Annotated in this window: 49 protein-coding genes, 6 tRNA genes, 4 pseudogenes and 1 CRISPR repeat array (1 of these 60 only partly in view); of the genes and pseudogenes, 26 read left to right on the top strand and 33 right to left on the bottom strand. The window is 63.9% G+C overall.

The window, feature by feature from the left end; genetic code table 11:
• Positions 1–588 precede the first annotated feature (588 nt).
• Both ERC79_RS23560 and ERC79_RS23555 read left to right on the top strand, forming a co-directional pair.
• Entirely contained in the window at positions 589–819 is a 231-nt protein-coding gene (locus tag ERC79_RS23560; RefSeq protein ID WP_242676599.1) for a hypothetical protein, read from the top strand.
• 31 nt (positions 820–850) lie between these two features.
• A pseudogene (locus ERC79_RS23555) lies at positions 851–1656 on the top strand (transposase); the annotation flags it as partial.
• A gap of 270 nt (positions 1657–1926) precedes the next feature.
• Here ERC79_RS23555 and ERC79_RS16315 read toward each other — a convergent pair.
• The 12 genes and pseudogenes from ERC79_RS16315 to ERC79_RS16255 form a co-directional block, all read right to left on the bottom strand.
• On the bottom strand, positions 1927–3444 hold the full coding sequence (locus ERC79_RS16315; protein WP_242676898.1) for an AMP-binding protein: 1518 nt from the start codon (positions 3442–3444) through the stop codon (positions 1927–1929).
• 54 nt (positions 3445–3498) lie between these two features.
• Positions 3499–4752, bottom strand: coding sequence for an FAD-dependent oxidoreductase (locus ERC79_RS16310; RefSeq protein WP_131579486.1), 1254 nt, complete (start codon positions 4750–4752; stop codon positions 3499–3501).
• Positions 4749–5072 (bottom strand): 2Fe-2S iron-sulfur cluster-binding protein, encoded by a 324-nt coding sequence (locus ERC79_RS16305; RefSeq protein ID WP_131579485.1) that lies wholly within the window; start codon positions 5070–5072, stop codon positions 4749–4751. Before ERC79_RS16305 ends, ERC79_RS16310 begins: the two co-directional genes overlap by 4 nt.
• A 4-nt stretch (positions 5073–5076) precedes the next feature.
• Positions 5077–5511 (bottom strand): hotdog fold thioesterase, encoded by a 435-nt coding sequence (locus tag ERC79_RS16300; RefSeq protein WP_131579484.1) that lies wholly within the window; start codon positions 5509–5511, stop codon positions 5077–5079.
• Positions 5508–6698: a cytochrome P450 gene (locus ERC79_RS16295; RefSeq protein WP_165497149.1), complete on the bottom strand. Its 1191-nt coding sequence runs from the start codon at positions 6696–6698 to the stop codon at positions 5508–5510. The genes ERC79_RS16300 and ERC79_RS16295 overlap by 4 nt, the downstream gene beginning before the upstream one ends.
• Positions 6699–6782: 84 nt before the next feature.
• Entirely contained in the window at positions 6783–8066 is a 1284-nt protein-coding gene (locus tag ERC79_RS16290; RefSeq protein ID WP_131579482.1) for a thiolase family protein, read from the bottom strand.
• Positions 8067–8689: 623 nt separating this feature from the next.
• The gene (locus ERC79_RS16285; protein ID WP_131579481.1) at positions 8690–8971 is read right to left on the bottom strand and encodes a hypothetical protein; all 282 of its coding nucleotides are present in this window, start codon (positions 8969–8971) and stop codon (positions 8690–8692) included.
• A gap of 582 nt (positions 8972–9553) precedes the next feature.
• Positions 9554–10058 (bottom strand): annotated as a pseudogene (locus ERC79_RS23550) (ISL3 family transposase); the annotation flags it as partial.
• A 438-nt stretch (positions 10059–10496) separates the two neighbouring features.
• Positions 10497–11327, bottom strand: coding sequence for an SDR family oxidoreductase (locus ERC79_RS16280; RefSeq protein WP_131579480.1), 831 nt, complete (start codon positions 11325–11327; stop codon positions 10497–10499).
• Positions 11328–11515: 188 nt separating this feature from the next.
• Positions 11516–11731, bottom strand: coding sequence for a MaoC/PaaZ C-terminal domain-containing protein (locus ERC79_RS23850; RefSeq protein WP_347563572.1), 216 nt, complete (start codon positions 11729–11731; stop codon positions 11516–11518).
• Positions 11732–12592: 861 nt separating this feature from the next.
• Positions 12593–14161: a long-chain-fatty-acid--CoA ligase gene (locus ERC79_RS16265; RefSeq protein ID WP_131579478.1), complete on the bottom strand. Its 1569-nt coding sequence runs from the start codon at positions 14159–14161 to the stop codon at positions 12593–12595.
• 771 nt (positions 14162–14932) lie between these two features.
• On the bottom strand, positions 14933–15364 hold the full coding sequence (locus ERC79_RS16255; RefSeq protein WP_131579476.1) for a DDE-type integrase/transposase/recombinase: 432 nt from the start codon (positions 15362–15364) through the stop codon (positions 14933–14935).
• A gap of 5 nt (positions 15365–15369) precedes the next feature.
• Here ERC79_RS16255 and ERC79_RS23845 point away from each other — a divergent pair.
• Positions 15370–15756: pseudogene (locus tag ERC79_RS23845) on the top strand (leucine zipper domain-containing protein); the annotation flags it as partial.
• A gap of 448 nt (positions 15757–16204) precedes the next feature.
• A complete protein-coding gene (locus tag ERC79_RS16245; protein WP_131579475.1) occupies positions 16205–16492 on the top strand; it encodes an integrase core domain-containing protein in 288 nt (95 codons plus the stop codon).
• A gap of 62 nt (positions 16493–16554) precedes the next feature.
• Here ERC79_RS16245 and ERC79_RS23155 read toward each other — a convergent pair whose 3' ends face one another.
• Together ERC79_RS23155 and ERC79_RS16240 are read right to left on the bottom strand one after the other, a co-directional pair.
• Positions 16555–16698: a hypothetical protein gene (locus tag ERC79_RS23155; RefSeq protein WP_165497012.1), complete on the bottom strand. Its 144-nt coding sequence runs from the start codon at positions 16696–16698 to the stop codon at positions 16555–16557.
• 111 nt (positions 16699–16809) lie between these two features.
• On the bottom strand, positions 16810–17985 hold the full coding sequence (locus ERC79_RS16240; RefSeq protein ID WP_131579474.1) for an acetyl-CoA C-acyltransferase: 1176 nt from the start codon (positions 17983–17985) through the stop codon (positions 16810–16812).
• Positions 17986–18991: 1006 nt separating this feature from the next.
• Between ERC79_RS16240 and ERC79_RS16235 the strand changes: the two genes are divergently transcribed.
• The 3 genes from ERC79_RS16235 (at position 18992) to ERC79_RS23835 (ending at position 21083) form a co-directional block, all read left to right on the top strand.
• A complete protein-coding gene (locus ERC79_RS16235) occupies positions 18992–20185 on the top strand; it encodes an MFS transporter (RefSeq protein ID WP_242676598.1) in 1194 nt (397 codons plus the stop codon).
• A gap of 85 nt (positions 20186–20270) precedes the next feature.
• Positions 20271–20579: a hypothetical protein gene (locus tag ERC79_RS23840; RefSeq protein ID WP_347563571.1), complete on the top strand. Its 309-nt coding sequence runs from the start codon at positions 20271–20273 to the stop codon at positions 20577–20579.
• 321 nt (positions 20580–20900) lie between these two features.
• Positions 20901–21083, top strand: a complete 183-nt coding sequence (locus tag ERC79_RS23835) for a hypothetical protein (protein ID WP_347563570.1) — start codon at positions 20901–20903, stop codon at positions 21081–21083.
• A 142-nt stretch (positions 21084–21225) separates the two neighbouring features.
• Here the strand turns inward: ERC79_RS23835 and ERC79_RS16225 are convergent.
• A pseudogene (locus ERC79_RS16225) lies at positions 21226–21981 on the bottom strand (transposase).
• Positions 21982–22480: 499 nt separating this feature from the next.
• On the bottom strand, positions 22481–23086 hold the full coding sequence (locus ERC79_RS16220) for an ISAs1 family transposase (protein WP_131579472.1): 606 nt from the start codon (positions 23084–23086) through the stop codon (positions 22481–22483).
• Positions 23087–23322: 236 nt separating this feature from the next.
• Between ERC79_RS16220 and ERC79_RS16215 the strand changes: the two genes are divergently transcribed.
• Both ERC79_RS16215 and ERC79_RS16210 read left to right on the top strand, forming a co-directional pair.
• Positions 23323–24153: a PaaX family transcriptional regulator C-terminal domain-containing protein gene (locus tag ERC79_RS16215; protein WP_131579471.1), complete on the top strand. Its 831-nt coding sequence runs from the start codon at positions 23323–23325 to the stop codon at positions 24151–24153.
• 236 nt (positions 24154–24389) lie between these two features.
• Positions 24390–24971 (top strand): TetR/AcrR family transcriptional regulator, encoded by a 582-nt coding sequence (locus ERC79_RS16210; protein ID WP_131579470.1) that lies wholly within the window; start codon positions 24390–24392, stop codon positions 24969–24971.
• Positions 24972–25046: 75 nt separating this feature from the next.
• Here the strand turns inward: ERC79_RS16210 and ERC79_RS16205 are convergent, their stop codons facing one another.
• Both ERC79_RS16205 and ERC79_RS16200 read right to left on the bottom strand, forming a co-directional pair.
• A complete protein-coding gene (locus ERC79_RS16205; RefSeq protein WP_131579469.1) occupies positions 25047–27479 on the bottom strand; it encodes an ATP-dependent Clp protease ATP-binding subunit in 2433 nt (810 codons plus the stop codon).
• A 245-nt stretch (positions 27480–27724) separates the two neighbouring features.
• Complete coding sequence (locus ERC79_RS16200) at positions 27725–28672, bottom strand: NAD(P)-dependent alcohol dehydrogenase (protein WP_131579468.1); 948 nt, start codon at positions 28670–28672, stop codon at positions 27725–27727.
• Positions 28673–28754: 82 nt separating this feature from the next.
• Here ERC79_RS16200 and ERC79_RS16195 point away from each other — a divergent pair, with 82 nt between their 5' ends.
• Positions 28755–29444 carry a TetR/AcrR family transcriptional regulator gene (locus tag ERC79_RS16195; protein WP_131579467.1) on the top strand — a complete coding sequence of 230 codons (690 nt, stop codon included), beginning with the start codon at positions 28755–28757 and terminating at the stop codon, positions 29442–29444.
• 58 nt (positions 29445–29502) lie between these two features.
• Here ERC79_RS16195 and ERC79_RS16190 read toward each other — a convergent pair whose 3' ends face one another.
• The gene (locus ERC79_RS16190; RefSeq protein WP_131579466.1) at positions 29503–30381 is read right to left on the bottom strand and encodes an oxidoreductase; all 879 of its coding nucleotides are present in this window, start codon (positions 30379–30381) and stop codon (positions 29503–29505) included.
• A gap of 84 nt (positions 30382–30465) precedes the next feature.
• Between ERC79_RS16190 and ERC79_RS16185 the strand changes: the two genes are divergently transcribed.
• Together ERC79_RS16185 and ERC79_RS16180 are read left to right on the top strand one after the other, a co-directional pair.
• Positions 30466–31359, top strand: a complete 894-nt coding sequence (locus tag ERC79_RS16185; protein ID WP_131579465.1) for a pseudouridine synthase — start codon at positions 30466–30468, stop codon at positions 31357–31359.
• A 106-nt stretch (positions 31360–31465) separates the two neighbouring features.
• Complete coding sequence (locus ERC79_RS16180; protein WP_131579464.1) at positions 31466–32245, top strand: SDR family oxidoreductase; 780 nt, start codon at positions 31466–31468, stop codon at positions 32243–32245.
• 8 nt (positions 32246–32253) lie between these two features.
• Here ERC79_RS16180 and ERC79_RS16175 read toward each other — a convergent pair whose 3' ends face one another.
• The 14 genes from ERC79_RS16175 to ERC79_RS16115 form a co-directional block, all read right to left on the bottom strand.
• Positions 32254–32820: a TetR/AcrR family transcriptional regulator gene (locus ERC79_RS16175; protein ID WP_131579463.1), complete on the bottom strand. Its 567-nt coding sequence runs from the start codon at positions 32818–32820 to the stop codon at positions 32254–32256.
• An 11-nt stretch (positions 32821–32831) separates the two neighbouring features.
• On the bottom strand, positions 32832–34451 hold the full coding sequence (locus ERC79_RS16170) for an FAD-binding protein (RefSeq protein WP_131579462.1): 1620 nt from the start codon (positions 34449–34451) through the stop codon (positions 32832–32834).
• A 35-nt stretch (positions 34452–34486) separates the two neighbouring features.
• Positions 34487–35662, bottom strand: a complete 1176-nt coding sequence (gene hsaA / locus ERC79_RS16165) for a 3-hydroxy-9,10-secoandrosta-1,3,5(10)-triene-9,17-dione monooxygenase oxygenase subunit (protein ID WP_207390345.1) — start codon at positions 35660–35662, stop codon at positions 34487–34489.
• A 447-nt stretch (positions 35663–36109) separates the two neighbouring features.
• A tRNA-Phe gene (locus ERC79_RS16160) sits at positions 36110–36186 on the bottom strand.
• 54 nt (positions 36187–36240) lie between these two features.
• A tRNA-Asp gene (locus ERC79_RS16155) sits at positions 36241–36314 on the bottom strand.
• A 114-nt stretch (positions 36315–36428) separates the two neighbouring features.
• Positions 36429–36502: transfer RNA gene (locus tag ERC79_RS16150), tRNA-Phe, on the bottom strand.
• Positions 36503–36556: 54 nt separating this feature from the next.
• Positions 36557–36630 (bottom strand) — tRNA-Asp (locus tag ERC79_RS16145).
• A gap of 51 nt (positions 36631–36681) precedes the next feature.
• Positions 36682–36754, bottom strand: a tRNA-Glu gene (locus tag ERC79_RS16140).
• 112 nt (positions 36755–36866) lie between these two features.
• Positions 36867–37523 (bottom strand): TetR/AcrR family transcriptional regulator, encoded by a 657-nt coding sequence (locus ERC79_RS16135; RefSeq protein ID WP_131579461.1) that lies wholly within the window; start codon positions 37521–37523, stop codon positions 36867–36869.
• 165 nt (positions 37524–37688) lie between these two features.
• Positions 37689–37841 carry a hypothetical protein gene (locus tag ERC79_RS23150; RefSeq protein WP_165497148.1) on the bottom strand — a complete coding sequence of 51 codons (153 nt, stop codon included), beginning with the start codon at positions 37839–37841 and terminating at the stop codon, positions 37689–37691.
• Between the two features lie 334 nt (positions 37842–38175).
• A tRNA-Lys gene (locus tag ERC79_RS16130) sits at positions 38176–38251 on the bottom strand.
• Between the two features lie 173 nt (positions 38252–38424).
• On the bottom strand, positions 38425–39009 hold the full coding sequence (locus ERC79_RS16125) for a hypothetical protein (RefSeq protein WP_242676897.1): 585 nt from the start codon (positions 39007–39009) through the stop codon (positions 38425–38427).
• The gene (locus ERC79_RS16120; RefSeq protein ID WP_131579459.1) at positions 39003–39395 is read right to left on the bottom strand and encodes an MmcQ/YjbR family DNA-binding protein; all 393 of its coding nucleotides are present in this window, start codon (positions 39393–39395) and stop codon (positions 39003–39005) included. Before ERC79_RS16120 ends, ERC79_RS16125 begins: the two co-directional genes overlap by 7 nt.
• A gap of 45 nt (positions 39396–39440) precedes the next feature.
• On the bottom strand, positions 39441–40676 hold the full coding sequence (locus ERC79_RS16115) for an MFS transporter (protein ID WP_131579458.1): 1236 nt from the start codon (positions 40674–40676) through the stop codon (positions 39441–39443).
• An 89-nt stretch (positions 40677–40765) separates the two neighbouring features.
• Between ERC79_RS16115 and ERC79_RS16110 the strand changes: the two genes are divergently transcribed.
• The 14 genes from ERC79_RS16110 (at position 40766) to cas2e (ending at position 57114) form a co-directional block, all read left to right on the top strand.
• Entirely contained in the window at positions 40766–41683 is a 918-nt protein-coding gene (locus ERC79_RS16110; protein ID WP_131579457.1) for a LysR family transcriptional regulator, read from the top strand.
• Between the two features lie 189 nt (positions 41684–41872).
• On the top strand, positions 41873–42826 hold the full coding sequence (locus ERC79_RS16105; protein ID WP_131579456.1) for an acyl-ACP desaturase: 954 nt from the start codon (positions 41873–41875) through the stop codon (positions 42824–42826).
• A 112-nt stretch (positions 42827–42938) separates the two neighbouring features.
• Positions 42939–44081 (top strand): tRNA dihydrouridine synthase DusB, encoded by a 1143-nt coding sequence (gene dusB / locus ERC79_RS16100; protein ID WP_131579455.1) that lies wholly within the window; start codon positions 42939–42941, stop codon positions 44079–44081.
• A 158-nt stretch (positions 44082–44239) separates the two neighbouring features.
• Positions 44240–45100 carry a DUF5996 family protein gene (locus ERC79_RS16095; protein WP_242676597.1) on the top strand — a complete coding sequence of 287 codons (861 nt, stop codon included), beginning with the start codon at positions 44240–44242 and terminating at the stop codon, positions 45098–45100.
• Positions 45101–45235: 135 nt separating this feature from the next.
• Positions 45236–47149, top strand: a complete 1914-nt coding sequence (locus ERC79_RS16090; RefSeq protein ID WP_131579454.1) for an LCP family protein — start codon at positions 45236–45238, stop codon at positions 47147–47149.
• A gap of 83 nt (positions 47150–47232) precedes the next feature.
• Positions 47233–47922 (top strand): phosphate signaling complex protein PhoU, encoded by a 690-nt coding sequence (gene phoU / locus ERC79_RS16085; RefSeq protein WP_131579453.1) that lies wholly within the window; start codon positions 47233–47235, stop codon positions 47920–47922.
• Positions 47923–48085: 163 nt separating this feature from the next.
• Complete coding sequence (cas3, locus tag ERC79_RS16080) at positions 48086–50986, top strand: CRISPR-associated helicase Cas3' (RefSeq protein ID WP_131579452.1); 2901 nt, start codon at positions 48086–48088, stop codon at positions 50984–50986.
• Positions 50983–52626 carry a type I-E CRISPR-associated protein Cse1/CasA gene (casA, locus tag ERC79_RS16075; RefSeq protein ID WP_131579451.1) on the top strand — a complete coding sequence of 548 codons (1644 nt, stop codon included), beginning with the start codon at positions 50983–50985 and terminating at the stop codon, positions 52624–52626. Before cas3 ends, casA begins: the two co-directional genes overlap by 4 nt.
• A gap of 10 nt (positions 52627–52636) precedes the next feature.
• Entirely contained in the window at positions 52637–53302 is a 666-nt protein-coding gene (gene casB, locus ERC79_RS16070; protein ID WP_165497147.1) for a type I-E CRISPR-associated protein Cse2/CasB, read from the top strand.
• A gap of 27 nt (positions 53303–53329) precedes the next feature.
• The gene (gene cas7e / locus ERC79_RS16065; protein ID WP_131579449.1) at positions 53330–54457 is read left to right on the top strand and encodes a type I-E CRISPR-associated protein Cas7/Cse4/CasC; all 1128 of its coding nucleotides are present in this window, start codon (positions 53330–53332) and stop codon (positions 54455–54457) included.
• Positions 54454–55149, top strand: a complete 696-nt coding sequence (cas5e, locus tag ERC79_RS16060; protein ID WP_131579448.1) for a type I-E CRISPR-associated protein Cas5/CasD — start codon at positions 54454–54456, stop codon at positions 55147–55149. Before cas7e ends, cas5e begins: the two co-directional genes overlap by 4 nt.
• Positions 55149–55814, top strand: coding sequence for a type I-E CRISPR-associated protein Cas6/Cse3/CasE (cas6e, locus tag ERC79_RS16055; protein ID WP_131579447.1), 666 nt, complete (start codon positions 55149–55151; stop codon positions 55812–55814). Before cas5e ends, cas6e begins: the two co-directional genes overlap by 1 nt.
• Entirely contained in the window at positions 55811–56755 is a 945-nt protein-coding gene (gene cas1e / locus ERC79_RS16050; protein WP_131579446.1) for a type I-E CRISPR-associated endonuclease Cas1e, read from the top strand. The genes cas6e and cas1e overlap by 4 nt, the downstream gene beginning before the upstream one ends.
• On the top strand, positions 56749–57114 hold the full coding sequence (gene cas2e / locus ERC79_RS16045) for a type I-E CRISPR-associated endoribonuclease Cas2e (protein WP_131579445.1): 366 nt from the start codon (positions 56749–56751) through the stop codon (positions 57112–57114). Before cas1e ends, cas2e begins: the two co-directional genes overlap by 7 nt.
• Positions 57115–57154: 40 nt before the next feature.
• Positions 57155–57671: a CRISPR direct-repeat array (repeat unit 28 nt; unit sequence GTGCTCCCCGCGCGAGCGGGGATGGTCC) (it continues 1164 nt past the right edge of the window).

Genomic DNA, 57671 nt, shown 5'->3' with positions numbered 1-57671 from the left:
GACGCGGGTGGGACCACGCGGCGAAGGAACCGACTCCTGCCTCGCCAAGCCGGCCCGGAACCCGTGTGGTGGGTTTCGCGACTTGTAATTGCCCTCGTCATCGGCGTTCTCATCTCGGCCAGTGGAATCGCGGTCCAACGACATCTCGACCAAGAGCGCGACACGGTCGAGAACCCTAGCTACCGCACAGCATCTCCAATCGGTGCGCCTTGCGAACCTCAACTTCGTACGAGAGCGATCTTCGGATGACAAGACAACGAGCCGACCGTCCAACGGTATGGATCTCACCGACCAGACTCTGTCCGTACTGCATCTGGATGGCACCCATCTTGGTGACGCCACCCTCGAAGGTGCAGCCCTGATGGCAGCGCATCCGACCGGAGCACATCTACGACGCGCACACCTGAGAACAACCAATCTTGCTGGCGCACCCATGGATGGGGTCGATCTGGTCGAGTCGCATTTGGAGGTCTCACGGTCACGGCTCTGCCGGTGACACTCGATCACGCACACCTCGACTCCGCGCACAAGGATGTTCAAGGCAACTGTGATCGACACACAGGTGCCCGATGACGAAGAGGATGACGCTTGGATCCGCGGTCATCGGGGCATCGAGAACCAGCTGCGCTGGGTTCGGGATACACCGTCGACAAAGACCGCTCCAGCATCCGCGTCCGCAGCGCGTCACGGGCCATGGCCACGATCAGAAACACCGCCGTCAGCATCCTGCGCCTGGCCGGCCACACCAGCATCACCATCGCGTTACGGCACCACAGCCGTGACGCACATCGGCCGATCGAGCTACTTCACACGATCTGACATAGAGTTACGCGACTCTCCGAAGCCCTGCGAGAACGCAGCACCGAACCACAAGCGGGACTTAGGGTTCCACCCGATGTGGGCGCACGTCGACCCCGGCGAGGACGGTACAGGGAAGCCCGTAGCGATACTGCTGCGTCCCGGGAACGTGGGCTCGAACACCTCCGCCGATAACACAACAGTGGTCGCGCGACTACCTCACCAAACGCCAGCCGGCGTACTCGATCGGGTTCGACTCACAGACACCACCGCCGCGGCGGTCGAACTGATCCCCGCTGACGCGTGGACCCCCGCCTACGACGCCTGCGGAGACGTCCACGAGGGGGCTTGGGTCGCCGAGCTCACTGGGCTGATCGACCTCGCTACCTGGCCTGGTGGGACGCGGAATATTGCCGGTATGGAACGACCTCACCCCGGCGCGCAACTCTGGTTCACCGACTCAAATGGACTGCGGTTGAGAGCGTTCGCCACGAACCCCCGCCGCAGCCAGCTTCCCGACCTGGAGTTGCGGCATCGTCGATGGGCTCGCCTGGAGGACCGGATCCGCGCCGCCAGAGTCCCCTAAGCACTTCGTGCAGGGTGGCGCCCGCAACCGGCCTGGAGAGCCTGCCGCTGCACGGGTTCGACCAGGACCCGGTCTGGCTTCAGATCGTGCAACTGACCGACGAGTTGCTCGCCTGGGCGCAGTTCCCCGCGTTCGATACCGAGGACACCCGACGATGAGAACCGAAACGACTTCGACTCCGACTGTTCTCCATCGCCGACCGCATCACCCGTCACGCCCGCCGCACCTTGGTCGGGTGTGTACTGGTCAGGCTGGCTTCAGTGGCGAGCTGAGACGGGTCAGTCCTGTGACCAGCACTCCACGTGTGGGGCCCGTGCGGCGAGCGTGGGAGTGTGGGCTAGACAGAAAGAGCACGACAACTTCGGAGCCGTGGATCCCGCCACCACCGACCTCGTCGGCCACCCCGACACCTATACAAGCGAAGCCGCAACCTGGACAACCAATCCGAACCCAACCAGGCCGGCAGGCGGAACTCGCAAAAGAAGAGGCTAGGTTAAGTTATAACCCTGCTGCCGCACCAACCCCCCAGCGTGCCGCGGAATCTACACCAGAACCCGTCGATCACGTTGTGGCCAGTAGGGTTCGCGCAACTTTTTCCGTTGCAACTTGCCCACAGGACTCTTCGGAAGTGTTTCCGATGTGAAGACCACTGCAGTCGGTTTCTTGTAGGAACCGAGCCGCGTGACGCACAACTCAATGATCTCCTTCTCGTCGACCTTTGCTTCGGGGTCGACCACACAGATCGCCAAGGGTGTTTCCCCCCACTTCTCGTGTGGGACCCCTACGACGGCGACTTCCTGCACCGCCGGATGCGAGGCGATAGCATTTTCGAGCTCTGCGGGCCAAATGTTGTAGCCACCCGAGATGATCATGTCGTCTTTGCGATCCAGAACGTATAGGAATCCATTCTGATCCAAGGTTCCGATATCGCCAGTGAGAACCCAGCCGTCTACCACTTTCTGATGTGTCAGTTCATCGTCATCCCAGTATCCGTCCATTTGCCCGTCGCAGCGGATTGCAATTTCGCCCTCTTCGCCGGTAGGCAGAGGTGTCCCTTGAGGATCTCGGATTTCCAGTTCTGCAAATGGCAGGGGCCGACCAGCCGATCGCAGTGGGTTGGACCCGGGTATGGTACCGAACCAGTCATTAGGTCCCATGAAGGTGGCTGGGAGCGCTTCGGTTTGGCCGTACAGTTGATGCAGCACCGGCCCGAACGCCTGGCAACCGTCGATGGCGGTACGATCCGTGATTGGGGCGCCAGCAATCAGAATAGCCTTCAGCTTCGGGAAATTCTCGGGGTGCACTCCCCGCCGGGACGCCAGCATGGAAAGCAAAGTAGGCACCGCGAACATATAGTTGACCTCGAGTTTTCGCATGATCTCGAGAACTGCGTCCGGGTTCACTTCCTCCACGAGAATGTTGCAGGCACCTTGAAGCCACATGGGAGTGTATAGATAGCCAGAACCGTGCGAGATGGGCCCCACATGTAGGCAAGAGTCGCCGGCGGCAATAGGCGGAAGAGCGTAGGTCCAATCGCGACATGCAGCGAGCCACGTGCGGTGCGTATTCGCGACGCCTTTGGCACGTCCGGTTGTTCCACCGGTATGCCGAATAATATAGAGGTCCTCAGAGCCGAGGGGAACATCTGGATCGATTGCAGTCTGGCTAGCCAGCCAATCCTCGTATTTTTCGTCCCGTAGCAGAATGTGATCGAGATCGTCGATCGCGTCTTCGAGGCCTTTGACCAGTTCGTAGTACTTCGGAGAGACCACCAGGGCGCGGCACTGAGTATGACGCAGATTGTGCATGTGTGCTTCACGGCTGTCCCGAGCGTAAAGCGGTACTCGGACAAGTCCAGCAATCGTAGTTCCGGCAAAGAAATCTTGTGCCTCGAGTGTGTTGTCCTCCAAGACAGCTACTCGATCGCCTGGACGAAGCCCTAGATCGAGTAGGCCGTTGGCCATCCGTAGGCCGCGGTCCCATGCCTCTGTGTAGCTAAGTTGCCGATCTCCACTGATGACCGCAACTTGATCGGAATAGTTCAACGCAGCTCGCCGCATCAGAGTTCGTACGTCCACGAAGGTTCCTTTCAACAGGCAGATTATGGAAGGGATTCAGAGAATGAGCGCAGGCTCCGCCAGGAGATCCTTGAGACGACGGCTCGGATCGGAGGCCTGATCGGCCGGAATATTCTTTCCGCTTTCGAGAGCTTTTCGGGCAGCAATGAAGTCGGCCGAACAATTGATCGAGGTGAGTCCGGTCAGCCGCTGATCGCGGTAATGTAATATTGAGAATTTCTCATCAGCGGGATCACCGCGCAGTACGTGGCTGTCAGCGCAATCGAAAGTCCCAACCATCTGCAGTTTTATGGCCCCCTGGTCGGACCAGAACCAAGGTACCGATCCGTAATGGTCGACCATCCCGAGGAGCGATGCTGCCGCGACGCGTCCCTGGCAGACGGCATTGTTGACCGATTCCAATCGGACCAGTTGATGAGGCGCCATCGGGTGCGGTGCTCGCGTGCAGTCGCCGGCGGCGACGATACGAGGGTTACTGGTACGGCAGCGACTGTCGACCAAGACACCCTGGTCACACCGAATCAGCAACCTCTCGGCAAGCCCAGTTCGCGGTACGGCGCCGACACCCACCAGGACAAGGTCGGCTGCCAAGATTCGTCCATCGGCGAGAGCGACCCCTGTGACACGGTCTTCGCCGAGGAAGTGGCTGACTGCGGCGCCCAGCAGAACTCTGGTGCCGCGTCGCTGGTGGGCAGTGCGGTAAAAGTCGCCGACTACAGACGGAACTGCCCGGGCAACAAGCCTGTCAGTCGCCTCGACAATAGTCACTTGCTTGCCAGCTGATTGCGCAAACGCAGCTCCCTCGAGCCCGATGAAGCCTCCACCAATGACAACGACGCGTTGGGCGGCGGGCAATAGGGCCTTGAGCCGGACGGCATCGTCTAGCCCACGCAGGTAGCAAATCCCGGGCAGGGAGCATCCTGGGACTTCCAGCTGGCGCGCGGATGCTCCAGTAGCAATTGCCAAGTGCTCGAAGGGAAGCGCAACGCCCGAACTGGTAACCGCAGTTCCACTCCCGCTGCAAACGTCGGCGAGCGTGACGTCGGCGAGGTGATCGTCCGTCAAGACGGTAATGGACCGCTCACGGTAGTATCGCTCAGCACGCAGCGCCAGAGTGTCCGCAGCTGCGAAGCCGGTGAGGAATGTCTTGGACAGCGGTGGTCGCTGATAGGGAAGGTAACGCTCGTCGCTGACTAACGTTATTGGTTTGTCGTAGCCGAGGTCACGGAGTGAACTAGCGACTTGGACGCCGGCGTGGCCGGCTCCGACTATCAGCGCCCCGACAGTCACCGTTGCTCCGTGGGAGTGCGCACGATCAGTCCGTCGAGCAGATCGCTTACCCGGATCTGGCAGGCCAACCGACTGGACGGGCTTCGCTCGGCGGCGACGCCGTCAAGCATCTCATCCTCGAGATCCGATACAGGGGGGAGGTTCCGTCCGGAAACGTAATCGATATAGACGTGGCAGGTCGAGCATGCCGCCGCGCCACCACACTCGCCGACGATACCGGAGACCCCGTTCTGTACTGCGGCCTCCATGATGGAGCTACCTGCAGCCCCGTCGACAGTCTCCTGTGAACCGGTCGGTGCAATGAAGATAATACGAGGCATTTCTCTACTCCTTTTCAGAGAGATCGGTGGCAGTCTTGAATCTTGCCGTGGCCCGAAACTCGGCAACGAGCCGATTGTCGCCGCCCCGAATGGACACGTCATAGATTCCGTTTCTCCCGTGCCGGTGTTTCAGACAGGCCTGTGCCGATAGCGTCTCGCCCAAGGTTGCACCGGATATGAAGTTCATTTGGGCATATGCCGATACAGCAACGAGCCCGTGGGAGTTGGCTGCGCAGCCGAACGTCGCGTCGGCCAGAAAAAGTAGCCAGCCTCCGTGACACCGGCCGTATCCGTTGAGCATGCGTTCGGACACCGTCATCGTCACGGTCGCAGTCCCAACCTCACAGTTACGCAAGCTCAGTCCAGCGTCCGCAAAGGCACGGTCACGGGTGAGCATGTCGCGCGTCGAGACGGGGATCACGGTGTCAGTCGTGTTCATGATGCGCCGGGGTTCACGACCGGCAGCGACTTCACGGCACGTACCAGAATCTGCTTCTCCCAGACGAGTGGCTCGTCGCACGCGCGCAGGTGCGGAAGCCTGCGCAGCACGGCAGGCAGCGCAATCCGCGACTCAAGCCGTGCCAGCGAGCTACCGAGGCAATGGTGCGGCCCCTGCCCGAAGCTGATGTGAGGGGTCCCGGTGCGCGTCAGATCGAGCAGGTGCGGATCGGCGAATACTCCAGGATCTCGGTTGGCGGCTGCGACGGCGAGAAACACGGTTTGGCCGGCCTGTAAGTCTTGTCCGCAGCGCTCATGGGTGCGCGCGACGCTACGAACCATGACCTTGACCGGCCCGTCGTACCGGAGTAGTTCGTCGACAGCCGTACCCACCATGTCGGGTGTTGTCCGCAGCGCATCGGCCTGATCGGAGTGACGCAACAAGCTGAGCATTGCATTAGTGAGGAAGTTGGTAGTGGTCTCGTGCCCGGCGAAGAGCATCAGTGTGCTTGCGCCGAGGACCTCGAGGTTGGTCAACCCGACCGCTGGATCCTCGGACTGAGCGAGGACCAGCGCGCTGAGCAAATCGTCGCCTGGTTCCGCCTTACGTTTGGCGACCAGCCAGCTAAAGTAGTCAACAAAGTTCGCAGCACCCTGTGCGGCCAATCGGTCCTGGTCGGGATTTCGAGATTCTCCGAACACGATGGTGGCGAGGCCTGCAGACCAATCGCGGAAGCGTTCGCGGTCAGCAGACGGAATATCGAGGAGCGCAGAGATCACGATCGCGGGCAGAGGGAAGGCGAACATCTCTTTGAAGTCGAACTCCCGCAGCGGAGTCAAGTCATCGAGAAGTGCTTCTACGATGCCTTCGATCTTCGGTTGCAGCCCTTGGATCATTCTCGGCGTAAACGCTCGTCGGACGGGTTCTCGGAGCAACATGTGGCGCGGTGCGTCATGAAAGACCATCCAGCCCCGCAAAATGTCAAAGGCTTCCGCGAGGACTTCACTTCGGTCGAGGGGAAGGCGATCGTAGAGAGGGGTAAGCCGGTCGGAAGACAAGGTCTCGGTGTCGCGGAACGCCTCGACCACGTCGTGGTACCTGGTGATCAACCAGGCCCTGTGCGCCTGACTCCAGACGACTCCGCCTCGCTCAGCCACATCTGCGAAGTAGGTGTGCGGGTCGCTCACCGCGCCATTGGCGAGTAGATCGACATCATCGGTAGCAGTACTCGATGTCGTACGGTAATCGGTCATCGTGTTCGACTCCTTGGATTAGTAGCTGGGGCGCTCGAGGACAGTGACTGCACAGACCGCTTCTTCAAGCCCCAGAACACCGCCCCCGTTCTCTGCCACAGCGATTCGCGCCCCTTCGACCTGTCTCTCGGCTGCTTCACCCCGAAGCTGGACGACGAGTTCATTGATCATCGACAGTCCGGTGACACCGACCGGGTGGCCTTTGGAGACCAGCCCACCCGAAGTATTCGTAGGAACGATCCCACCCGGTCCGGTGGCGCCGTCCGCGACAAACGGGCCTCCCTGACCCTGTTCGCACAGTCCGAGCATCTCGACTTGCAGAATCTCTCCAAACGACGTTGCATCGTGCACCTCGGCGACATCGATATCTCCAGGTGTAATGTCAGCGACTGCGTAGGCCTTACGCGCGGCCTCGTAGGATAGTGTTGGCTCGCCACTTCCGCGGCGGTACGTTCCTCCTGACGCGGCGAACCCCTTGATTCGAACCGCGCGTTCCCGAATCGCGGCATCCTGGCCGGCGAGCCAGTCACCAGATACGACAAGCGCCGCAGCAGCACCGTCGCTGATCGGTGCGCACATCGCTCGGGTCAACGGAGCGCTGACGAGCCGATCATCGAGAACCTGCTGCGGGGTCATTGGGAAGCGGTACTGTGCAAAGGGATTCTCTGAACCATAGGTGTGATTCTTGGCGGCTCCCGCTGCAATCTGCGCCACCGTAGTTCCGTATCTGTGCATGTGCGCAAGCGCCTGCAGCGCATAGGTATCCATGAACAGGCTTCGGTCGGGGGCAGGCGCGAACTCCTGCCCGATCTCAGCGGCCGCTCTAGTGTAAGAACCGAGGAAGCGCTCATAGGTCAGTTGATCCGTAGCACCGTCGAATTGCGCGAACATACGTTGGCGAGCGGTGTCGTCAACACCAGCATTCGGTAGCACAACCTTCTCGACCGCCAAGGCCAGCGACACATCGACATGGCCACACATGACCTCACGTGCAGCACCGTGAACGGTGAATGATCCTGTTGCACAGGCCGCTTCGACATTCGTAACCGGCATGCGCTGTGGCAACACGCCTGCATCCATCAGTTCCACGAGCACCATCTGCCCGCGAACATTGTTCTGACCATGGGTCCCGAGGAAGCAGTTGCCGAACCAGGCTGACTCCACCTCCCCCATCACCTGCACGCCCAACCCCGAGTCCTCCACAAGGGAGTCGACCGCTCGCCCCGCTAGTTCACGGAATGACACGTCGAGGTAACGGCCGAAGGGAAGTGTGGAGATTCCCACTAGAAATGCGTCACGCACGAAAGCCCTCCAGTCATCGTCGGCATGCAGCGATAATACGACAGGATGCTTGCGTTCGCAATGCAGGTGTCCCTCATCGTGTTCCGCGCTTCCAAATTTCAGCGGTTGACGAAGCCGCAGGGGGCGATCCGAAGCGCCGCGAACCGAGAGGATTAGGCCAGCGAATCTGACGTCGAACAGCGCAAATACGCGCGATTCGGGCTTCGTCCATTCACCCCTAGTCCTGCCCGTTGTCGAGCGTCAGCAACTGGTTCGACCGAAGCACTGGAACCATCCGAGAAGGTTTGTCGTACCAGTTGCGATCGCCACAACAGGTGTCCCCCTTCATGCATGCGTCGGCCCCGATCTCGCATCAGATCCTCGACGGGAGGGACGCGCAACACGACTTCAGCCCTAGTCAGGGCGCAGGTACTTCGGTCGGCGGATCGTTCGCGGAGCACCCAGCCTCGGTCTCTCGTGAGTTCCGCGGGCCGCCCTGAGCGGCATCGGATCAGGCGCTTCTGTTTCAGGTCGAGAAGATGCCGGACGCGAACGGCCAGCGTCGAGGTCCACGGCCCCGAACAACGGTAGTCCTTCTATCTTGGCTGAGGTCTTGTCTGATCGGGACTTGGAGGGCGGATTCATCAGGCGTTGATCGCAGCGACGAGCAAGTCGATGTGGGGTACGTTCGAGGAGCACCGTAGATGAACACGGTGGGCGTGCCGTGCCGGGTGGTTCGTGGCGAACGCCTTCCACTGCACGTCATTTGAGTCGGTGAACCGCAGTTGCACGCCGGGAGACGGCGGATCTTTGCGGCCGACTATCCGCGTCCCATCCGACCAGCCCGAGAAGTAGACCAGCCCGGTGAGTGCGGCGATCCACACCCCATCGCGAGCTTTCCCTTCGGCGCCATCGTTGCGGATCAACACCTTTCGCCCGAATTGACAGCCCGGACCGAAGGGCAGTTGAGCAAACGCCGTCGTGACCACACCGATCGGGTCCTCGGCGATGTTCGAGTCGACCTTGCCAGGCCCCCAACATCGCCACCGGTCCCGCCGCCCGGGCTGTGGGCTACGGACGCGCACTACCGATGCGGCGCGAAGACCCTTGAATCGTGGGGCGGCAGATTCTGTCTCCAGGTGCGCAGTCTCCAGGGTCGCGTCGTGATCGACGCTCGTCGATCCGGTGACCGGGCGTCCAGGCTCGGCCTATACACTGCGTCGAGACTCAGCGCAGCGCTCGCGGTCGCCGTGCGGACGGCGTCGGGGTGTGCAGCAGGCGTGTTGACCAGCCTCGACATCATCCATCGGAGGCGACCGGACCGAACACCTCCGGATACGGCCGGAACTGCGAGACGTCGGCCAGGCAACCACCGCCGAACATGAGCATGACCGCGAGATCCAACACGATCTTGCCCTGTTGGGAGTCGTGTTCGTGGGAGTTCGTTCAGGGCGCCTTTCCCATGAAAGACATGACCTCGCAGGCGAACTACCGTGAAGATCGGGAGTTCAGCAGAGGCACAGCTGCCTGACCCGGGATGACGCCCATCGCGCCTGGCGTGCACAGGCCCAACCTACCCGGCGGCGTTGGTCGTCAAGACCACCGAATCCGAACGTGATCCGGCCGACGGGCTTGACGATCCGGTTGTGGCGCGCTCTGAGGAGGTTCGACAATCCTGTGGTGGCGAGGATCATCGGGGTCTGCCAGTCGGAGATCGTCGGCGCGATCTTGCCGATCTCAAAGACCAAGCAATCCGCACAGAACCAATGCAGCCCACGACGGAGCCCGCGGCCAAGTCCTCCAGCGTCTTTGCAGGCCAAAATATCCCACAGGAGTCCTTCATGCCTCAGGCCGCGGCGATGTCGCCGTTCGGGTCCACGGTCAACTTCCCGAACAGCGTCGCCTGCTGCTTGCCGGTCAACCGCTCGGCCGCCCGCAGAATCCGACATCGATTGATCTACTCGACCTCGCTCTCACGGCAGGGCGACCCCACTCGGCCTGGGTTACCCGACGAGACCGTGTCCCAGCTCCTGAATCGGTGCCCGGTATCAACGTCAGGAACGCGGCGCATATCCTGCTCGAGGTCGGTGGCGGGCCGAAGTTTGCTTCTGGCAGCCACCTCGCAGCCGATGCCAGCACCGCTCCTATCACGCGCCGGTCCGAATCCTCCATCCCCGGCAATCACCCTGCGCGGACGGGGACCGCAAACTCCAAAGGGGCACGTCTCTGTGCATGTTCGCGGCCTTGTACGACCTCACCAGCTGCGCCCACAACGACCCGAAGAAGTGCCGAGGGGAGGTAGCACAACTCCACCCTCAAACTCCGCCGTCATCTGCCTCGTCCGACGCCGACGCGATGTCCTCTGCACCATGCGAAGCAACATGGCGCTCTGCCACTCACCGACCGCCGCGGCCGCTGACAGCGAACATGGGGGCTATCCCGCGGGGCACCTCACATGTTGAATCCGCCGCCGCAGACCACAGTCTGCGCACTGACGTAGTCGGACTCAGGGGTACAGAAGAGGTACACGGCGCCAGCTCCCTCGACGGGGGTACCGGGCCGGCCCAGCGGAATCATCTGCTCCATCGCGCCAAGAAGGTCCGGGTTCACGCCGACCTTGATCTCGCGACCCTGCACCTCGATGGTGCCGGTGCCGTCTACCGGTGGCTGGGTGAGCCGGGTCTTGATGAACCCGAATGCGACCGTGTTGACGGTGACGTTGTAACGGCCCCATTCTTTCGCCAGTGTCTTGGTGAGACCGGTGATCCCGGCCTTCGCGGCGGAATAGTTCACCTGCCCGGCATTTCCGCCGGTACCTGCGACTGAGGAGATGTTCACGACCTTGCGACACGGGACGGGCTCGCCCACCGCCTTTGCCTTCTTGACGGCGGCGGCAATGACCGGCTGCGCGGCGCGAAGAATCCGGAACGGAGCTTTGAGGTGGACGTCCACAATCGCATCCCACTGCTCGTCGGTCATCTTCTGAATTACCGAGTCCCAGGTGTAGCCAGCATTGTTCACGATGATGTCGAGTCCCCCGAAGGAACCCACAGCAGTCTGCACGAACCGGTCGCCGAAATCAGGATCGGTGACGCTACCGATACAGGACACCGCGGTGCCGCCGAGTGCTTCGATCGCCGCGACGGTCTCCTTCGCCGGCTCTTCATCGAGGTCATTGACCACAACCTTTGCGCCCTCGCGCGCGACTTTCAGTGCAATCTCACGACCGATTCCACGGCCGGATCCCGAGATGATCGCTACCTTGTTGTCCAGGGTTCCCATGCTCCGCAGGTCCTTTCAGTCTATTGCGACAATTGCGTCGCTGGTCAGGGTGACTGTGCCGTCCGAGATGGCGGCGGTCAGTTCGATGGTGGCGCGGCGCTCGCATCGCCTCCGACGGTGGGCTTCGCCAGTACTTGTCCGACGGAAGCGAGACGCACTCGATACGATCGAATATTCTGCTGCGGAACCTAATTCGTCAGCAATCGACTCCAGTAGGCCATCGGCAGCATACCGTGAGCAATGGCATCATCGGGTTCAGCCGACTTCGCCGAATCCTGCTTGATGTGCGTCGCGTTGTGGTCACCTGAGGTGCTGGCGAACAGTCCCAGCGTCATTCGGGTGACCTCTCCGATTGCCAGGGCTGGAAGCTCGGCACCGACCTCGAGCTGCGTGATGGCTGTCATCTTCTTGCCTCTGAAGTACGAACACAAGAACGGATTTCAGGTCAGCGACCGCGGCGCCATCGACGCGGATGATTGTCGTGTCCTCGACGATGAACTGGAGCGCCACCCCCTTCTTGCTGTAGACGATCGGTGATCGCGGACTTCGCGGTCAACGCGTCGCCGGGATACGCGATCGTGCCCAGGCAATGGGGTCAGGGCTGTCGAGCTCGATGGAACAGGAAGTCGGTGGCACCGGCAGATCGCTGAACCCAGCAGCCCTCGCAATGACGTCGATGTAGACCGGGTTCGTATCACTGGAAGAAGCGCAACCTTCCAGCATCGATCATGAATCAATCGCGTGGAGCTGTGTACCCACCACCGCGGGATCTACTGCCATGGTTCAGTCCACCTTCTCGTAGAGCGTCACGACGGCGGCACCGCCGTCTGATCCTGTGCTGCAACGCCACCTGACGATCACCGTCGATCTGTGGGCCTCAGCCCGTCCCTACAGCTCCGCACACTGCGCAAGACCGGTCGGCCCCAGCAGGCACCCCATCGGCAGCAGGCCGGACAGATCTGTGACTACCCGACCTCCGGAAGTTTGTCGCCGTCGTCGACGACCTCCCCTGCTGCGCAGGCGATCATCGTCAGCTTCGTATGGATGATGACCAGGAACCGAGGTCACTTTTCTGCGCGATAATCTGCCCTGCGGCAGGAGGGAAACATCGACTTAACCTGCACCCTCCCAGTCCTGATGCTTCGGAGTGATCTCACGGGAAACAAAACAGATTACGATATTTCGGAATTCCTAATATTCGTGAACAAACAGAGTTCTATTCATATTTTCACAACTCCTCGTCGGATCTACCTGGAGAATATATATCAATTGACCTGACGATCACGGAGAGGCCAAAAGTCCGCGCGGAGTTTCCTTTTAAGCATCTTCCCTGCCGCATTGAACGGGAGTTCTTTCAGAAATTCGACACTAGTGGGACATTTAAATTTGGCAAGCCTATCCGCACAATAGTTGATAATCGAGACTTCATCGGCGAACGCTTCGGGGGAAAGCACAACGAATGCCTTTACGGTTTCACCCCATTTCACATCCGGCACTCCAATAACCGCGCAATTTGCAATATCGGGATGAGACATGAGCACGTTCTCAACCTCCGTGGAATAAACATTCTCTCCACCACTGATGATCATATCTTTTATCCGATCATGAATATGCAGGTACCCACGATCGACATAACCAGCGTCCCCGGTCCTAAACCATCCTTCGTCAGAAAGGACATCCCGTGTCGACGCTTCATCAGCCCAGTACCCCAGCATATTCTGGTCGCTTCGGATCAACACTTCGCCAACACCGCCTTCGGGTAGGTCATGCCCTTCCTCGTCGACGACCTTAATTTCGACACCCTCAAGCGGTACCCCCGCCGCTCGCAACCTCCCTGTGGGGGCATCAGGCAGGTGGTCAGCGGGCGGCAGTTCAACTACACCTCCTGTCGTTTCAGTCATCCCATAGGACTGCACAAATTCGCAACCAAAAAGACCGATTGCGCGCCGTAGAACATCCTCGCTAATTGGCGATGCGCCATAGGCGATTCTCTCCAATGACGACAGATCAGTATTTCGCGAGTCGGGATGATTCAGCATCATCAAAATCATGGCCGGCACCATCAAACTTGAGGTTACGCATCGCTCCTCGATAGCGCGGAGCAAATTTTCCGGTGTTGCATCTTTGACAATGACAAGCGTTCCTCCATTCCAGATTCCCGCTAGCGCATATGCAATTCCAGCAATATGAAATAGAGGGCTGGAAACCATTGGAACCGAGCCGTTCTTGATACCCCATGACCTTGCTGTAACCGGAACAGCTGCGGCGAGATTTCGGTTCGTTATCATCGCGCCTTTAGGAAGTCCAGTAGTACCCGAAGTGTACATTTGGAAGCAAACTGCACTGGGCTCAATCCTATCTCCGATCGGGAGATCGGACTGCGGGCTTGCCCACCTTTCCAACGACTCGGGACCAGTACCTATACTAACAACCTGGCCCAGCTCCGGAAGCGATTCTTGAAGTTTGCGCAACCGTTCTGCGAATTCCTCTCCGACGAACGCCATTCGACTTTTGGAGTGCGCGAGAATATGCATGATCTCGCCGTCGGCTAACCGCCAGTTGACGGGAACCAGCGCGATTCCGATCTCGACACAAGCCAGGGAGAGCGGAATAAACTCCCACTCGTTCTTCGCGAGATAGCACACGCGGTCTCCTTTGCCGATCCCTGCGACCCGGAGGGTTCGAGCGATCCTGTGCCCCAACGCGGACAACTCGGCCACTGCGATTTGCCTGTCGCCGCAGATGACCGCGACCTGAGCTGGGCATTGGCGAGCTTGCGCCTCGACGACGTCGAGCAGAGTGGTGAGTTCGCCGATGTGCTTCATCTTGAGCATCCGTTCGCTCCTTCTGAGACGTGATGGTGACGGTCTATCATCGGATATCCCTTATTTGAGTCATCGATGTTCAGCCTCTTAGCAGGCATAACTACCGCCGGTACGGGAGCCACACCCAGAATATTGGACAGAACATGTGCCACTCGTTTCGATATGGTCACACGTTAGATCAGAGGTGGTGGGTGAGGCAAGGGCCAATCGCCTTCGAATGCAAGCACGAAAGGCGACGCCCAAACTTCACAATGCCGGGATCCACCGAAGTACCGGAGACGTGACGGGGTGCCGACCTGAACGAAAGTGCCCTTTGAGCTGGGGTGATTCGATCTTCTGCACGAGAATCTGACCGGTTCGAGAAGGGCATATCGCCGCAGTCATCCCACAGGTTGGTCGACGGCTCAACTGTGTTCGACGGGGACAACATCGTCTCGCGCGCCGGGCTGGTCCCGGTGTTGGCGTTGGCGTTGGCGTTGGCGTTGGCGTTGGCGTTGGCCGAGTAGACCCCAAAGTCGCGTCCGGGGCGGCCAATCCGGAACCGAAGTTGGCCACGCTGGTCCCGGGAATGTTTTAGGGGCAACGACTTTGGGAGTACCAATGATCTTGGACGCCGAATCTCGGGACGAGAGTGGACCTGAACATGTCCGAGAAGCGTCGTCAATTCAGCCCGCAGTTCAAGGCTGAGGCGATGCATAGCGTTGTCGGCCTGGGCGCTCACTTACCGCCGTCGCCGGCGACTGGGGTATGTCAAGGTTCTTGGGCAGCAGCTTGGCGGTTTCAGACAGCTGATACTGCGTGTCGGTACTCGGCGAGGGCTTCCGCGGAGATGCGTTGCCCCGGCATCGAATGCAGGCGTTGTCGGTTGTAGGACACCTCGATGTACTCGGTGACCGCGAACCGTACCCGGTCCTGGGTGCCGAACGTCTGCTGTTGGTCCATCTCCTTCTTCAGGGTCGCGAAGAACAAATCGGCCAACGCGTTGTCCCGACGCACCCCGGTCCGCCCGACACTGGTCCGCGCGTCCCCCGAATCGACGAACGCCTCAAATTCCTCTGAGGTGTATGGACTTCCATGATCGGAATGGAACGCCGCGCCCGTCCTGACGTACCTGCCGGTGACCGTCATCTGCAATGCGTCAGTGATCGACGACGTGCGCATGTGCGAGGCCGTCTGCCATCCGACTACCATCAGCGTCGCGAGGTCGATCACCTGATGTGGATGGGTTCAGGACACATTTGACCAGGCGGCATCGGGACATACTTGACGGGCATCGCCTCGGGGAACCGTGGTGTGCACCTTCAACGGAGCAGCCTGAACCCGATTTCGCCATTGCGGCCCGTGCGCCAGTCGAGATCCGTTCGAGGGCTGTGACCGAGGTCCGCGACGATGCACCGGTCGTCGAGGTCGCCGAACGCTTCGGTGTCTCGCGGCAGACTGGCACCGCCTGGCGCAAATGGTACGAGGCTGCGGGACTCGAGGGGCTGGCCAACCGGTCCCGCCGTCCGTATTCGAGCCCGAAACGGATCGCACCCGACATTGAAGCGTTGATCTGCGAGATGCGTCGCCACCACCGACGATGGGGAGCACCACGGATCGCGGACGAACTGCGGCGGAAAGTCGGAGACCGTACCCCATCCCGGTCGACGATCCACCGGGCGCTGGCGCGCGATGGACTGCTCAATCCACAAGAACAGCAACACAAGCGGGCCTACAAACGGTGTGCCCGAGAAGCTCCGATGCACCTGTGGCAGCTCGATCCGGTCTGCGGGATCTTCCTCGCCGACGGCCGCGAATGCAAGATGCTCAGTGGTATCGACGACCACTCCCGATCCGACGGCGTGGCCGCCGTCCTGGCCACGCCGTCGGGCTCCGCCGTGTGCGAGGCGTTCATCGCTGCCATGGGCCGCTGGGGCGTGCCGTTCGAAGCGCTCACCGACAACGACAAACAGTTCACCGGCAAGTTCACCCGGCCGCTGCCGGTCGAGGTGCTCTTCGACCGCACCTGCCGCGAATACGGGATCAACACCCGGCTGACCCAATGCAGGTCCGGTGACCGCGACCGACAAGATCGAACGCACCCACCGCACGCTGCGCCGCGAACTACTCGACGAGACAAAGGCATTCGCGACCATCGAGGAAGCACAGGTCGCCGTCGACGAGTGGATCCACGCCTACAACACCAACCGCCCGCACCAGTCCCTGGACTCGGCCACCCCGGCGAGCCTGTTCCGAGCGCGCACGGCAGCAGCTCGCGCTGCCGGCACCTTGCACACGACGCGACGGCGGAGGAGGAAGCCGCTGCGTGCGCGGCGTCGGCGACACCGTGCACGCCGATAACCCGTGCACGCGCGGCAGGCGCGATCGAACTCGATGTCCGCGTGCCACCCGTCCCTGTGCCGTCAGTTTCGCCGGCCTGCAGCAGTTGTGGACACCCCGAGGTCGGCAGCGATCTCGTCGTTGGTGTTACCCGCGGCAGCGATTTCGTCCGCGCGCCGGAGCTTGCGCACGACGTGCTCAGCGGAGTGCTTCTTCCGGCCAGCCATGTGTTTCATCGTTCCTTTGTCGGCCCAACTCCGGGCCACAGGACTCTAGAACAGGAGACCTATCGACCGGGGACATGCCAAGCCCAGCTCACTCTATTGGAACGCCGGAAGTCAGCCATCGACACGCGCGAGCAGGGTCCCGGTGGCCAGCCCGCCTCCGCAGCACACCGAGATGAGAGCCAGTTCCTTGTCGGCACGGGCAAGTTCATGTACCGCTTTAGTAATCAGCGCCGTGCCCGTAGCCCCGAGAGGGTGACCCATCGCGATCGCCCCTCCATTGGGATTCACTCGCTCCATGTCGGGCTTCAACTCGCGTTGCCACGCCAGCACTACCGACGCGAACGCCTCGTTTATCTCGAAAATGTCGATGTCATCGACGGTGAGGGAGTTGCGATCCAGTAGTTTCCTTGTGGCTGGGATTGGTCCCGTCAACATCAGAATCGGGTCACTGCCGACCAAGATTGTGTCCATAATCCTCGCCAGCGGCCTCAGTCCGTGTTCGGACATTGCACGTTCGGATACAAGAAGCACTGCCGACGCCCCGTCCGCGATCTGCGATGCAGTACCTGCTGTGTGGATACCTTGCTCGGAATGAACTGGCACGAGCGCAGCGAGCTTCTCGAGACTGGTACTCCGCAAGCCCTCATCGCGTGAATGAACCTGCGCGGCCCCGTCCGTTGCGGAACGCGATAGCTCACTGACCGGAACGGGGACTACCTGAGAGTCGAATCGACCTGCCTGCCAGGCATTTGCTGCACGGACCTGAGAACTCAACCCCAAGGCATCTGCATCTACCCGGGTAATTCCCCACTGGTTTGCGATGCGCTCACCGGCTTCGAACTGTAGGACAAACTCGCCGTATCGATCGTAGTAGCTGAGCGGAGCGGGATGGCCAGGGCCGTCCATCGTGCACTGCAGGGGAACCCTCGACATGGACTCGACGCCGCATGCAATCGCGATGTCCGCAGCTCCTGATGCCACGAGTGCTGCAGCCATCGTCAGAGCCTGCTGAGACGACCCGCACTGACTGTCGATGGTCGTCGCCGGTACCGAGTCCGTCAAACCGGCGACCAGCCAGGCGGTGCGAGTGATATTCGCAGTCTGCTCACCCACCTGATCGATACAGCCACCCACTACCTGCGAAACTTCGGAGGCAGGCACTCCCGTGCGACGTAGGAGCTGGCGGAACGTATGTCCAAGGAGGTCGGCGGGATGGACCGAGGAGAGTGCTCCACTTCTCCTTCCAAACGGTGTTCGGACAGCATCGACAATGAAGACCGGGCGCATTTCATGACCTCATCTATTGTGGACATTTACATGACGAACTGTACAAAAATGTATAACACCGGGTTCGGTTCGTCTAGAGGACTCATCACAACGCGCCCGAGGTCGGGGAGCACCTGAGGCGTGTCGATCGCAGGACATCCGGGAGTCGGCGGGCAAGAGTCGTTGAAGTAGTCGCGATCGTTGCCGCGAGGCACGACATGGTTCACCGGGTTCCCGACGCAGATCCGGCAGCAGGTCTGATCCAACAACCCGGCGCAATCGCCGAAGAAGGAGATCCGCCGCCGCACCGATGCCTTCGGGATCGTTCCGAAACAGACCGCCCTGGTCCGACTCCCGAAGTCATGCCGACCAAACAGTACGACGAGCGGATCGAAGGCCGCCGCTACGTGAGATCGGACGCGCCGGCCAGCTCCTGTTCGACATGACTACCGGCACCACACAGGAGGCAACACCGGCGTTAACCATCTGACCTACCGGCGAGGTCGGACGCAACGACACCGCACCCCACCTCATGCGACCAGAGACCCACCACCGCACGCAGGTCCCGTTCATTTCGACGTTCGAACACGTTCCAGAGCGCACTGCTCGACGACTCACGATCTCCACCCAGCACGCCAAGTAGACAACCCAAATGCTTGACGTAGTACGGTGATGTGTCCTACATTACATTCGGCATTGTTGACGAAACCAACTCGCACAATGTCTCGCACTGCTGCCGTCCGGCTCTATTCAGTCCGTCCGACTCGGGCAGCGCTCTCCTCTTCTCTCCCATCCCTCCCCCCTGAAGGGCTATGGCCACATGGCACAGTCAGAAAGCTTGGAAAATCGACCAATACCGACTGAAGAAGTCGGTGAAAGCTCGCCCACTGCAGCCAATCGAGTGTCGACTACGTCGGCTGATAGCCCCACGGAAAAACGTCAGCGGAGACGGCGTGGCCTCGTGATACTGCTGTGCTTTATCGTCCTGGTCATCGATGGCTACGACCTTGTCGTATACGGGGCCGTAGTGCCTTCACTGTTGAATGAGAGCGAATGGGGGTTGACCTCATCGACGGTCGGGGCAATTGGCGCTTCCGCCCTTCTCGGAATGGCTGCCGGCGCTTTCGCAGTCGGTGCGTTCAAGAGGGTTGGGCGTCGTCCCCTCATGATCGGACTACTAACGTGGACATCGCTCGGTATGGGTATGTGCGCTGTTTCCGTCAATGCCCAAATGTTCGCTAGCGCGCGCCTTCTGACCGGTGTTGCGCTGGGTGCTTTGATTCCACTTGCAATTGCCATGACAGCCGAGTTCTCCCGGCCCGACCGCCGAAATCTCAGCAACGCGATAGCGCTCTCCGGCTATGCGGCTGGCGGCGTCCTGTCTGCTGTGGTCGCCCTAGCAATTCTCGAATCATACGGGTTCCGCATGATGTTCGCTGTGGGCACCACACCCCTGATCCTGGTCTTGCCGGTCATGATCTGGATCCTTCCCGAGGCGCCATCTTACCTAGTTTCCAGAGGAAAGAACCTGCAAGCAGCGAAAATTGCGCAGCTGTACGGGGTAGACCTCGACCCGATCACATCGGACGAGCAGGCGGGCAACTCCCAGAATGGTAGCGGTCAGGCAATACTCACCAGACGCCCTTGGGTCATTGCTCTATCACTGTTTTCTGCCGCCTATTTCTGCGGCCAGGTCCTCAACTACGGAATGAGCACTTGGTTGCCCAAAATAATGAATGATGCCGGCTATTCCTTGGATTCCGCCCTCCTCTTTCTATTATCACTCAACTGTGGCGCCATCGCGGGAACGCTCCTGTTCTCCAGGATCGCAGATCGAATTGGATCGCAACGAATCCCCGTATACTCCTGGCTTAGCGCTGCGGCATGCTTGCTGTGGCTCGGCATCGCGCCTCCTCCCAATCTTGTCGCATACTTTTTGGTATGCATCATCGGATTCGGATCCATCGGCAGTCTAATCCTTCTCAGTGGACAAATTGCTCACTACTTCCCTCCAAGTTCTCGATCGATAGCTCTCGGAGTGAGTTTTGGAGCATCACGCATCGGAGGATTTGCAGCAATCCTGGGTGGGGGAATTCTTCTCGACCTTCACCTTTCCACCAGCGGGATGCTCTGGATCTGGATCATTCCGACCACCATGAGCATCGCGGCACTGCTCATGGTCCCGAAGAAGCCCGGCTCTACTGAATTCAAAGTGCGTTGATCCGAGCCCGAAGCTGATTGGAGTGGATCAGTGATCGCAGGATGTCGCGGTTGAGGTTCCGGACGCCGAGGGCGATGCCCCGCAGGTGCTCGAGACAGCCGTTGATCGCCTCCACGGAACCGTTGGAGACACCGACATCGAACTAGGCGAGGATCTGGTGTCCTCGGTTCCAGAGGCTGCGGCCGAGTTGGGCCAACTCCTCGAGCCCCTTCGGGACACCGGTGCGGAATCGTTTGAGGCACTTGAATATCGTGAGCTCCCCTGCCCTGCGGTCGGGGTTGCCGTAGGCATTGATGAGTTCGTGGTAGCGCCAGGCTGTGACCTCGACCGCGGCATGAGCGTCGTCGGCCGCCAGCGCGGTGTCGAGCTTCGATTTCTGCTCGTCGGTGAGTAGATCTGTGCGTGTGAGCAGGATCCGGCGGATCCCGAATGGAGATAGCGCACCCCGTAGAGGTGCCCGGACCGGTCGAACACGAGGTCGCGGGCCAGCGACACCGCCAACGCGTTGACGGTGTCGCAGCCCAAACCCAACGCCTTGGCGATCGCGGACACCGGCATCTTGTCGACCGCCAGGCGCTGCAGGATCCAGCGGCAACACCGCCGGGTGGTCGTCTTTCGGGGTTGCGGCCCGGTCGATCCGCTGCCGGAAGATCGTCACCTCGCAGCCGTCATCGGTACGGGTGGGCCGGTGTAGCCGGACCCGTAGGCGGGTCGGGTGCCCGGCGACCGGCAGGTCGGTCAGCAACCGGTCGACGTGATCGCGGAGTCGGCCGGGCTGAACGCGCGACGGGCACGCCGGGTCGTGCTCGACGGGCCGGCACACGATCCAGGTCCGCTCCTCGGCAATCGCAGCGCCGGTGAACGTGGCTCCGAGTTCGACGGGGGCAAATGGTATTGACGACGAGGCCGGTGGTGACGGTCACGAGTCCTGTGGGCGTGAGATGGGTGTCTAGGAACTTCCGTCCTCACACCGCAGGACTCATCTAGGTCAAGTCCAGGGACGTGGTATATCGCGGTTGCCGCGTGATTCCTCGCGGGGGTTATACGGTCAGGGCGGGTGCGGCCTCCTCGTCGGGGTTGGTGGCGGTGTCGGTGGGTTTGTCTCCGCGGGCGTGGGTGAGGACGTCGAGTCCGCGGTAGCGGCGTCCTTCGATCCATTCGTCGTGTTGTTCGGCGAGGACGGCGCCGTCGAGGTGGTCGGCGACCTTCGGGAACTTCTTGGCGAGCGCGTCGATGATCCGATCATATTGTGCGTGAACGGATTCCGACTCGGTTTGGTCGTAGACTGAGTGCAGCAAGGTCTTCACTCACAGCAACGACGCCTTCTGGGTGTACGGGCCTGTGTCCACGGGCCGGCTGCGGAACGCCTCGACCTGCTCGTCGAGCTCCTTCGCCATGATGCTGACCTGGGACTTCGAGAGCGAGGTGATGCCCAACGTGTCGACGAGCTTCTCCATCCGGCGGGTGGAGAAGCCGAGCAAGTAGCAGGTGGCGACCACGGTGGTCAGGGCACGTTCGGCGCGTTTGCGGCGCTCAAGCAGCCAGTCCGGGAAGTAGCTGCCCTGCCGGAGCTTGGGAATCGCGACGTCGAGGGTCCCGACGCGGGTGTCGAACTAGCGGTGCCGGTATCCGTTGCGGGAGTTGACGCGTTCATCGGAGCGTTGCCCGCAGCCGGCGCCGCACACCACGTCGGCCTCGGCCCCCATCAGCGCCCGGATCAACATCGTGAGCAATTCCCGCAGCAGATTCGGGCTCGCGCCGGTGAGTCTGTCCAGGGCGAGCTGGCGCAGGTCTATATCGTGAGCAGTGGTCGTCGTGGTCCTGTCTCGAGTCGACTTGTTAGGTCTCTCGAAGAATCACGCGGTGATCGTCTTTCGTTCGGCTACGACACGCCGGTCATCTCATCAGGCTCCGGCTCGTACACCATCCTCATGGACGTAACCCTCATCTACGTTCGGCGCCTCACCACACGCACGGGATCATCCTCGTACGCTCCCGATCGGGAAGAGCCGCGGAAGCCTGTGTCACTAACGAAGAATGGTGGCTTGAACTGGGATAATTCGACTTACGACTGTTGAATCAACACCAGTTCGAAGAGCACCATTCAGGCGGGTAAGTCCACCGGCCCGTACCCACGCGGATGCTGGAGCGGTCTTCGTCGAGGGTGATATCCCGAACCCAGTGCAGCGCGGTTCCCGATGCCCCAATGACCGCGGACGATGCGGGAATCTTGTTCCAGGGCAATGTTCTCGGGAGATTCCGTAGGGCGCGTTGGTTGTTCGTCACGGTGAGCACTTAGTACCCGCCTCTGCCGACGATGTAGTCGGCGGGCGCCCGCTGACAATGCAGGGCATCCGCGGTGACCACCACATCGGTCAGATCCAGCATGTCGAGGAGGTCGGTCACCAGTGGGATCTCGTTCGTCTTCGCGCCGACCTCGACCTGTCCGAGGACGACGCTATTGCCGTGGTCCAGCGCCGCCAACAGATGGGCGAGGTGCCCGGCTGTGTCCTTCGCGCCGCGCAAGGTTCCGCTATCGACGGCGACCACCCGACGACCATCGATCATGCTTGTCCGCAACCACGCCCACGCACCGACGACCCAGTCCAACCTCGCGGCCTCGAGACGGGCGAGGGTGCGCCGGATCGACGAATCCGCCGGGGCCCGGCCCTCGATCCCGAGCCGCTGCAGTGCGTCCACAGGCGCATCGTGGACCCATTCGGCGACGGCAGTGAACGATCTCGCGCCGGCACACACCGCCGCCAACGCCACCGACAGGATTGCTGCGAGTCGATGCCGGACCCCGCGCAGAGCTCGTGGATCATGCACACGGTCGAGCATGTTGAGGATCCCGGCACCGGGCACCTGAACATATGTGGTCGATGATGGAGATGCGGGCACGACTCGTGGCTGGTTGTGGAGCTTGTGTAGGAAACTTGAATCATCACCGAGGCGATCGTGCCCGACCCAATCTGCGCTCTCAGTCGACCCCGCCACGAAACTGCAGCTCAGCAGACATCACTCACGACTTTTCCGGGGCCCTGGTTGCTGCTCCATGTTCAGGGAGAAAAGAGTTCTGGTGTCATACGGCTTCGTTGAAAGTTGGCGGATCTGCCCACAGTCGCTAACCTGAAGTAATGACTATCGCTTCAGGAGTACGGAAGACGGGAAGCACTAGCGCAGCGTCCTTACTCTTCACTCTACTCGGCGAATACCTCCGCGACAACGATCAAAAACCTTGGACCTCGACATTCGTCCGCGCTCTTGGCGCCCTTGACTACGAGGAGCCGGCGGCGAGAAAAGCCATCTCTCGGGCTAGTGCAGACGGCTGGCTCGAATCCGAGCGAATGGGAAGACGCGTTCGCTGGCAATTGTCAGAAAAAGCGGTGCAGCACTTCCGTGAAGCAGAAGTGATCGCATATAATCGCCATCAGCCGCCTGAATGGAATGGAACGTGGTTTTTGCTTTTCACCTCGATTCCAGAAAATCAGCGAGAACTACGTCATCAGCTGCGCACGCAACTCCGATGGAAGGGATTCGGCCCCGTCGGTGGCGGCGTTTGGATCAGCCCGGCTGCGGATGCCGAGCGGCTTGCATCCGATGTCCTTCGCGAACTCGATATTTCACGAAACTCGTTCAGCTTCGCGGGACAATTCGGTACACTAGGTGACGAGTACGAGATGGTGCAGCGCGCATGGGATTTAAAACTGCTTGCCCAGGAATACGCAGATTTTGATACGCAGATGAACCGATTCTCCTGCAATTCAAACCCTGAAATGGCGTTCATACATTACACCGTACTTGTGCATTCCTGGCGTCGCCTCGTACTTTCCGATCCAAATCTCCCAGCTGAACTACTTCCTGCGCGATGGGTGGGGGTGGACGTAACAGCGAGATTTTTCGCGATGCGCGACGAGTTAGGTCCGACAGCCATACAGTGGTTCTGGCAGGACGACGTATGTCGATGAAGGCATCGTCTATTCTTCGACCTGCGACTTGGCATTGCCGTATAGCGCGCATGACGAAATGAATAATTCCAATTCATAGGCCTCGATCTTTCATGTGGCTGACGTGTCGGCAGGGCCCCGCGCCTCGAGCCAGGCTGCGCTTCGGCGACCGCGAACCTGCCCGCTGCCGGAACCAATCGCCACCTTGCCATCGAACACACCAATACGACAGATCTACAGCAACGGGGGCACACCGCATGGATCCGCAGGAACGCCGGGCCCAGATCCTGGCTCGTTCCGGGGAGATCTTCGCGACGAAGGGCATCTCGGCAACTACGGTGCGCGAGATCGCGGAGGCGTGCGGGGTGTACTCCGGCACCCTTTACCACTACTTCCCCTCGAAGGAAGCGATCGTCACCGAGATCATCCGGGTGTACGTCGAGGAGTTGTACGAACGCTGTTCCTCGGTGGTCGCACTGGGCCTCCCTCCGATCGAGCGGCTCGAGGCCCTCGTCCTGGTCGCGCTCGAGGCCGCGGAATCGCACCGAAGTGCAACGGCGATCTGGCAGGTCGAGACCGAGTACATGCGCGAGCGAATGCTCGAGGCCAGCTTGGAAGAAAAGGGTCACTTCGCCGCGCAGCTGTGGATGCAGTGCATCGACCAGGCGAAGGCCGCGGGTGAACTGCGCGACGATATCGCCTCGACGACCTTCTACCAACTGATGCGAGACGCGGTCTGGCTTACCAGCCGCTGGTTCCGCGCCTCCCCCGAGAAGTCGAATGCTCAGTGCGCGCGCGAGATCACGTCGCTGTTCATCGACGGCATGCGGATCCGCTGACAGAACCTGCACAGACGAAGACGGCGGGGCAGGCGAGATGAATTCGCCTGCCCCGCCGTCTTTTTCCGGGTATCGTCAGCTCACAACCAGATCGAGTTCGTCGTCGGTGACGGTCACCGTGATCCTGCCGCCGGCGTCGAGTACGTCGTCCAGCAACAGATCGGCGATGCGATCGTCGACCTCCCTGGCGATGGTCCGGCGCAATGGCCGCGCACCGAACTCGGGCTGGTGCCCGTGCTCGGCGATCCAATCCACCGCATCGGGCATGAACTCGATGTCGATGTCCTTTGCACGCAGCCGATCACGGCTCTCGCTCAGCAGCAGATCGGTGATCCGGTGCAACTGCTCGGCCTCGAGCTTCCGGAAGATCACGATCTCGTCGATCCGGTTGAGGAACTCCGGCCGGAACGACTCCCGCAGGCGACCCATCACCCTGTCCCGCAACGGCTTCTCGGCCGCCGCGGCATCACCGGTGGTGAATCCGAGCGCACCGCCCTTGCTGGAGATGATGTCCGACCCCAGGTTGCTGGTCATGATCAGCACGGTGTTCTTGAAGTCCACCGTCCGGCCCTGACCGTCGGTGAGCCGTCCATCGTCGAGCACCTGCAGCAGGACGTTGAACACGTCCGGGTGTGCCTTCTCGATCTCGTCGAGCAGGATCACCGAGTACGGATGCCGGCGCACCCGTTCGGTGAGCTGTCCGGCCTCGCCGTAGCCGACATACCCCGGAGGGGCGCCGACCAACCGGCTCGCGGTGTGCCGCTCGCCGAACTCGCTCATGTCGAGCCGGAGCATCTTCGACTCGTCCCCGAACAGCGACTGCGCCAACGCCTTCGCGAGCTCGGTCTTGCCGACACCGGTGGGCCCGAGGAACAGGAAGCTGCCGACGGGCCGACGCGGATCGCCCATGCCGGTGCGGCTGCGACGCACCGCTCGCGAGATCGCCTTCACCGCGTCCTCCTGGCCGACGACCCGCTGGTGCAGTTCGTCCTCCAGTCGACGCAGGCGCTCCTTCTCCTTCTGCGTCATCTGGCTGGCCGGAATTCCGGTGGCCCGGGCGACCACCTCGGCGATGCCCTCGGCCGTCACGGCCGGGACCTCGGCCGCGACGGGTTCGCCGTCACGAGCCTCGGCCAGTCGCTTCTCGACACCGGCGATCTCGTCCCGCAACTGCGACGCACGCTCGTACTGCTCGGCGCCGACCGCCTGCTCCTTCTCCTTCTCGAGACGCGTGATCCGCTGCCGCAGCGCCTTCGCGTCCGAACCGGAAGCACCGAGCTCGAGACGCTTTCGTGCACCCGCCTGGTCCATCAGATCGATCGCCTTGTCCGGCAGGTACCGGTCGGCGATGTACCGCGACGACAGCTCGACGGCCGCGGTGACCGCCTCGTCGGTGTAGCGGACGCGGTGGTGCTCTTCGTACCGCGGGCGCAGACCGGTCAGGATCGCGACAGCGTCCTCGGCGTTCGGCTCGTTCACCGTCACCGGCTGGAACCGTCGTTCGAGGGCCGAGTCCTTCTCGATGTGCTTGCGGTACTCATCGAGCGTGGTCGCGCCGACGATGTGCAGATCACCGCGAGCGAGCTTGGGCTTGAGGATGTTTCCGGCATCCATCGCACCGTCTCCCCCGGCGCCCGCACCCACGATGGTGTGCAGCTCGTCGATGAAGACGATGATCCGGCCGTCCTGCGCGAGGATCTCGTCGACAGCCTTGGTCAACCGCTCCTCGAAGTCGCCCCGGTAGCGGGTTCCGGAGAGCATGCCGGCGAGATCCAGCTGGATGATCTTCTTGTCGGCCAGCACCTCCGGGACGTCACCCTCCACGATGCGCTGCGCCAGCCCCTCGACGATCGCGGTCTTGCCGACGCCTGCCTCCCCGACGAGCACCGGGTTGTTCTTGGTGCGTCGGGCGAGGATCTCGACGGTCTGCTCGATCTCGTCGGCGCGGCCGATCACCGGGTCCACCCCACCGGAACGAGCGCGATCGGTGAGATCGGTGCCGTACTTGTCGAGCGTCGGAGTAGCCGAGTCCTGCTCGGGCTCGGACGGACCCGCGTTCACCGCGGACTGCATCGACTCCGGGGTGACACCGGCCGAGGCCAGAATCCGCCCGACAGTCGAGTCTGCGTGCGAGATCATCGACAGAAAGATGTGCTCCGGGTCGATGTAGGTCGATCCCAGTGCGCGTGCGATCTGGTGCGCGTCGAGCAGTGCCCGTCGGCCCGCCGCAGTGACGGTGGGCGCGGTCACGACCGCCTCCCGGCCGTGCGGTAGATGCGCCTCCGCGGCCTGAGAGATGGCATCCGGGTCTCCGCCGACGCGCCGCACCATGTCGCGGACCGGATCCTTACCGGCCGCCACGTGCAGGATGTGCAGGGCGTCGAGGCCCGTGTCACCGCGACCGGCAGCAAACTGCGCGGCCTCCGCCATGAGCGTCTGAGTGTCCTGGCTCATGAGCCGGGTGATGTCGATGCGCCCGGGCCCCTCGGGCCCGAAGAATGCCGGCATTCGCAGCCTCCTCCAAAGTTGAGTCCTATCGACTCATGGAACATGCCCGGAGGACGTTGAATTCCCCGCCGTCCAGGGTTGTCGACCCGGCAGCGTTCCCCACTTAGCCCGATCGGGCGTGAACCACGGCCCGGGGCGACCTGACCTCGACACTTCCACCTCATTCGGACCCGCCGCGGCGCTTCTGTGAGAACCGGCACACCATTCGGCCCATCGTTCGCCGCACGATTCTGCGGGTGCGGCAGCTACGGCCGAAGGACGATATTGCCCACCTTTCGACCGGAGTCGACCCGGGCGTAGGCAGTCACGATGTCCTCGAGGTCACCGAGATCCTCCGCCACCACAGCGAGCTGACCCGACTCCACCAGCTGCAGCAGCAGTTCGAAGTCGGCCGTCGACTCAGGTGCGGCCCCGGCCACGACCCGACGTCGCGGCACCAGGGTGGCCCACAAGTCCGCGACGGCGAGCAGTAGCCGCCCACGCTCGGTCAGAAGCTTCCGGCCGCTGGCGGGAGAGATGTTGCCGACCGCGTCCAACACGATGTCGAACCGCTCCCCCACGTCCGACAAGTCGGTGGTCGTGTAATCGATCACACGATCGGCTCCGATTCGCGAGACGAGTGCGGTGTTGGCGGAACTCGTCACGCCGGTGACGCGTGCACCGAAGTACTTGGCCAACTGGACCGCGCTGGTGCCGATCGCTCCCGACGCCCCGTTGATCAGGACCGCATCACCACGTTGTACAGATCCCCGATCACGGAGGAGGTGCAGTGCAGTGGAACCGCCGAACAGCACCGCGGCCGCGTCGAGATGGGACACCGCCGCCGGCTTGCGGACCACCTTGCTCTCGGGCACCGCTACCAACTCCGCATGTGCCCCCATCCGCATTCCGGCCATTCCGCAGACCTCGTCACCGACGGCAACACCGTCGACCTTGGCGCCGACTGCGTCGACGACGCCGGAGAACGTCGACCCCAGGACCTTCCGACGGGGCCGCACGACACCGAACATCAGCCGCGCAAAGGGGCCGAAGCCCCTCGGAAAACGCGCCGCCCGAATTCGCGAATCTGCAGCCGTAACGGCCACAGCGTTCACACGAACGAGCACTTCGGTGGCGCGCGGCGCAGGGTTCGGCACCTCCACGACGCGGACGACATTCGGGGGGCCGTATCGATCGACTACCGCAGCCTTCACAGCATCCTCCTTACAGGCGTAAGTTTCACGGGGGTAGACTAGGCTTACGCCTGTAAGGAAGCAAGACGTCACGAAGGATGTCATGAAGGTAAGGCCGGCACTCAGCCGAATCGGGATCATCGAGGCCGCGGTCCGGGTGGCCGACCGAGGCGGCCTGAACGCAGTGAGCATGCGCAACGTGGGCAAGGAATTGGGAGTCGAGGCGATGTCCCTCTACAACCACGTTGCGAACAAGGAGGACCTGCTGGACGGACTCGCCGACTGGATCTTCGCTGCGATCGAACTGCCCGGATCCGACGACATCCCGTGGCATCGAGCCATGGCGCGGCGCGCGGCGTCGCAGCGAGCTGCGCTGGCACAGCACCCCTGGGCCGTGAGCCTGATCGAGTCGCGCCGGTCGCCTGGCCCGGCGCTACTACGGCATCACGATTCCGTGCTCGGCTGTCTGCGTAGGAACGGCTTCCCGGTCGCGCTGGCCGCACACGCATTCTCCGTCCTCGACGCCTATGTGTACGGCTTCGTGCTCACCGAACTGAACCTGCCCATGGGGCCGGCCGAGCAAACGGAGGAGTTCGTTCACGAACTCGAAATTCCCGCCGACACCTATCCCTATCTCGCGGAAATGGTGCAGGAGATGGTGATCGGCAAGGACTACGCGTACGGCAACGAGTTCGACTACGGCCTGGAATTGATCCTCGCCGAACTCGACGACCGCTTGCGCGCGAGCAGTGAAAAGTGCGACCGGAGCGCGGAACCGATGTCGGCGCCGTAGGACACGCCCGCCGTGCACGCGGCCCAATGCACCCGTGCGTCGACCTCCGGAGATCTGGTCAAGCGTAGGTGTAAGTGATATCGGTCAGTTGCTCCGACAGCGACCACAATTGTCCCGCAACACGTTCGTCACGTGACTTCCTGCTCGACCCCACCACCTTCGGGTATCCACGCGTCTCGAACAGCGACGACGGCCCGAGGTAGCTCCCGCCGATCGCGTCAGGCACCGTCGCCGCGTACAGCATTGGCAGTACCCCCATCTCGGCGGACTGCGCAATGACCGGATTGGCCAGCGTCATGATCCGGCCCTGGATCGACTCGGTGTGTGACTGCAGATTGGTTGCCGCGTAACCAGGGTGCGAGGCAAGGGCTTTGACCTTCGATCCGGTCGCCGCGAGACGGCGTTGCAATTCGTAGGTGAACAGCAGATTGGCGAGCTTCGATTGGCCGTACGCCGGCCACCGCTTGTACGGCCGACGCTCCCAGTTGAGATCGTCGAGATCGATGGTGCCGATCTTGTGCATCGTGCTCGACATCGTCACCACCCGGTCACGAATCCTGCCCAGGAGCAGGCCCGTCAGTGCGAAGTGGCCCAGATGGTTGGTGCCGATCTGCATCTCGAAGCCGTCCGCTGTACGCCGCAGCGGGACGGCCATGACGCCGGCGTTGTTCACGAGTACGTCGAGGCCGTCCACCGAGTCCGCGAACTCACGCACGGACGACAGATCGGCGAGGTCGAGCCTGCGGACCTCGACATTGCTCCCCAAGTCCGCCGCGACCGCGCGCCCCTTGCCGACGTCGCGGCAGGCGAGGACGACATGCGCACCGGCCTTCGCGAGTGCCTTCGCGGCCTCGGCCCCCAACCCGCTGTTCGCGCCGGTGACGACGAACGTCCGGCCCTGCTGATCGACGATGTCCCGGGCGGTCCATGTGGTCATGGCCCCAGACTACGGAATCGCAAGGGTCGGGGCGCCGGCTTGCGCAGGTGTCCCGGACGCGCCGAGGGCGAGTACCGTCGGACCGTGCCCGCCGCCCCACTGCCCGTCCGCGACGGCCTCAACCCCACTCGTCTGCGCCTGCCGGACTCCGGACCGTGGCCTACCGCCGTGGCCTACCTCCTCGCCCGGTTCCCCTCCGATACCGCCCGTCTTCTCGAGAAGGTCGCAGCCGGAGAGGTAGTCGACGAGGCCGGCGCCCCGATCACCGGTGCCACGGAGTTCCGGCCACGCAGCTTCCTGTACCTCTACCGCGACCCGCCGGTCGAGGCGCGGGTGCCGTTCGAGATCGACATCCTCTACCGCGACACCGACTTGCTCGTCGTCGACAAGCCACACTTCCTCGCCAGTACCCCGCGCGGCGCCTACGTCGCCGAGTCCGCGCTGGTGCGCCTGCGGCGGGACCTCGACCTACCCGAGCTCACCCCTGCGCACCGATTGGACCGGATCACCGCGGGAGTCCTGATCTTCACGGTGCGTCGGCAGGCCCGCCGGGCGTACCAGTCGCTGTTCGACGAGCGGAAGGTCACGAAGGAGTACGAAGCGCTGGCCCGGCACGATCCGGCATTGCGTCTTCCCGTCACCGTCCGCAGTCGAATCATCAAGGAGCGTGGCGTCTTACAAGCCCGCGAGGTACCCGGAACGCCGAACGCCGAGAGTCGTATCGAGCTGATCGAAGCGGTCGACGGCATCGGCCGGTACCGTCTGCTCCCCCACACCGGCAAGACACACCAATTGCGGCTGCACATGAGCTCGCTCGGCGTCCCGATCCTCGGCGACAACTTCTACCCCGAGTTCTACGATGTCGCGCCGGACGACTACTCGACGCCTCTGCAACTGCTTGCGCGCAGCATCGAGTTCACCGATCCACAATCGGGCGCGCAGAGACGGTTCACCAGCCGTCGGCGCCTCGACGCCTGAATTGCCTCCGCCCGCTCACCGACCCGAAGCGGAGCAGCCATGCCAAGCAAGTGCTAGGTTGCCCTACGAATGCCATGGCTTGGAACGACAACCCTGGGAGCTGGCTGTGACCACAACCTCGTCGACTTCTTCCCCCTCCACCACCGCACTCGTCACCGGCGGCACCGGCGGTATCGGATCCGCCGTCGCCCGGCAGCTCGCCGCGGAGGGTCACGATGTGGTGCTGGCCTACCGATCCAACACCGAAACGGCCGCCACGCTCGTCGCCGAGATCGAAGCCCTCGGCGTCCGTGGCGCCGCACACCGGGTGGACCTGAGCGACAGTGCCCAGCTCGAGGAGCTGGTCTCCCATGTCACCTCCACCTTCGGCGACCTGTCGATCCTCGTTCACGCCGCCGGCCCACACGTGCCGATGGTCCACCTGTCCCGCGTCGAACCGCGCACTTACGCAGAGCATCTGAATGCCGAGGCGACCGCCTTCTTCACCGTCGTGCGGGCGTGCCTGCCGGCGCTGCGCGAAGCGTCCGGCGCGGTGGTTGCGGTAACCACCGCCGCCACCGACCGCTACCCGGTGCGTGACGGACTCTCGGCCGGCACCAAAGGCGCGGTCGAGGCACTCGTCCGAGGGTTCGCGGCCGAGGAAGGCCGTTTCGGGGTCCGCTTCAACGCTGTCGGACCCGGCATGCTCGTCGACGGGATGGCCGAACGCTTGATCAGCTCACAGAGCCTGGACCAGCGCGCACTCGACGTGACGATGAGCCGGATCCCGTTGCAGAAGTTCGGCACTGCCGTCGATATCGCTGAGGCGGTCAGCTTCCTTGCGGGCCCCAAGTCCGGCTTCATCACCGGCCAGAAACTCAACGTCGACGGCGGCTACACGGTCTAGCCGCCCGGTCAGGGCAGGATCATCCGAGCCGAGATCTCGAGCCGATCGGCGATCCGCGTATAGGAACCGTAACCCATGCCGGCACGCACCAGGGCTCCCGAATAGAGCAGTTCGAGTGCCTCGACCAGGTCCTGGTCGGGCTCGGGCTCGAGTGCGGCGATCAGCCGCTCACGGATCTCGAGCCCGACCCGAGCCCGCAGGTGTTCCACATCCGGATCCCGGCCGAGCAGCGCGGTGGTCACCGCGGCCGCCAACTCGGGCTCGTCGGACACCAGGAGCGCAACGCTGCGCAGCACGGCCACCGCACGGGCAGTCCGATCGTCCGATGTCGCGTCTTCCCTCGGCATTTCGGCAAGCCGACGCCAGAACACTTCCGCCACAAGGTGTTCCTTGGACGAAAAGTAGGTGTACGCGGTTGCGGGAGCCACCCCGGCCCGGGCCGCGACCAAACGCACGGTCAGCCCGGCGAATCCTCCCTCGCGTAGCACCTCGACCGCACACTTGGTGAGCCGAGACACGGTCTCGGCCTGCTTCGCGGTCAACCTGCGGCGGGTCGATTCGTAATTGCCAGACACATGTCCGGAGGCTACGCCACCGGTGAGCGCCCCGCGACGACGGCCCCGGCGCGGCGACCCGAGTACACGCAGTCGGCAATCGACAGCCCGCTGACGTACGACTGCGAGCAGATCCCCACCGCATTGCGACCGGCAGCGTACAAACCCGGAATAGGGCTACCGTCGCTGCCGGTGACCGCGCCGGTCCACTCGTCGACCGTCAGCCCGCCGAGCGTGAGCACCGGGCAGGGAAATCCTGCCTGAATGCGGATCGAGCAGTCGAAGGCATAGAAGGGACCGTCGACCAGGGGCGTGACGTGAGCGGGGTCCTTGCCCATCGCGTCTGGCCGACCGTCGCGACGATCCGCGTTGTACTGATCGAGAGTACGGGCGAGACCCGCGGGGTCGATTCCGGTCCGGCGGGCCAATTCCTCGGCGGTGGCGCCCTTCTTGTTCCCGACGCTGTAGAGGTAAGTGGTCTGTAGGCGCTGGAACCACAACGTCTGCTCCGGCACCTGGCGCTTGGCGTCCGCAAGAATCCGCGAGTCGACCACCAGGTACGCCGAGACATCGGTCTGCTCGGCGATGTGCTCACCGATTTTGGCGCCGTAGAGCAGTTCGTTGCAGATCCGCTGGCCCTCGCGGTTGACGAGAACACCCTCGGTCATCGCGATCGGCGGGTTGAAAAAGCGCCATGCGGACACCCGGTCCATCCGGTCCGTAGCGCCTCCGACCGACCGGCCGAGTTCGATGCCGCTACCGTCGTCGCCGATCGTACCCAGCGGCGAACCGCCCGAATGTCGCGGCGCATTCTCCTTCAACATCTTCTGGTTGAACACGAAACCGCCGGCAGCGAGTACGACGCCCTTGCGCGCCCGGTACCGGCGTACCACCGAGTGTTCGGACTCGATCCGGCGGATCGGACCGTCCATGAGTCGGCCGACCGGCCGGTAGTAGAGGTTCATCTTCCGGTTCCACGACCCGAGCGCGCGATGCAGACGCCGTCGAGCACGGGCCTTGGGATCCACCTCACGACATTCGACACCGATCACGGTGCCCGTGTCGTCGGTGATCAGTGAGGTCACCGTCGTCTGTGGACGAACGTCGATCCCCCGCCGGCGTGCAGCCCTCGCCATCGCGTCGAAGAACACCTTCCCCGAGGTGCCGCGACCCTTCGTGCGGTGTCCACGCGGCGCCGGCTTCGCAGCCTGAGCGTATGGCGGCGCGAGCTCGTTGCCCGAGTAGTACAGGTAGTAGTCGTTGGTGGGGTACGACGTCTTACGCGGGGCCATGCTGCCTTCGAACGGGACGCCCAGTTCCTCGAGCCACTGCAGATTCTCGACACTGCGGCCCACGAAGTCCTCGAGCAGTGCGTCGGAGACCACTCCCTCCGTCTCGAGCTTCAGGTAGTCGAGCATCGCCGCCGGGGTGTCGTCGAATCCGGCCTCCTTCTGCTGCGTCGTCCCGCCGCCCGCGTAGTAGATGCCGCCGCTGATCGCGGTTGCTCCCCCGCCGTCGAAACGCTCGACCACCAGCACCTGCGCGCCGCGATCGGTGGCCTCGATCGCCGCACTGGCGCCGGCGGCCCCGAATCCGACGACCACGACGTCCGCCTCGCCATCCCAGTGACCGGATCCACTGTGCACCTGCATGCTCCCTCTCCTCGCCAACGTTGTGTTACGAACACCTACACCCAGGCGTCGCGGATGTCCTGTCCAAGTTCGTTGCGCCCGAACAGCGTCAGAGGCTGGTGCGGATCGTTGATGACGTGGGCACGACCCGCATGCGCGTCGCGCCAGAAGCGCTGGATCGGAGTGGCGCACTGGAGCGCGCCGCCGCCGCCGTGATCGAAGAGCCGGTCGATCGCACCAACCGCCATGGCCGTCGCGCTCACCTGATCACGACGCGTCTTGACGCGTAACGACACGGGGATACGTTCCGCGGACCGCGCGAGCGCGAGCAGTTCGGCGAGATTGCGGTTCAACTGGGTCCAGGCAAGTTCGATGTCGCGGGCGGACTCGGCCATGGCAATCTGCATGAACGGATCGTCCACGACGCGCAGCGGGCCTGCGGTCCGCAATCGGTCGGCATTGCGCTCGGTGAACGCCGAATAGGCCCCGTCCGCCATCCCGATGATCGGCGCGGTGATCGCCGTCGAGAACACTGCGGAGAACGGAAGCCGGTACAGCGGGGCGGTATTGACCTCCTGGCCCGGGCCGGTGCACTGCACGGTTGCCGCGAAGCTCAAGGTGCGGTGCTCCGGAACGAAAGCGTCCTCGATCACAACATCGTTGCTGCCCGTGCCGCGGAGCCCGACCGTGTCCCAGACGTCGTCGATCCGGAAGTCTCGGGTCGGCACCAGGAAGGTGCGGAAGTCCATCGGATCGCCCGCGTCGTCGACAACCAGCCCGCCGACGAGCACCCAGTCCGCATACGCGGAGCCCGACGAGTAGCTCCACCGGCCGGAAAAGAAGTACCCGCCGTCCGACTCGATTGCGCGACCCATCGGGGCGTATGACGACGACAGCAACGCGTCCTGGTTCTCACCCCACACGTCCTGCTGGGCCCGCAGGTCGAACAGCGCTAGATGCCACGAATGGACGCCTACCACCGAGGCGACCCACCCGGTGGATCCGCACGCGCTCGCCAGCGCACGCACCCCGGCGTAGTAGTCGGCGGGATCGCATTCGAATCCACCGAACCGATGTGGCTGCAGCAATCGGAAGTGTCCGGCCTCGGTGAGGGCTCGAACGACGTCGCCCGAGACCTGACGGGCATCCTCGGTGATCTGTGCATTCGCACGGAGATCAGGCAGCAGGCTCGTGACGTCCGCCAGCACGTCCGCGACTTCCCGGTCACCCATCGAGCGCCCCAATCCCGGCCACCTTCCGAACCCGACCCACCCTTCGGGTAATCATCACCAACGTGCCGACATTAGAACAGGGTGCAGATTTTGTCGATTTTTCGCGCCCGACACTGAACTGGACACCACTCGGAGCCCGACGAGATTTCCCGCTCACCATCCCGTTCACCTGCGCATATTGCAGGCTGCCGCCCATATCGCATCGGCACGGCGAAAGCCCTCGAGGATCAGGGGGAATCAACTGGAATCTGTTCTAGTTTTGCCATCCTCCACGAACCAGGAATGGCCGGGACGAATTCCGCATCGGGGACTGCACCACCAACTCGGACTGTCGCCGATCGCGGCGGTTGAGCACACGGAATCTGCGGTCGCGAAAGGGCCCTCATGAGAAGCATGCAGAGGGAGGGTACCGAGGTGAGGGGAGGATCGATTGAGACCGGCGACTCGTGGTGGCCAGGGCCGGGATCGAACCGGCGACCTTCCGCTTTTCAGGCGGACGCTCGTACCAACTGAGCTACCTGGCCGGACGGCACCCGAACCGAATGCCTATCGCGCTGCGTTGTTTCCAACGAGCAGAGCGACCCTGACGGGACTCGAACCCGCGACCTCCGCCGTGACAGGGCGGCGCGCTAACCAACTGCGCCACAGGGCCTTGCTTGAAACCACTTGCCGAACTGTACTGCTACGGGTCGATCGAAGCCGACATACGAAGACTCCGCCATCGAGTCGTCACACTCGTTGCCGGAGTCTCATCGACCACCCGTTGTGGCCAGGGCCGGGATCGAACCGGCGACCTTCCGCTTTTCAGGCGGACGCTCGTACCAACTGAGCTACCTGGCCGGACGGCACCCGAACCGAATGCCTATCGCGCTGCGTTGTTTCCAACGAGCAGAGCGACCCTGACGGGACTCGAACCCGCGACCTCCGCCGTGACAGGGCGGCGCGCTAACCAACTGCGCCACAGGGCCTTGCTTGAAACCACTTGCCAAACTGTACTGCTGATCCAATCCGGTAAAGCGTACCCCCTACGGGATTCGAACCCGCGCTACCGCCTTGAAAGGGCGGCGTCCTAGGCCGCTAGACGAAGGGGGCCTGCCGAATTGCTCCGGCGAGTACCTCCAACGGCGTTCCGTTGGGAGCTTGGATAGCTTAGGGCACCAATTTCGCAAACCACAAATCGCCTGTTCAGAAGCCGTAATCCGACTCAGGCAGAGTCGGCGGCAGTCGCGGCCGCCGACCAGCCCTCGCGACGCCAATTCTCCAGCCAGGAGTCGGATGCCAAACCCTCCAGCACCACCTCGAGCGATTCCTCGAAGCGAGCGCGCAGATCGACCTGCTGAGCGGTGAGGTCTGCCATGTACCGCTGACCGGCCAGACACGCAGCCAGTACACGCGTGAACTTGTCGACATCGACACCGTCGCGGACGAGCCCCTGTCGCTGCGCCTGCTGGACCAGATCGCGAGCCGACGAGCCCCATACCCGGGCGCCGCCATCCTGCACGTCGGCATAGAACTCCGGCTCGATGATCAGCCGAAATTCCGCCTGCACGATCGCGTCGAGCAGGAACATCCGTGCGACATCGTCGATCAGCCCATGGAGGGCCTCGAACGGATCGAGGTCCGTTCGACCCGTCCACCGGTCGGTGGTCTCCTTGAATTTCTCGAGCGCCGCAGCGAGAACTGCGCGCCCGAGCTCCTCCTTCGATTCGAAGTGGAAGTACATCGCGCCCTTGGTTGCGTGCGAACCCTCGAGAATCGCGTTCACCGACGCTGCTGCATATCCGCGCTTGCCGAACTCGACTGCGGCCGCTTCCACGATCGCAGCGCGGGTCCGACGCGCACGTTCTTGTTGACGAGCCATATCGCTTGTCGCCTCCGAAGCCCATGCCACTCGCCGTCACACCGACCAGCGACCCACCCTCCCCAAAGATCCAGACTAGTCCCCCCGTACGGCCCACGGAACCAGCACTCCGCCTACCTGCACTTTTTCACCCAAAACGACAGAAACACACCGAGTGGTATAATTTCACTCGGCTCGGGTGCGCTGTAGGGGGGTGTGCACCCGAGCCGAACTTGCCTCCGGCCCGAATCGCCACGTCACGACGACGTCGGCCGGCACCGTCTGCGGGACCTCATCCGGGAACGCACGTCCCGGAAACAACCCCGCCGGAACCGTCACGGGTCTATATTCCGATCACATCACGATCGGGCGACCGATCATGCACCCAAAGGGATTTCGATGAACGTAAACGCACTTTTCCCGGCGCTGATCGGCACGATCGGCAACTTCATGAACTTTGGGAGCACCTTCCAACTCAGCTGACGGCTCCTCGACACGGAAGCCCGCCACCCTTCAAACTAGCGATCGACAGAATCATCGACTGGTCGGTGGAAGGCCCGCGGAGCGTGATCGCTCACCCAGATCCAAACGAGGGCCTCTGATTGGCAAACCAGGCCATGACCAGCGGCTCGATGAGTTGTGGCTCCGAGCCGAATCTCGTCCCGGACAAGTTTGGTGCCCCCTGTCGGGATCGAACCGACGACCCGAAGATTAAAAGTCTCCTGCTCTGCCAACTGAGCTAAAGGGGCGAGAGCACGATAACGCACCTTCGGACCGATCATGCAAGGGAACCCACCAATGCCGCGGCGTATCCGCAAAGCCATCCAATCGCGGCGCTTACCAACCAGTGTCGCCGACCCAGGCGGAAGCGAGACCCGACGGGGCCGCGGCCGGGCCGACTCGTTCGTCCGCCGAATTCGGGTCACATCTCGGGCGCCGGCGATTCTCCGGATGATCGCGGCTCGCGCTGGTGCAGGTCGCTTCGCAACTCGGTGAGTTCCTTGCCGCGTTTGCGGTATCGCGTATGCAGCACCACCGCGACCGCGAACACGGCCGCACCGATGATCGCACCGGCCAACGAGGCACCCCGGAAACCTGGGGCATCGACGTCGAGCGTCCGCTCACCCGCGTGGGCCGCACTGCTGCCGCCCAAGACCACGGTCAGCGTCAGCAGATTCGGGATCGCAGCGACGACGCCGAGCGCCAGCGCGGCAATCACCCAGATCCGCGCGTGCTTCCGGTGGCGGGAACACCACGCGATATAGAACAGCAACAGGGGAACCGCGGTACACAGGACCCCGTACATCAGGCCCCACAGGATGCCGCGGGTGAAGCTACCCGAAGAAAGCGATCCCACCTGCTGCGACCACCACCGCGGCAGGAACGCCGCGAGAATGAAGTACGCGATCACCAACGCCACCAGGATGACGGCGCCCCAGATAGCCTTCTTCGCCCACGCGGGCAGACCGGGCTTCGTCTGCGTCTGTACGGTTTCCTCGGTCACGATGGTCCTCTCGTCGTCGCCACGCCATCCTCGGCGAGCACCAGCCGGGCCAGGGTCTTCGGCGCCACCAGGACGTACGAGGTGCGCACCCATTCGCGCAGTTGCGCCCACCATCGGGTCGACGCATCCAGCGGGATTGCCAGCGACACCCAGCCGTGCCGGCCCAACCCGTAACCGGCGGGTTCGGCATCCGTCTCGGTTGCCACCACCGCTTCAGCCTCGTCCACCGGCAGCTTCAACGTCAGCCGCGACGCGCCGACATCCGTGAACACGAAGTTCTTGCCACGCACCCGGAACGTGGGCTGACCGTCCCACGCCTCGATGTCGACACGAGTCGCCTCCGGTAGTTCGTCGACGATCTGCTGCAGCCGGTTCATGTTCGCGACCATGGCGCGATTGTCGACCGCCCGCGTGTGGTCCCGCAAGGTTTCCGGCTACGCCGACCCCTGCCATGCTCTGCGGCGCAGCATCCACACCGACAGCGCCACCGCGCCGGCCAACAGAGCGCCGATGAATCCCGCGGTCGCCGTCCACCCACCCGCCGAATACGCGAGCCCCGCGCCGACACCGGCGACACTCGACCCGAGGTAGTACGCGAACAGGTACAGCGACGACGCCTCCGCCCGATGCGCCGTCGCGAGCGCGCCCACCCAACTACTGGATACCGAGTGCGCCGCGAAGAACCCGCCGGTGAACAACAACATCCCGGCCAGCACGAGCGGGAGCACATCGAACAGAGTCACCGTGAGCCCCACCACCATCGCACCCACCCCGACGAGCAGCACGACCGCGCGACCGAACCGATCGGCGGCTGCACCTGCGGCGGCCGAGGTGTAGGTGCCAGCCAGGTACATCACGAACACCAGGCCCACCAGCGCCTCGGGCAGCGAAAATGGCGCGCCGAGAAGTCGGTAGCCCAGGAAGTTGTACGCCGAGACGAATCCCCCCATCAGGAGAAACCCGAGCGCAAAGAGCTTCGCCAAAGCCGGATTGCGCAGATGTGCAGCCAGGTTCGCCACCACCACGCCCGGTCCGACGCGTTGCGGCCGGAAGTGGCGCGAGGGCGGCAGCATCCAGGACATCGCGATCGCGAACACCAGCGCGAGCACGGCGGCCGATTCCATCGCCCACCGCCACGATGCGACGTCCAGCACGGCCGACGGGACCAGGCGCCCGATCAGCCCGCCGACCGTGGTGCCCGCGACGTACCGCCCCATTGCGGCGCCTAGGTCGCACGGCCGGACCTCCTCCGCGAGGTAGGCCATCGCGACGGCGGGGATGCCGGCGAGGGCGACGCCCTGCACCGCCCGTCCGGCCATCAGCACCTCGGCGCTCGGACTGAACGGCAGCAGTACACCGAGCACGCAGGAGACCATCGCCGACGCCACCATGACCCGGGTCCGGCCGAACCGCTCGGACAGCACACTCGCCGGAATGATCGCGACGGCCACCATGCCCGTCGTCACCGATACCGCGAGCGCCGAGACTGCCGGAGCCACCCCGAAGTCCGTGGTGAGAGCCGGCAGCAGCGCCTGAGCCGAGTACATCGAGATGAAAGTGGTGAGCCCGGCAGCGAACAGCGAGAGCGTGACGGTGCGGTAGCCACTGGTGCCACGGGCGAGTGGCCCGTCCGCGACCTCGATCGTGACGTCGGTGAGTGTTCGGTTCATGCAGACTTCCTCCGCGATCATCGTTTCGAGATCGCGTAAATTAAGGAAATGCATTGTTGTGAAGTTCTATATGCATTTGGTGCATATAAGTGGAGTTGAGCGACGGCCTGCGCTGGTTCCTGGCGCTCGCCGAGACCGAGCAGGTCACCGCAGCGGCCGACATGCTGCAGGTAGCCCAGCCGACGCTGTCACGGCGCCTCGCCCGCCTCGAGCGTGACCTCGGCGCCGAACTGTTCGACCGTCACGGTCGCCGCCTCGTACTCAACGACCGCGGTCGGGTGCTCCGCGACCATGCCCGGCTCGCTCTCGCTGAACTGTCCATCGCCGAACGCGAGATCGCGTCGCTCGACAGTCCGGACGGCGGCGCGGTGCGGTTGGGTTTCCTGCACTCGTTCGGGACCTGGCTGATCCCGGAGGTCCTACGCGCCTACCGCGACAAGCGCCCCAAGGTGCTGTTCACGCTGTACCAGGATGCCGCGAAGGCGCTCGTCGACCGCGTCATCGACGGTCGCGACGATCTCGCCTTCGTCTCACCTCGGCCCCGCACCCCACTCGTCGACTGGGCGGCCGTAACGCACCAGCGCCTCGCTCTTGCCGTCCCGGCCGGGCACAGACTGAGCCGGCACGCCGTCGTGGACCTCGGCGCCGCATCCGACGAACCGTTCATCGGGATGCACCAGGACTACGGGATGCGGCGCATCTTCGACGAGATGTGCGCCGACGCCGGAATCGTGCCGAACGTCGTGTTCGAGTCGAGCGAACTCGCCACGATCGGCGGACTGGTCTCCGCCTCGCTCGGCGTCGCGGTGATGCCATGGCAAGAGCAGCACGCCTGGCCGGACGGGGTGGTGCTCGTTCCGCTGCGCGGTGCGGGCCGGGACATCGGCATCGTCTGGGCGAGCGGACGAACATTGCCACCGGCGGCCGAGCGCTTCCTGAAGTTCACAACAGATTCGCGATGGCAAGAACCATCGGAAACCGGTCGGCATGATGTCACCGACGTGTAACGTCCGAACAACGCAGCTCGAACGAACTCGGCGGGCCGATTGCGCGGGACAGACAGCGGCGGGGGGGATCACGGTAGCCGTCAACTACCACTCGAGCCTCCCTCTTCACAACGAACTTACGGTGCCGTAGGTTAGCGACAGCACATTCCCGAAACGCGCGTTCCTTACTTGTTACGGAGGCAGAATCTGATGGCGAGGGATCTCACCCAGCTCGAGCTGCTGCAGGAACTGCAGCCTGTGGCGGAAGAGAACGTCAACCGACACCTCTCCATGGCCAAGGATTGGCATCCGCACGACTATGTGCCGTGGGAAGAGGGTCGCAACTTCGCCGCAATGGGCGGTGAGGACTGGGATCCCGAACAGTCGCGGCTCGACGAGGTCGCCAAGGCCGCGATGATCACCAACCTCCTCACCGAGGACAACCTGCCGTCCTACCACCGCGAGATCGCAGAAAACTTCTCGCGCGACGGGGCCTGGGGCACGTGGGTGGGCCGGTGGACCGCCGAGGAGAACCGCCACGGGATCGTGATGCGCGACTACCTGGTGGTCACCCGCGGAGTCGACCCCGTCGAGCTCGAGAACGCTCGCATGATCCACATGACCAACGGCTACAGCTCGCCGGCCGGCGACAGCGTGGGCCTGCTGCACTCCGTGTCGTACGTGACGTTCCAGGAACTCGCGACCCGCGTCTCGCATCGCAACACCGGCAAGGCGTGCCACGACCCGATCGCGGACCGGATGCTGCAGCGGATCGCGGCGGACGAGAACCTGCACATGATCTTCTACCGCAACATTTGCGGCGCGGCGATGGATATCGCCCCCGACCAGACGCTCAAGGCAGTCAGCGACATCATCCAGAACTTCCAGATGCCCGGCGCTGGGATGCCTAACTTCCGCCGCAACGGCGTATTGATGGCCAAGCACGGCATCTACGACCTGCGCCAGCACCTCGAAGAGGTCGTGATGCCGGTGCTGCGCAAGTGGAATGTCTTCGAGCGGACCGACTTCACCGCCCGCGGCGAAGACACCCGTGAGAAGCTCGCCGTCTTCCTCGAAGACCTCGACAAGCAGGCCACCAAGTTCGAGGAGATGCGCGACCGGTCGCTGGCCCGCGATGCGGCCCGCGCCGAGAAGGCCTCCTGACAGGTCGCGGCCCGTCGCCCGACGGCTATCCTGTGCCCGGTACCGGATTCGGTACCGGGCACAGTGTTTTCTCCCGAACAGTTTTCTCCCGAAGAATTATCCCGAGGTCTTCATGTCACCCCTTCGCATCGGTTCGCTCGAGCTGGGCAGCCCCGTCGTGCTGGCCCCCATGGCTGGCATCACGAACGTCGCGTTCCGCACCCTGTGCCGCGAACTCGAGCTCGAACGCGCCGGCAGCACGTCGGGTCTGTACGTGTGCGAGATGGTGACGGCCCGCGCGCTCGTCGAGCGGCACCCGGTGACAATGCACATGACGACGTTCGGTCCCACCGAGACGCCGCGGTCCCTGCAGCTGTATACCGTCGACCCGGAGATCACATACGCCGCGGCGAAGATGATCGTCGACGAGAATCTCGCCGACCACATCGACATGAACTTCGGCTGCCCCGTCCCCAAGGTCACCCGCAAGGGCGGCGGCTCGGCGTTGCCGTACAAGCGCCGCCTGTTCGGGCAGATAGTCGCCGCCGCGGTGAAGGCGACCGAGGGCACCGACATCCCGGTCACCGTGAAGATGCGCATCGGCATCGACGCCGAACATCACACCCACCTCGACGCGGGCCGCATCGCCGCCGCAGAGGGTGCCGCCGCCGTCGCACTGCACGGCCGAACCGCATCCCAGCGGTACTCGGGCACCGCGGACTGGAGCGAGATCGCCCGGCTCAAGGAGCACGTCACCGACATCCCGGTGCTCGGCAACGGTGACATCTTCGCCGCCGAGGACGCCGCGAAGATGATGGCCGAAACCGGCTGCGACGGCGTCGTCGTGGGACGCGGCTGCCTGGGCCGGCCGTGGCTGTTCGCCGAGCTGAGCGCGGCCCTCAACGACCGGGACATCCCCACCCCGCCGACGCTCGGCGAGGTCGCCGCGATCATGCTGCGGCACGGCCGGCTGCTGGCCGACCACCACGGCGAGGACCGCGGCATGCGCGAGATGCGCAAGCACATCGCGTGGTACATGCGCGGCTTCCCGGCTGGTTCGGAGCTGCGCAACGGCATGGCCCGGGTGTCCTCGCTCGCCGAACTCGAGGACTTCCTCGGCCAGCTCGATCCGACGGTGCCGTTCCCGAAGGATGCGGAGGGTCCACGCGGACGCCAGGGCTCGCCCGGCGTCGTCGCACTGCCCGACGGCTGGCTCGACGATCCAGAGGACACGCTGGTGCCCGCGGGCGCCGACATCATGCATTCCGGCGGATAGCTCCGGCGGGCGTCTCCGCGCGCCTACACTTTCGAAGAAGCTGCAGTTCCTCGAGGATTCTTCCGGAGGGAGACGTCGTGGCCTCTTCACCAGGCGATTCAGATGTCTGGCCTGCCCTGCTTGTCGCGGACTGGGAACCTACCCGGGACACACTCCACATGTGGACCCAAATCGTCGGCAAGGTGCGTTTGGCGCACGCCCCGCTGGTCAACCACTGGTGGCAGGTGCCGCTGTACGTGACCGCACGGGGCCTGACTACATCGGCCATGCCCGTCCGCAATCGGGCATTCGACATCGAGTTCGATTTCTGCGAGCACCGCTTGCACATCCGTGACAGCAACGGTGCTGAGGTCGATTTCGCGCTCGAGCCGATGTCGGTCGCTCAGTTCTACTCCCGCGTCATGGACGCCCTCCGCGGGCTGGGCATCGAGACATACTTCCAGGCGTCGCCCAACGAGGTGGACCCCGCAATTCCGTTTGCCGAGGACACCGTCCACGCGTCGTACGACGCGGACGCCGCCACCCTCTTCTGGCGTCAGCTCATCCAGGCCGACCGCGTTCTGCACGAGTTCCGGTCTCGATTCCTCGGCAAGGTGAGCCCGGTGCACTTCTTCTGGGGCTCGTTCGACCTGGCGTGCACCCGTTTCTCCGGGCGTACAGCGCCGAAGCATCCGGGCGGCGCACCGAACTGCGGCGACTGGGTAATGGTCGAAGGCTACTCCCATGAGCTGTCCAGCTGCGGCTTCTGGCCCGGTGGCGGAGCCGAGGGTGCCTTCTACGCGTACGCCTACCCCGAACCCGACGGATTCACCGACGCCCCGGTGGCGCCGCCGCAGGCCTTCTACAGCGCTGACCACCGCCAGTTCCTCCTTCCCTACGAGGCGGTCCGCGCCGCCACAGATCCCGACGCGACATTGCTGCAGTTTCTGCAGACCACATACGAGGCGGCCGCCGACAAGGGCGCCTGGGACCGCGCCGCACTCGAGTGCGACCCGGGGCGCTGGCGGCCGGCTGGCTGACTTACCGCCGCCCACTGTCAGCTGCGACTACGGTTCACCTGCGCGCACACTGATGCCCTACGGGGCATCCATCAGTATCATTGCCACGTCGTCGAGCGACGGTACTTGTTGGAGGCGGAAGGTCAGGGCGAATCGGTGAGTGACGAGCACGATCCCGGTCACGCCGCGCCGGAAGGCAGAGCCCCCTGGGAGCGTCCCCTCGCCGACAGTCACTATCGCGAGGCCCAATCGCATCGACGCAGTCGCCACGACTCCCGACCGGACGCGCCCAACGGCGACAGCAGCGAGCGGCTGTCCGTCGCGGAGTTGATGGAGAAGATGGGCCGCACGGTCCCATCCGCACCCCGAGCTCGCCGCGCGCGGCCGGACGAGGCCGCAGACGCCGAAACCGAAGTCATCCCCGCCTACACCGGTGAGCCGACTGCAGGAGGCGCCAGCGAGCCGGAACCCGATCCGGTGGCACGGAGCTGGGTCGAGGACGCTGTCACCACCGCCGCACCGCGTGCCGTGGGCGAACCGGCGCAGACGAGGCTCGCGGCCAGCAAAGACCGCAAACGCAAGCGGATGTGGCTGGTCGGCCGGTCCGCAGTGGCGTTCGTTGCGGTGATGGCACTGGTGATGACCGGCGTGGTGTGGGGCTACGTGCGCTCCACCGAGGGTGGTTTCACCCGGATCGCCGCCCTGGACATCAACTCGACCGACATCGTCGATCCCACCGGCCAGACCGGCGACGAGACGTACCTGATCGTCGGCACTGACACCCGTGCCGGCGCCGCTGGTGCTGTCGGCGCCGGCACCGTGGACGACGCCGAGGGCGCCCGATCGGACACCGTCATGCTGGTCCACATCCCCGCCGACCGCAGCCGCGTCGTCGCGGTGTCGTTCCCCCGGGACCTCGACGTCGAACGTCCCGCATGTCAGGGCTGGGACAGCGCGACCGGCGAGTACACCGACGAGACATATCCCGCGGCCGACGGCGACAAGCTCAATGCCACGTACGCACTCGGCGGCCCGAAGTGCCTCGTGAAGGTCATCCAGAAGATGTCCGGACTCAAGATCAGGCACTTCGTCGGAATGGACTTCGCGGGCTTCGAGAACATGGTCAACGAGGTGGGCGGCGTGAAGGTGTGCGTGCCGCAGCCGCTGATCGACGGTGAACTGGGCACGATCCTGCCGACCGCGGGAACCCAGACGCTCGACGGGCGCCTCGCGCTCGACTACGTCCGGGCGCGTCACGTCGAAGCCGAGGGCAACGGCGACTACGGCCGGATCAAGCGTCAGCAGCTGTTCCTGTCGGCGCTGCTACGCGAGGCTATGTCGAACAAGGTGCTGTTCGATCCGGGCAAGCTCAACGGGTTCATCAACGCGTTCACGCGCGCCACGTTCGTCGAGGACATCGATACCAAGTCATTGCTCACGCTCGGACAGTCGCTGCGCAACGTGGACGCGGGCGCAGTCACCTTCATCACCGTCCCGACGTCCGGCACCAGCAGCTGGGGCAACGAGATCCCCCGTCTCGACGACATCAAGGCCATCTTCCAGGCGATCATCGACGACGAGCCCCTGCCCGGCGAGAATCGTGCGGCCGAGGACAAGCCCGGGACGTCGTCGGTGCCCACTCCCAACCACGGGCCCACGCAGCTGGCGCTGCTCCCCAACGAGGTAACGCTGCAGGTGTCCAACGGCTCGGGCATCTCCGGCCTGGCCGCCACCACCGCAGACCGGCTCGCCGCGTATGGATTCCAGATTTACAGCGTCGGGAATTACAGCGGGACCAGCAGCCAGACGGTTGTGCGGTTCTCCCCCGGCAGGGAGGCCGAGGCCGCGACTGTCGCATCGTCCATCCCGGGCGCAGTCCTCGAATCGGCCTCGGGGCTCGGGAACATCGTCGAGGTGGTCCTCGGGTCAGAGTTCGACCGCACTCTAACCGCACCGGCGGAAGCCGGCACGGCCGTAGAAACTGGCCCGACGCGGATCGACAGCTCCAGCGACGTGGAACTGCCCGCCGACCTCGCAGTGACCAACGCAACCGACAACCCGTGCGCTTGACCCCCTGAACTGGACCGGCAGTTCACCCGGCGTTCACCCGATGGTGGTGACTTGGTTTCCACCACGCCGTAGGCTGTGGCCTCATGCGCGTCGCTTACAACGAACAGATGACCGAGCTCGCCGACACGCTCGGCGAGATGGCGGGCTTGGCCGGGATTGCCATGGAGAAGGCCACTCAGGCGCTTCTGCAGGCCGATCTCGGGCTGGCCGAGCAGGTAATCGGCGAGCACGAGAAGATCACCGAGCTGAGCGTCGTGGCCGAGGAACGTGCCTTCGCCCTGCTCGCACTCCAGGCTCCGGTTGCCGGCGACCTGCGGTCGGTGGTCAGCGGCATCCAGATCGTCTCCGACATCGACCGGATGGGCGCGCTGGCGCTGCACGTCGCCAAGATCACGCGCCGGCGGCACCCCAACCACGTCCTGCCCGAAGAGGTCAACGGCTACTTCGCCGAGATGGGCCGGATCGCCGTCGCGCTCGGCGCCAGCGCCAAGGAAGTCCTCGAGACGCGTGATCCCGAACGTGCCGCGAAGATGCTCGAAGAGGACGATGCGATGGACGATCTCCATCGCCACCTGTTCAGCGTCCTCATGGACCGCGAGTGGAAGCACGGCGTAGCCGCCGCCGTCGACGTCACCCTGCTGGGTCGCTTCTACGAGCGGTTCGCCGATCACACCGTCGAGGTCGCTCGCCGGGTGATCTTCCTGGTGACCGGCAAGATGCCGGTCGATCCTTCCAACGATTCCGACGACCTCACCAGCTACCCCAAGCTGTAACGCGCAGCAGCCTCGAAACGCCCGCCGATCGGCGGGCGTTTTGCGTTTGCGTCTGTCACCTCACCTGTGGCCGGATGTCCCGTCTCTGTAACCTGGCCCATTGGGGGGCGTCACCGAAAGCACAGGGTGACTACACGCGGACACCGACACAGAGCGTCCGCGCATGAAACGGGGAGGTTTCGTGTGCAGTTTCCATCTGAGTACCGCCGCCATGTCCGCATGGGCCAAGCACGATCGCAAGACCGAAGCATGGCTTCCCTTGTACCGCCACATGGCGGACAGCGGCGCCGTCGCCGGCCGCCTATGGGACGACTGGGTGCCCGGATCCGTCAAACGCCTGATCTCGCACGCGCTTCCCGAAGGTGAGTCCGACGGCCGCATCCTCGTCACCTGGCTTGCTGCCAGCCACGATCTAGGTAAGGCAACGCCTGTGTTCGCGATGCAGGTGCCCGAACTGGCCGACAGGATGGAGGACGCCGGCCTTCCCATGCCGTCGTCGATCACCCCCGTTGATCGACGCTCCGCGCCACATTCGCTCGCCAGCCACGTACTACTCCGGAAGTGGCTCACCGAGAAGTACGGGTGGGCACCAGCGGTGGCCGACGCGTTCGCCGTGGTTCCAGGCGGTCACCATGGTGTACCGCCCTCATCGAATGATCTTATACACCTGGACGATCGAGGACGGCTACTCGGAAAGGCCGACGCCTGGCTCAAGGTTCACGACGAACTCGCCGACTTCGCTGCCGATTCCTCCTGTGCACGGGATCGACTGCCGCACTGGGCCACAACGCCACTGAGTCCACCGGCCCAAGCATTGGTAACCGGGATCGTGATCCTGGCCGACTGGATCGCGAGCAATCACGAACTGTTTCCGTACGGAGAAGACGACGACCTCGCGTCCCGCACCGAACGTGGACTCGACGCCCTTGCCCTGCCCGGACCGTGGCGCGCGCTCGCCCCACCTCCCGCCGACGAACTGTTCTCGCGCCGCTTCGACCTGCCGGACGGAGCCACGGCGAGACCCGTCCAGCTCGCGGCGTACGACGTTGCCGCGACTGTTTCGAAACCCGGCCTGATCATCGTGGAAGCGCCTATGGGCGAGGGGAAGACGGAGGCAGCACTCGCGGCGGCGGAGGTCCTCGCGCACCGCACTGGCGCCGGCGGGTGCTTTATCGCCCTGCCGACCATGGCCACCAGCGACGCGATGTTCACCCGCGCACTGGCCTGGACCCAGCGCCTCCCGCGAATCGATGGAGACGAAACGCTATCCGTCTACCTTGCGCACAGCAAGTCTCGGTTCAACGAGGAGTTCCGCGGCCTGATGGACTCCGTGGTGCAGGAGGTGGGTGTCGACGAATGCTCGGAGTCCTGTTCCGGAACGTCCACCCATGTCGCCGTCGCCCACCAGTGGCTCTTCGGTCGCAAGAAGGGTGTTCTCGCCGATGTGGTCATCGGCACCATAGACCAGATCCTGTTCGGCGCCTTGAAGACACGACACCTCGCGCTGCGACATCTGGCAATGGCGAACAAGGTCGTGATCATCGATGAGGTGCATGCCGTGGACACCTACATGAGTGTCTACCTCGATCGGGTGATCGAATGGCTCGGCGCATACCGCATCCCCACGATAGTCCTGTCCGCCACTCTGCCGTCGGATCGCCGACGGCACCTCGTCGAATCCTACGATCGCGGATCGAGGCCCGAACCTCCGGCATCCCCGGTCCGACAGAAGGCCAAGTGGCGCAAGGAAGTACCGATCAGTTCAGGCGACTCGCCCTACGACGTGCTCGACGGCGACATCGGGTATCCGGTCATCACGGCCTCCACCGGAGCCACCCCCATGGTCCGGGCAGTCCCACCATCGGGTCGCCGCGTCGAGGTTCGGATCGAACCGACCGCGGACGATGACGCGGCCTTGGTCGACATCCTCCGACGGGACACCGCGCACGGTGGATGCGTCGCCATCATCCGCAACACGGTCGGACGCGCTCAACAGACCAAAGAACTACTGGAGCAATATTTTCCGGGAGAGGTTACGCTCATCCACTCGAGATTCCTGGCGGTGGATCGCTCCCGGATCGAAGCGGACTTGCGATCGACCTTCGGGCGCGATGCGAAGACCCGCCCCGGACGCCACTTCGTCGTCGGCACGCAGGTGCTGGAGCAGTCTCTCGACGTCGATTTCGATCTCATGGTCACCGATCTCGCACCGATCGACCTGCTGCTGCAGCGGATGGGGCGGCTGCACCGACACAATCGGCCGCCGGGAGACCGCCCACCACTGCTACGCACCCCGCGTTGCCTGATCACCGGGGTCGAGGACTGGTCGGCCCAACCGATCCTCGCCGTCGACGCATCACAGTACGTCTACGGTTCCTCCGCGCTGCTGCGTTCAGTGACGGTTCTGGGTACGCACCTGCGCAGAGACGAAATGATCGCCCTGCCGGAAGACATTGCCCCGCTGGTGCAGTCCGCGTACTCCGATGCGCTGCAGTCGCCTCCCGGATGGGAGGACACCTGGGCGCAGGCGGAACGCGAGGCCGATGAGCGACGCAACAAGCAGCTCGAGCGTGCGGCGGACTTTCTGCTCGCGAGCCCGCCCCGCCAACGGGGCGGGTCCATTCTCGGATGGATCAATCGCGGCGCCGGAGACGTCGACGACAGCGGCCGAGGCCGTGCTCAGGTGCGCGATACCGACGACGGGATCGAGGTCGTCGTCGTGCAACGGGTCGATGGTGAGCTGCGGGCACTGTCCTGGCTCGACGAGCACGGCGGCCGCAGGCTGGACAGCGGCACCGGCATCCCCCCGCACCTGGCCCGCGCTGTTGCCACGTGCACCGTCCGCCTGCCACCGCGCCTGACGAGTCCATGGATGATCGACCGGGTTATCGACGAATTGGAGACGAACGGTATTGCTGCATGGCAGGATTCGCCGTGGCTAGGGGGCGAGCTCGTGCTGGTGATCGATGCGCAGGGACACGCCGATATCGCAGGACACACACTCGAGTACGACAGGGAGCTGGGATTGTTGCTGCATAACGAGCCGGAGGGGGCAGCCAAATGACTACGTTCAGCCTGTGCAGCGAGCCGTGGATTCCGGCCCGTCGGCCCGAAGGCGCCATAGAAGAACTGTCTCTGGTCGAGGTCTTCCGACAGGCCCATCTGATCCGGGACATCGTCGGCGAAGTTCCCACCCAGACGTTCGCGCTGACCCGGCTGTTGCTGGCGATCCTGCACCGCTCGATCGAGGAATCCGACGAGCCGCTCCAGTACTGGCGCGAGCTGTGGAAGGCCGACGAGCTACCCGCCGTCCTGGTCGAGGAGTACCTCGACGCATTCCAGGAGCGGTTCGACCTCCTCCACCCCATCACCCCGTTCTTTCAGGTGGCAGATCTGCACACTCAGAAGGGTGAGGTCTCCGGACTCGAAAGGCTGATCGCCGACGTCCCGAACGGGCAGCCGTTCTTCACCACACGGTCCCAGCGCGGGCTCGCCCGCATCTCGTTCGCCGAGGCCGCGCGATGGATTGTGCACTGCCAAGCATTCGACACGTCGGGGATCAAGTCCGGCGCGGTCGGCGACGACCGGGTGAAGGGCGGCAAAGGCTACCCGATCGGGACTGCATGGGCTGGCGCACTCGGCGGCATCCTGATCGAGGGTGTCACCCTGAAACAATCGTTGCTGCTGAACCTGATCCTCGCGACCGAGGACGGACGGGACACGTCCGGTCCCGACGATCTACCGGCATGGGAACGTGATCCGCTGACGCCGGCAGTCGAGGACCGCGCGGGCGCGGGTCCGCGCGGTCAGATCGACCTCTTCACGTGGCAAAGCCGCCGACTGCGACTCGCATTCGACGACGACGGGGTCACTGGGGTTCTCATCTGCAATGGCGACGTCGTGCCACAGCAGAATCAGCATGCCCGAGAACCGATGACGTCATGGCGGCGCAGCGAGCCGCAGGAGAAGGCGCTAGGTCTCCCGCTGGTGTACATGCCGCGCACCCATGACCCGGAGCGGTCGATGTGGCGCGGACTGGCTGCGCTCCTGCCGCAGTGTCGACGGATAGATGCGCAGAAGACGGGCGCCGCGGCGCTGCCGGCACTCACACTCGAGTGGGTGGGCCGGCTCCGAGAGGGACACGCGATCGAGCCGGGCTTTGTGATCAGAACCCGCGCCATCGGAATGGCCTACGGCAGCCAGAGTTCCACAGTTGCCGAGATCATCGACGACGCTCTCAGCATCCACGCGGTTCTGGTATCCGAGCAGGGCCGCGAACTGGCCGCCGGCGCTGTCGATGCGGTGACCGCCACCGAGGAAGCCGTCACCGCGGTCGCAATGCTCGCCGGGAACCTCGCCGTCGCGGCTGGAGGGGAGGCCGCGGGCGATCGGGACCGCGCGCGCGAGCAGGCCTACTTCCTCCTTGACTCGCCGTACCGCCGGTGGCTGAGCGACCTCGACGAATCCACAGATATCTCTGTTGCGCTGCACATTTGGTACGACTCGGTGCGGCGGATTCTGTGGACGCTAGCCCAGGAGTTGATCGGCGCAGCGGGCCCCACCGCATGGGTCGGCCGCGAGAACAGCCTCGGCCGCCATGTCGACACCCCGCAGGCCGACGTCTGGTTCCGTCGGGCACTCGCCAAGGCATTGCCTACGACGCGCGATACCCGACCCACCGCCACCCCCGAGACCGAACAGTGAGGACCGTCGCATGACCGCCACGACCGATGCCGTTCCAGGCCCGCACCCCGGATCGGGCGACCGACACCGCGACCTCGCCGCCCATGTGGGCCGCCGGGTCGGTGCGCTCCAGTCGGCGTACCTCGCCGATTCGTCGAGCGCGAACGCGTCGCTTGCACGACTGCGCCGGGCAGTCAACCGCCAGCCCGGGTCCGACCCGGCGGTGTGGCAGGAGACCTTCGACGGCTTCCCGACGTCCTTGGTAGGCGCAGGCGACGAACCGTCACGCTTCGAGTACGCGACCCACGCGGCGATAACACTGTTTGCAATCCATCAACAGTCCCAGCGACTGCCGATGCATCAGCACGGCTTCGGGATCGGTGGAGCAGCGCGCCGTCTCGGTATCGCAACCGACAGCTCGGAAGCCGTGCTGCGTCGATTCCAGACCCTCGGAACGTCGACGACATTCGACGAGACCGTGTACCACGCCCGCGCCCTGGTGACACAACTTCGTGCGGCACGTATTCCCCTGGACTATGCACGTTTCGCCGTCGACCTCGCAGACGTCCAGGACGTGCGCCGAGCCGATGGCGTCCGCCTCGCCTGGGGACGCGACTACTACCGGATCGGCCCCACCACACAACCCGCCGATGACGTGGCGTCCGCCGACACGGCTGTCACCGGGCATCAGAACTGACCAAACACTCACTTTCGGGAGAAATTCATGTCACGCACCATCGTCGACGTTCACATCCTGCAGACCGTTCCGCCGAGCAACATCAATCGTGACGACACCGGCAGCCCGAAGACCGCCAAGTACGGCGGCGTGCGCCGAGCCCGGGTGTCGAGTCAGGCATGGAAGCGAGCTACCCGCAAGGCGTTCGAGCAGACCCTCGACTCTACGGATCTCGGTGAGCGCACCAAACGGGTGGTCGAACTCGTAGCCCAGGTGATCACGCAGGAGGCCCCGGACCTCGCCGAGCAGTCCATGCTGCTGGCGGAGCAAGCACTCGCGTCCACAGGCATCAAGATCGAGAAGCCGAAGGCGAAGAAGGGAGAGACGGCGCAGCCCGCGCAGAGCGGATACCTGCTGTTCCTGAGCAACAACCAGATCGGCAACCTCGCCGCACTCGCGATCGAGTCCGCACGCTCGGGCGAACCGATCGACAAGAAGGCCGCGAAGGAGGCCACCCAGTCGCAGCACAGCGTCGACCTCGCACTGTTCGGCCGCATGGTCGCCGACGCACCGGATCTCAATGTCGATGCCTGCGCGCAAGTCGCGCACGCGATCAGCGTTCACGGCGTCGACAACGAGTACGACTACTTCACCGCTGTCGACGACAAGGCACCCGAAGACAACGCAGGTGCCGGCATGATCGGCACTGTCGAGTTCAACTCCTCGACGCTGTACCGGTACGCGACCGTCGACGTCGACGCCCTGAGCCGGACGCTCGGCAGTGGTGAGGCCACCGGCCGCGCCGTCGAGGCCTTCATCCGCTCGTTCGTCACCAGCATGCCCACCGGCAAGCAGAACACCTTCGCCAACCGCACGTTGCCCGATGCGGTGGTCGTACAAGTCCGGGAGAATCAGCCCGTCAACCTGGTGGGTGCGTTCGAGGATGCGGTGGAGGCGATCTCGGGACGCACCCGGATGGCCGAATCCAGCAAGCGGCTGGCCGACTACGCGCAGGATCTGGATCGCGCGTTCGGCCAGGCACCGCTCGCCGGATTCGTCGTACGTGTGGGCGAGGCGACCAAGCCGCTGGCGGCACTCGGCGTCGACGATGACCTGAACGCATTGATCGCCGGAGTGGGATCGCTGGTGCGCGACCGCGTCGGGGCGCAGCCGTGACCACACTGCTGCTGCGACTGGCCGGACCGCTGCAGTCGTGGGGTGATTCAAGTCGGTTCGTCCGGCGTGAGACTCGTCAGGAACCGACGAAGAGTGGGGTGCTCGGCCTCATAGCGGCCGCGCAGGGCCGGCGCCGGACCGAACCGATCGAGGATCTGGTCAAGCTCCGGTTCGGTGTCCGCGTGGACCAGCCAGGGCAACTGATCCGGGACTTCCAGACCGCGCGGACTCGCGAGGGCAAGTCGATGCCGCTGTCGTACCGTTACTACCTCGCAGATGCAGTGTTCGTCGCAGCCGTCGAGGGCCCGGAATCGGCGATCACCGGTATTCACGATGCGCTGCAACAACCGACCTTCCCGCTGTATCTCGGGCGCCGCTCCTGTCCGCCCGCCGGTCGACTCGTCCTCGGCCTCTACAGCGAGGATCTGGTCGCGGCGCTGCGAAGCGAACCCTGGCAGGCCGCAGCCTGGTATCGGCGCAGGCAGTCGAATCTAGGCGTGCAGCTGCCGATCATCCGGGACGCGGATGCCGACGAGGTAGGCGAGACGGTGCGCGACACCCCAATCAGTTTCAGCCCTGACCGTCGCGAATATGGCTGGCGCACAGTTGTTCACGATGACCCTCTGCACGTGGACAACCCGGCGGGGCGAGCCGTCGCGCACGACCCGTTCGCACTTCTGGGAGGTTCGTGATGTACCTGACCCGCTTCGCGGTGAACCCGGCGCGCCGACAGGCCCGGTTTCTGCTCGGTTCACCACAGGCGATGCACGCTGCGGTGATGGCGTCGTTTGGCCCGGAATCCGTTGGCGAGCCCGGTGAGGGCCGCGTTCTGTGGCGGATCGACCGAGACGGGTATGCCACCTGGCTCTACGTCGTGAGTCCTCGGCAACCCCAGATGACCCACCTCGCCGAACAGGCCGGTTGGTCGGACGACTCCACCTGGAGCACCCGCGACTACCGGCCTCTGCTGGACCGGCTCGAACCCGGCCAGCACTGGGCCTTCCGCCTGCACGCCAACCCCGTCCACGTGATCACTCGCGCGCACGACGGCAAGAAGATCCGCGTCGGGCACGTGACTGCGGCACAGCAGCAGCAATGGCTGCTCGACCGCTGCAAGGACCACGGGTTCTCCGTATTGCCGTCAGTCGACGACGAACCTGGAGTGACCGTAAGCCAGCGGCAGAAGCGAACCTTCCGGCGCGGCAACGGCAGCGTGACCCTCTCCACCGCCCAGTTCGATGGCCAACTCCAAGTTGAGGATCCAGACACTCTGCGACACAGTCTCGTTCACGGAATCGGCAAGGCCAAGGGGTACGGATGCGGCTTGCTGACGATCGCGAGTCCGGTATCCCGATGAGGGAGATCCCGGGAACCCGTCCGGCAGACCTTCCCGATCTGGTGAGGGCCGAGGACCGGATGTCCTTCATCTATCTCGAGCGATGTGCGATCCATCGAGATGCGAACGCCATCACCGCGACCGATGAGCGGGGCACCGTCCACATCCCCGCTGCCTCGCTCGGTGCGCTGCTACTCGGCCCGGGCACCCGAGTGACGCACCAGGCCATGATGCTGCTGGCAGACGGTGGGTCCACTGCGGTGTGGGTCGGTGAGCGCGGCGTGCGCTACTACGCGCACGGCAGGTCGCTCGCCCGCTCCGCGAGACTACTCGAGGCGCAGGCGAACGCGGTATCGAACCAGTCGTCGCGCCTACGTATCGCGCGGGAGATGTACGCCATGCGCTTTCCCGGCGAGGACACCTCCGGGCTCACCATGCAGCAGTTGCGGGGCAGAGAGGGTGCACGCGTTCGCAGCCTGTACCGGGAACATGCCGAAGCGAACGGTATCGAGTGGAAGCGAAGGCAGTACGACGCACAAGACTTCGCATCGGGAGATCCGATCAATCAAGCACTTTCAGCCGCGCACACCTGCCTGTACGGCATCGTCCACGCGGTGATTGTGGCACTGGGATGCGCACCAGGACTCGGATTCGTCCACACTGGGCACGTCCGATCCTTCGTCTACGACGTCGCCGACCTCTACAAGGCCGACATCACCATTCCGATCGCCTTCGAGATCGCCGCCCGCGGGTCCGAAGACATCGGGGCCGAGACGCGTCGGGCAGTGCGTGACGCGGTACACGGAGGCTCCATCCTCTCCCGCTGCGCCAAGGACATACGGAACCTGCTGCTGCCCAGCGAACCAGAGGAAGCGGACTACGGCGATGTCCTTCAACTCTGGGACGGTGGGGACCGCAGCGTCGTTGCCGGAACCAACTATGACGAGGACGTTCCGTGGTAGTCATCGTCCTGACTGCCTGCCCTGAAGGCCTGCGCGGACACCTGACCCGGTGGCTGCTGGAGATCAGCGCCGGCGTCTTCGTCGGGCATGTGAGCACTCGTGTGCGCGACCGCATGTGGGCCACAGTCCTCGAACTTGCCAAGGACGGCCGCGCGATCATGGTCCACTCGGCACCGGGTGAACAACGACTCGCGTTCAAAGTCAACCGGCACCACTGGCAGCCAGTCGACGTCGACGGTCTTCAGCTGATGCTGCGTCCCTCCGACAGCAGAGAAGCCACACCGTCCGACCTTCGAAAAGGATGGAGCAACGCCAGCAAGTACCGTCGAGCCAGTCGCCGAAGCGGCCAGGGAAAGTGAAGCCAGTTCGCGGATCCTGCTAGCATTTCCGCAGATCAGTGTGCTCCCCGCGCGAGCGGGGATGGTCCTCGTCGTCGCAAGTTGAAGAACGGATCCCGGCAGTGTGCTCCCCGCGCGAGCGGGGATGGTCCCGACAAACTCGCCGTCCTGCTGCTGGTCGGAACGTGCTCCCCGCGCGAGCGGGGATGGTCCCAGCAGGTCGACAGGCGGGAACAGGAGCCCTTGGTGCTCCCCGCGCGAGCGGGGATGGTCCTTGGAGAGTGGGCCCGATGACCGACACGATCACGTGCTCCCCGCGCGAGCGGGGATGGTCCCGTTCGCGGCGCCTTCGACGCCCGCCGCGTTCGGTGCTCCCCGCGCGAGCGGGGATGGTCCCAGCGAGACGTTCCAGTTGTCCGACCGACAGCAGTGCTCCCCGCGCGAGCGGGGATGGTCCCCGGACGCGCCCGCATGGCTGCCAGGCAAGGACGTGCTCCCCGCGCGAGCGGGGATGGTCCGCAGAGTGCGTCGGCTTGGTCGTCGCCGTGGATGTGCTCCCCGCGCGAGCGGGGATGGTC

The organism is Rhodococcus sp. ABRD24, from assembly GCF_004328705.1.
Classification (GTDB): domain Bacteria; phylum Actinomycetota; class Actinomycetes; order Mycobacteriales; family Mycobacteriaceae; genus Prescottella.
Note: the sequence above shows the minus strand (reverse complement) of the source record. Positions and strands in the feature narration are given on the sequence as shown.

Coding starts and splice junctions, on each gene's coding strand:
- ERC79_RS16195 (WP_131579467.1), top strand. CDS start 28,755: ATGAAGGTAAGGCCGGCACTCAGCCGAATCGGGATCATCGAGGCCGCG.
- ERC79_RS16265 (WP_131579478.1), bottom strand. CDS start 14,161: ATGCTCAAGATGAAGCACATCGGCGAACTCACCACTCTGCTCGACGTC.
- ERC79_RS16280 (WP_131579480.1), bottom strand. CDS start 11,327: ATGGGAACCCTGGACAACAAGGTAGCGATCATCTCGGGATCCGGCCGT.
- ERC79_RS16120 (WP_131579459.1), bottom strand. CDS start 39,395: ATGGTCGCGAACATGAACCGGCTGCAGCAGATCGTCGACGAACTACCG.
- dusB (WP_131579455.1), top strand. CDS start 42,939: ATGTCACCCCTTCGCATCGGTTCGCTCGAGCTGGGCAGCCCCGTCGTG.
- cas1e (WP_131579446.1), top strand. CDS start 55,811: ATGAGGGAGATCCCGGGAACCCGTCCGGCAGACCTTCCCGATCTGGTG.
- ERC79_RS16305 (WP_131579485.1), bottom strand. CDS start 5,072: ATGCCTCGTATTATCTTCATTGCACCGACCGGTTCACAGGAGACTGTC.
- ERC79_RS16240 (WP_131579474.1), bottom strand. CDS start 17,985: ATGCGCCCGGTCTTCATTGTCGATGCTGTCCGAACACCGTTTGGAAGG.
- ERC79_RS16300 (WP_131579484.1), bottom strand. CDS start 5,511: ATGAACACGACTGACACCGTGATCCCCGTCTCGACGCGCGACATGCTC.
- casA (WP_131579451.1), top strand. CDS start 50,983: ATGACTACGTTCAGCCTGTGCAGCGAGCCGTGGATTCCGGCCCGTCGG.
- ERC79_RS16105 (WP_131579456.1), top strand. CDS start 41,873: ATGGCGAGGGATCTCACCCAGCTCGAGCTGCTGCAGGAACTGCAGCCT.
- ERC79_RS16210 (WP_131579470.1), top strand. CDS start 24,390: ATGGATCCGCAGGAACGCCGGGCCCAGATCCTGGCTCGTTCCGGGGAG.
- ERC79_RS16095 (WP_242676597.1), top strand. CDS start 44,240: ATGTGGACCCAAATCGTCGGCAAGGTGCGTTTGGCGCACGCCCCGCTG.
- hsaA (WP_207390345.1), bottom strand. CDS start 35,662: ATGGGTGACCGGGAAGTCGCGGACGTGCTGGCGGACGTCACGAGCCTG.
- ERC79_RS16115 (WP_131579458.1), bottom strand. CDS start 40,676: ATGAACCGAACACTCACCGACGTCACGATCGAGGTCGCGGACGGGCCA.
- phoU (WP_131579453.1), top strand. CDS start 47,233: ATGCGCGTCGCTTACAACGAACAGATGACCGAGCTCGCCGACACGCTC.
- ERC79_RS16315 (WP_242676898.1), bottom strand. CDS start 3,444: ATGCGGCGAGCTGCGTTGAACTATTCCGATCAAGTTGCGGTCATCAGT.
- ERC79_RS16215 (WP_131579471.1), top strand. CDS start 23,323: ATGACTATCGCTTCAGGAGTACGGAAGACGGGAAGCACTAGCGCAGCG.
- ERC79_RS23850 (WP_347563572.1), bottom strand. CDS start 11,731: ATGACAGCCATCACGCAGCTCGAGGTCGGTGCCGAGCTTCCAGCCCTG.
- ERC79_RS16190 (WP_131579466.1), bottom strand. CDS start 30,381: ATGACCACATGGACCGCCCGGGACATCGTCGATCAGCAGGGCCGGACG.
- casB (WP_165497147.1), top strand. CDS start 52,637: ATGACCGCCACGACCGATGCCGTTCCAGGCCCGCACCCCGGATCGGGC.
- ERC79_RS16135 (WP_131579461.1), bottom strand. CDS start 37,523: ATGGCTCGTCAACAAGAACGTGCGCGTCGGACCCGCGCTGCGATCGTG.
- cas7e (WP_131579449.1), top strand. CDS start 53,330: ATGTCACGCACCATCGTCGACGTTCACATCCTGCAGACCGTTCCGCCG.
- ERC79_RS16170 (WP_131579462.1), bottom strand. CDS start 34,451: ATGCAGGTGCACAGTGGATCCGGTCACTGGGATGGCGAGGCGGACGTC.
- ERC79_RS16205 (WP_131579469.1), bottom strand. CDS start 27,479: ATGCCGGCATTCTTCGGGCCCGAGGGGCCCGGGCGCATCGACATCACC.
- cas6e (WP_131579447.1), top strand. CDS start 55,149: ATGTACCTGACCCGCTTCGCGGTGAACCCGGCGCGCCGACAGGCCCGG.
- ERC79_RS23155 (WP_165497012.1), bottom strand. CDS start 16,698: ATGGCTGGCCGGAAGAAGCACTCCGCTGAGCACGTCGTGCGCAAGCTC.
- cas3 (WP_131579452.1), top strand. CDS start 48,086: ATGAAACGGGGAGGTTTCGTGTGCAGTTTCCATCTGAGTACCGCCGCC.